Source organism: Bacillus sp. PS217 (genome assembly GCF_037963535.1).
Lineage (GTDB): Bacteria > Bacillota > Bacilli > Bacillales > Bacillaceae > Bacillus > Bacillus subtilis.
This window is the reverse complement of sequence record NZ_CP150157.1, coordinates 1,036,505-1,093,535: the sequence shown is the minus strand read 5'-3', so window position 1 is coordinate 1,093,535 and position 57,031 is coordinate 1,036,505. Positions and strand designations below refer to the sequence as shown.

62 protein-coding genes and 1 pseudogene (2 of these 63 cut by a window edge) are annotated in these 57,031 nt (G+C 44.5%); 31 read left to right on the top strand and 32 right to left on the bottom strand.

From position 1 onward, the window contains the following. The 4 genes from hemY to NSQ83_RS05710 all read right to left on the bottom strand — a co-directional run. Nucleotides 1–231 carry the 5' portion of a protoporphyrinogen oxidase gene (gene hemY, locus NSQ83_RS05725; RefSeq protein ID WP_110109613.1) on the bottom strand. The gene continues 1,182 nt to the left of window position 1, outside the view, so the window shows 231 of its 1,413 coding nt (coding positions 1–231); it begins with the start codon at nt 229–231; the stop codon falls past the left edge of the window. A 14-nt stretch (nt 232–245) separates the two neighbouring features. Beyond that, nucleotides 246–1,178, bottom strand: a complete 933-nt coding sequence (gene hemH / locus NSQ83_RS05720; protein WP_014479346.1) for a ferrochelatase — start codon at nt 1,176–1,178, stop codon at nt 246–248. Nucleotides 1,179–1,249: 71 nt separating this feature from the next. Next, the gene (gene hemE, locus NSQ83_RS05715) at nt 1,250–2,311 is read right to left on the bottom strand and encodes a uroporphyrinogen decarboxylase (RefSeq protein ID WP_110109612.1); all 1,062 of its coding nucleotides are present in this window, start codon (nt 2,309–2,311) and stop codon (nt 1,250–1,252) included. Nucleotides 2,312–2,432: 121 nt separating this feature from the next. Further along, entirely contained in the window at nt 2,433–4,577 is a 2,145-nt protein-coding gene (locus NSQ83_RS05710) for a transglycosylase domain-containing protein (protein WP_198878832.1), read from the bottom strand. A 121-nt stretch (nt 4,578–4,698) separates the two neighbouring features. Here NSQ83_RS05710 and hmoB point away from each other — a divergent pair, with 121 nt between their 5' ends. From hmoB to sndC, 4 genes and pseudogenes are all read left to right on the top strand, one after another. Then, entirely contained in the window at nt 4,699–5,199 is a 501-nt protein-coding gene (hmoB, locus tag NSQ83_RS05705) for a heme-degrading oxygenase HmoB (RefSeq protein ID WP_069322493.1), read from the top strand. Nucleotides 5,200–5,243: 44 nt separating this feature from the next. Further along, nucleotides 5,244–5,561: pseudogene (locus NSQ83_RS05700) on the top strand (hypothetical protein). Between the two features lie 65 nt (nt 5,562–5,626). Then, complete coding sequence (locus tag NSQ83_RS05695; protein ID WP_101172518.1) at nt 5,627–7,018, top strand: hypothetical protein; 1,392 nt, start codon at nt 5,627–5,629, stop codon at nt 7,016–7,018. Between the two features lie 71 nt (nt 7,019–7,089). Beyond that, nucleotides 7,090–8,280 carry an N-acetyl amino acid acetylase SndC gene (gene sndC / locus NSQ83_RS05690; protein ID WP_248719442.1) on the top strand — a complete coding sequence of 397 codons (1,191 nt, stop codon included), beginning with the start codon at nt 7,090–7,092 and terminating at the stop codon, nt 8,278–8,280. Between the two features lie 17 nt (nt 8,281–8,297). Here the strand turns inward: sndC and NSQ83_RS05685 are convergent, their stop codons facing one another. Genes NSQ83_RS05685 through ecsA form a run of 3 tightly spaced genes read right to left on the bottom strand, consistent with a single transcriptional unit; the run spans nt 8,298 to nt 10,990 of the window. Further along, nucleotides 8,298–9,008 carry an EcsC family protein gene (locus NSQ83_RS05685; RefSeq protein ID WP_038427569.1) on the bottom strand — a complete coding sequence of 237 codons (711 nt, stop codon included), beginning with the start codon at nt 9,006–9,008 and terminating at the stop codon, nt 8,298–8,300. Nucleotides 9,009–9,027: 19 nt separating this feature from the next. After that, a complete protein-coding gene (gene ecsB / locus NSQ83_RS05680; RefSeq protein ID WP_106073771.1) occupies nt 9,028–10,254 on the bottom strand; it encodes an ABC transporter permease EcsB in 1,227 nt (408 codons plus the stop codon). Beyond that, nucleotides 10,247–10,990, bottom strand: coding sequence for an ABC transporter ATP-binding protein EcsA (ecsA, locus tag NSQ83_RS05675; protein WP_024571662.1), 744 nt, complete (start codon nt 10,988–10,990; stop codon nt 10,247–10,249). Before ecsA ends, ecsB begins: the two co-directional genes overlap by 8 nt. A gap of 487 nt (nt 10,991–11,477) precedes the next feature. Here ecsA and NSQ83_RS05670 point away from each other — a divergent pair, with 487 nt between their 5' ends. The 3 genes from NSQ83_RS05670 (at nt 11,478) to trpP (ending at nt 13,783) form a co-directional block, all read left to right on the top strand. Then, nucleotides 11,478–11,915, top strand: coding sequence for an HIT family protein (locus NSQ83_RS05670; protein WP_080529127.1), 438 nt, complete (start codon nt 11,478–11,480; stop codon nt 11,913–11,915). A 146-nt stretch (nt 11,916–12,061) separates the two neighbouring features. Then, the gene (serC, locus tag NSQ83_RS05665; RefSeq protein ID WP_003233234.1) at nt 12,062–13,141 is read left to right on the top strand and encodes a 3-phosphoserine/phosphohydroxythreonine transaminase; all 1,080 of its coding nucleotides are present in this window, start codon (nt 12,062–12,064) and stop codon (nt 13,139–13,141) included. Between the two features lie 123 nt (nt 13,142–13,264). Next, nucleotides 13,265–13,783, top strand: a complete 519-nt coding sequence (trpP, locus tag NSQ83_RS05660; RefSeq protein ID WP_198878829.1) for a tryptophan transporter — start codon at nt 13,265–13,267, stop codon at nt 13,781–13,783. Between the two features lie 73 nt (nt 13,784–13,856). Here trpP and NSQ83_RS05655 read toward each other — a convergent pair whose 3' ends face one another. Beyond that, complete coding sequence (locus NSQ83_RS05655) at nt 13,857–14,048, bottom strand: hypothetical protein (RefSeq protein WP_014476318.1); 192 nt, start codon at nt 14,046–14,048, stop codon at nt 13,857–13,859. 129 nt (nt 14,049–14,177) lie between these two features. Here NSQ83_RS05655 and NSQ83_RS05650 point away from each other — a divergent pair, with 129 nt between their 5' ends. Both NSQ83_RS05650 and NSQ83_RS05645 read left to right on the top strand, forming a co-directional pair. After that, nucleotides 14,178–14,534 carry a YtxH domain-containing protein gene (locus NSQ83_RS05650; RefSeq protein WP_003245875.1) on the top strand — a complete coding sequence of 119 codons (357 nt, stop codon included), beginning with the start codon at nt 14,178–14,180 and terminating at the stop codon, nt 14,532–14,534. Nucleotides 14,535–14,711: 177 nt separating this feature from the next. After that, on the top strand, nt 14,712–15,323 hold the full coding sequence (locus tag NSQ83_RS05645) for an HTH-type transcriptional regulator Hpr (RefSeq protein WP_003239501.1): 612 nt from the start codon (nt 14,712–14,714) through the stop codon (nt 15,321–15,323). On the opposite strand, the gene NSQ83_RS05640 is transcribed toward NSQ83_RS05645, so the two are convergent. Then, nucleotides 15,320–15,661, bottom strand: a complete 342-nt coding sequence (locus NSQ83_RS05640) for a YhaI family protein (protein ID WP_009966921.1) — start codon at nt 15,659–15,661, stop codon at nt 15,320–15,322. The two genes, NSQ83_RS05645 and NSQ83_RS05640, sit on opposite strands and share 4 nt — an antisense overlap. A 207-nt stretch (nt 15,662–15,868) precedes the next feature. Here NSQ83_RS05640 and NSQ83_RS05635 point away from each other — a divergent pair, with 207 nt between their 5' ends. Continuing rightward, complete coding sequence (locus tag NSQ83_RS05635; RefSeq protein WP_198878828.1) at nt 15,869–16,387, top strand: DUF3267 domain-containing protein; 519 nt, start codon at nt 15,869–15,871, stop codon at nt 16,385–16,387. 107 nt (nt 16,388–16,494) lie between these two features. Next, the gene (locus NSQ83_RS05630; RefSeq protein ID WP_024571667.1) at nt 16,495–16,677 is read left to right on the top strand and encodes a hypothetical protein; all 183 of its coding nucleotides are present in this window, start codon (nt 16,495–16,497) and stop codon (nt 16,675–16,677) included. Between the two features lie 52 nt (nt 16,678–16,729). Here the strand turns inward: NSQ83_RS05630 and yhzE2 are convergent, their stop codons facing one another. Beyond that, a complete protein-coding gene (gene yhzE2 / locus NSQ83_RS05625) occupies nt 16,730–16,816 on the bottom strand; it encodes a sporulation protein YhzE2 (protein WP_003155248.1) in 87 nt (28 codons plus the stop codon). Between the two features lie 124 nt (nt 16,817–16,940). Further along, nucleotides 16,941–17,027: a sporulation protein YhzE1 gene (gene yhzE1, locus NSQ83_RS05620; protein ID WP_003327753.1), complete on the bottom strand. Its 87-nt coding sequence runs from the start codon at nt 17,025–17,027 to the stop codon at nt 16,941–16,943. A gap of 159 nt (nt 17,028–17,186) precedes the next feature. On the opposite strand from yhzE1, the gene NSQ83_RS05615 reads away from it, so the two are divergent. Further along, complete coding sequence (locus NSQ83_RS05615; RefSeq protein ID WP_032725314.1) at nt 17,187–18,062, top strand: peptidylprolyl isomerase; 876 nt, start codon at nt 17,187–17,189, stop codon at nt 18,060–18,062. Nucleotides 18,063–18,102: 40 nt separating this feature from the next. Here the strand turns inward: NSQ83_RS05615 and yhaL are convergent, their stop codons facing one another. The 6 genes from yhaL to NSQ83_RS05585 all read right to left on the bottom strand — a co-directional run bounded on the left by yhaL (nt 18,103) and on the right by NSQ83_RS05585 (nt 25,835). Further along, nucleotides 18,103–18,315 (bottom strand): sporulation protein YhaL, encoded by a 213-nt coding sequence (yhaL, locus tag NSQ83_RS05610; protein WP_003233252.1) that lies wholly within the window; start codon nt 18,313–18,315, stop codon nt 18,103–18,105. 124 nt (nt 18,316–18,439) lie between these two features. Further along, a complete protein-coding gene (gene yhaM / locus NSQ83_RS05605; protein ID WP_003245698.1) occupies nt 18,440–19,384 on the bottom strand; it encodes a 3'-5' exoribonuclease YhaM in 945 nt (314 codons plus the stop codon). Between the two features lie 73 nt (nt 19,385–19,457). After that, nucleotides 19,458–22,349, bottom strand: coding sequence for a DNA repair/recombination ATPase SbcE (sbcE, locus tag NSQ83_RS05600; protein WP_198878827.1), 2,892 nt, complete (start codon nt 22,347–22,349; stop codon nt 19,458–19,460). Nucleotides 22,350–22,353: 4 nt separating this feature from the next. Further along, complete coding sequence (locus NSQ83_RS05595) at nt 22,354–23,580, bottom strand: exonuclease SbcCD subunit D (protein ID WP_024571671.1); 1,227 nt, start codon at nt 23,578–23,580, stop codon at nt 22,354–22,356. 106 nt (nt 23,581–23,686) lie between these two features. Further along, nucleotides 23,687–24,946 (bottom strand): ABC transporter permease, encoded by a 1,260-nt coding sequence (locus NSQ83_RS05590; RefSeq protein WP_003244912.1) that lies wholly within the window; start codon nt 24,944–24,946, stop codon nt 23,687–23,689. Continuing rightward, nucleotides 24,939–25,835: an ABC transporter ATP-binding protein gene (locus tag NSQ83_RS05585; RefSeq protein ID WP_003233262.1), complete on the bottom strand. Its 897-nt coding sequence runs from the start codon at nt 25,833–25,835 to the stop codon at nt 24,939–24,941. The genes NSQ83_RS05590 and NSQ83_RS05585 overlap by 8 nt, the downstream gene beginning before the upstream one ends. A gap of 126 nt (nt 25,836–25,961) precedes the next feature. On the opposite strand from NSQ83_RS05585, the gene NSQ83_RS05580 reads away from it, so the two are divergent. Beyond that, nucleotides 25,962–26,147: a YhzD family protein gene (locus NSQ83_RS05580; protein WP_015715596.1), complete on the top strand. Its 186-nt coding sequence runs from the start codon at nt 25,962–25,964 to the stop codon at nt 26,145–26,147. Nucleotides 26,148–26,167: 20 nt separating this feature from the next. Here NSQ83_RS05580 and NSQ83_RS05575 read toward each other — a convergent pair whose 3' ends face one another. After that, nucleotides 26,168–26,935 (bottom strand): enoyl-CoA hydratase, encoded by a 768-nt coding sequence (locus NSQ83_RS05575; RefSeq protein ID WP_029726320.1) that lies wholly within the window; start codon nt 26,933–26,935, stop codon nt 26,168–26,170. 185 nt (nt 26,936–27,120) lie between these two features. On the opposite strand from NSQ83_RS05575, the gene khtS reads away from it, so the two are divergent. The 3 genes from khtS to khtU all read left to right on the top strand — a co-directional run bounded on the left by khtS (nt 27,121) and on the right by khtU (nt 29,223). Beyond that, nucleotides 27,121–27,438 carry a K(+)/H(+) antiporter modulator KhtS gene (khtS, locus tag NSQ83_RS05570; RefSeq protein WP_088467603.1) on the top strand — a complete coding sequence of 106 codons (318 nt, stop codon included), beginning with the start codon at nt 27,121–27,123 and terminating at the stop codon, nt 27,436–27,438. Nucleotides 27,439–27,501: 63 nt separating this feature from the next. Further along, a complete protein-coding gene (khtT, locus tag NSQ83_RS05565) occupies nt 27,502–27,999 on the top strand; it encodes a K(+)/H(+) antiporter subunit KhtT (RefSeq protein WP_003233269.1) in 498 nt (165 codons plus the stop codon). A gap of 6 nt (nt 28,000–28,005) precedes the next feature. Beyond that, the gene (gene khtU / locus NSQ83_RS05560) at nt 28,006–29,223 is read left to right on the top strand and encodes a K(+)/H(+) antiporter subunit KhtU (protein ID WP_003233272.1); all 1,218 of its coding nucleotides are present in this window, start codon (nt 28,006–28,008) and stop codon (nt 29,221–29,223) included. A 17-nt stretch (nt 29,224–29,240) separates the two neighbouring features. On the opposite strand, the gene NSQ83_RS05555 is transcribed toward khtU, so the two are convergent. Together NSQ83_RS05555 and NSQ83_RS05550 are read right to left on the bottom strand one after the other, a co-directional pair. Continuing rightward, the gene (locus NSQ83_RS05555; protein ID WP_088467602.1) at nt 29,241–30,746 is read right to left on the bottom strand and encodes a coproporphyrinogen III oxidase; all 1,506 of its coding nucleotides are present in this window, start codon (nt 30,744–30,746) and stop codon (nt 29,241–29,243) included. 111 nt (nt 30,747–30,857) lie between these two features. Continuing rightward, nucleotides 30,858–31,724: a Cof-type HAD-IIB family hydrolase gene (locus NSQ83_RS05550; protein WP_003233277.1), complete on the bottom strand. Its 867-nt coding sequence runs from the start codon at nt 31,722–31,724 to the stop codon at nt 30,858–30,860. Nucleotides 31,725–32,209: 485 nt separating this feature from the next. Between NSQ83_RS05550 and NSQ83_RS05545 the strand changes: the two genes are divergently transcribed. After that, nucleotides 32,210–33,283 (top strand): DNA alkylation repair protein, encoded by a 1,074-nt coding sequence (locus tag NSQ83_RS05545; protein ID WP_088467601.1) that lies wholly within the window; start codon nt 32,210–32,212, stop codon nt 33,281–33,283. A 43-nt stretch (nt 33,284–33,326) separates the two neighbouring features. On the opposite strand, the gene NSQ83_RS05540 is transcribed toward NSQ83_RS05545, so the two are convergent. Both NSQ83_RS05540 and NSQ83_RS05535 read right to left on the bottom strand, forming a co-directional pair. Further along, on the bottom strand, nt 33,327–33,680 hold the full coding sequence (locus NSQ83_RS05540; RefSeq protein WP_003224239.1) for a YlbF family regulator: 354 nt from the start codon (nt 33,678–33,680) through the stop codon (nt 33,327–33,329). Nucleotides 33,681–33,772: 92 nt separating this feature from the next. Beyond that, on the bottom strand, nt 33,773–34,906 hold the full coding sequence (locus tag NSQ83_RS05535; protein WP_088467600.1) for a DUF445 domain-containing protein: 1,134 nt from the start codon (nt 34,904–34,906) through the stop codon (nt 33,773–33,775). A 266-nt stretch (nt 34,907–35,172) separates the two neighbouring features. Here NSQ83_RS05535 and spaC point away from each other — a divergent pair, with 266 nt between their 5' ends. From spaC to NSQ83_RS05505, 6 genes are all read left to right on the top strand, one after another. Beyond that, nucleotides 35,173–36,264: a spore coat associated protein SpaC gene (gene spaC, locus NSQ83_RS05530; RefSeq protein WP_003245845.1), complete on the top strand. Its 1,092-nt coding sequence runs from the start codon at nt 35,173–35,175 to the stop codon at nt 36,262–36,264. Further along, nucleotides 36,254–37,615, top strand: a complete 1,362-nt coding sequence (gene yheD, locus NSQ83_RS05525) for a spore coat associated protein YheD (RefSeq protein ID WP_003245015.1) — start codon at nt 36,254–36,256, stop codon at nt 37,613–37,615. The genes spaC and yheD overlap by 11 nt, the downstream gene beginning before the upstream one ends. A 149-nt stretch (nt 37,616–37,764) precedes the next feature. Further along, entirely contained in the window at nt 37,765–37,983 is a 219-nt protein-coding gene (locus NSQ83_RS05520) for a YheE family protein (RefSeq protein ID WP_010886462.1), read from the top strand. Between the two features lie 212 nt (nt 37,984–38,195). Next, nucleotides 38,196–38,399, top strand: coding sequence for a beta type acid-soluble spore protein SspB (gene sspB, locus NSQ83_RS05515; RefSeq protein ID WP_003233287.1), 204 nt, complete (start codon nt 38,196–38,198; stop codon nt 38,397–38,399). Nucleotides 38,400–38,503: 104 nt separating this feature from the next. Continuing rightward, the gene (locus tag NSQ83_RS05510; protein ID WP_003245136.1) at nt 38,504–38,629 is read left to right on the top strand and encodes a hypothetical protein; all 126 of its coding nucleotides are present in this window, start codon (nt 38,504–38,506) and stop codon (nt 38,627–38,629) included. Nucleotides 38,630–38,667: 38 nt separating this feature from the next. Further along, nucleotides 38,668–39,288: an SDR family oxidoreductase gene (locus tag NSQ83_RS05505; RefSeq protein ID WP_088467599.1), complete on the top strand. Its 621-nt coding sequence runs from the start codon at nt 38,668–38,670 to the stop codon at nt 39,286–39,288. 49 nt (nt 39,289–39,337) lie between these two features. Here the strand turns inward: NSQ83_RS05505 and bmrD are convergent, their stop codons facing one another. From bmrD to NSQ83_RS05490, 3 genes are all read right to left on the bottom strand, one after another. Next, on the bottom strand, nt 39,338–41,359 hold the full coding sequence (gene bmrD, locus NSQ83_RS05500) for a multidrug resistance ABC transporter ATP-binding protein/permease BmrD (protein ID WP_088467598.1): 2,022 nt from the start codon (nt 41,357–41,359) through the stop codon (nt 39,338–39,340). After that, a complete protein-coding gene (gene bmrC, locus NSQ83_RS05495; RefSeq protein ID WP_088467597.1) occupies nt 41,356–43,113 on the bottom strand; it encodes a multidrug ABC transporter ATP-binding protein BmrC in 1,758 nt (585 codons plus the stop codon). The genes bmrD and bmrC overlap by 4 nt, the downstream gene beginning before the upstream one ends. Nucleotides 43,114–43,232: 119 nt before the next feature. Further along, nucleotides 43,233–43,394, bottom strand: coding sequence for a hypothetical protein (locus tag NSQ83_RS05490; RefSeq protein WP_010886461.1), 162 nt, complete (start codon nt 43,392–43,394; stop codon nt 43,233–43,235). 163 nt (nt 43,395–43,557) lie between these two features. Between NSQ83_RS05490 and NSQ83_RS05485 the strand changes: the two genes are divergently transcribed. Together NSQ83_RS05485 and nhaC are read left to right on the top strand one after the other, a co-directional pair. Continuing rightward, on the top strand, nt 43,558–44,058 hold the full coding sequence (locus NSQ83_RS05485; RefSeq protein WP_144482622.1) for a universal stress protein: 501 nt from the start codon (nt 43,558–43,560) through the stop codon (nt 44,056–44,058). Between the two features lie 126 nt (nt 44,059–44,184). Continuing rightward, nucleotides 44,185–45,546, top strand: a complete 1,362-nt coding sequence (gene nhaC / locus NSQ83_RS05480; protein ID WP_204551435.1) for a Na+/H+ antiporter NhaC — start codon at nt 44,185–44,187, stop codon at nt 45,544–45,546. Between the two features lie 42 nt (nt 45,547–45,588). Here the strand turns inward: nhaC and dat are convergent, their stop codons facing one another. Next, complete coding sequence (dat, locus tag NSQ83_RS05475; protein ID WP_204551434.1) at nt 45,589–46,437, bottom strand: D-amino-acid transaminase; 849 nt, start codon at nt 46,435–46,437, stop codon at nt 45,589–45,591. A 284-nt stretch (nt 46,438–46,721) separates the two neighbouring features. Between dat and NSQ83_RS05470 the strand changes: the two genes are divergently transcribed. Then, a complete protein-coding gene (locus NSQ83_RS05470; RefSeq protein ID WP_204551433.1) occupies nt 46,722–47,570 on the top strand; it encodes a polysaccharide deacetylase family protein in 849 nt (282 codons plus the stop codon). A 23-nt stretch (nt 47,571–47,593) separates the two neighbouring features. Here the strand turns inward: NSQ83_RS05470 and srtN are convergent, their stop codons facing one another. The 3 genes from srtN to NSQ83_RS05455 form a co-directional block, all read right to left on the bottom strand. Next, nucleotides 47,594–48,337: a sirtuin NAD-dependent deacetylase gene (srtN, locus tag NSQ83_RS05465; RefSeq protein WP_029726329.1), complete on the bottom strand. Its 744-nt coding sequence runs from the start codon at nt 48,335–48,337 to the stop codon at nt 47,594–47,596. 69 nt (nt 48,338–48,406) lie between these two features. Then, entirely contained in the window at nt 48,407–49,522 is a 1,116-nt protein-coding gene (gene mscY, locus NSQ83_RS05460; RefSeq protein WP_015252461.1) for a small-conductance mechanosensitive channel protein MscY, read from the bottom strand. 148 nt (nt 49,523–49,670) lie between these two features. Continuing rightward, a complete protein-coding gene (locus NSQ83_RS05455; RefSeq protein ID WP_009966908.1) occupies nt 49,671–49,778 on the bottom strand; it encodes a YhdX family protein in 108 nt (35 codons plus the stop codon). A gap of 233 nt (nt 49,779–50,011) precedes the next feature. On the opposite strand from NSQ83_RS05455, the gene NSQ83_RS05450 reads away from it, so the two are divergent. Genes NSQ83_RS05450 through crcB form a run of 3 tightly spaced genes read left to right on the top strand, consistent with a single transcriptional unit; the run spans nt 50,012 to nt 51,478 of the window. Further along, nucleotides 50,012–50,743 carry a glycerophosphodiester phosphodiesterase family protein gene (locus NSQ83_RS05450; protein ID WP_021479659.1) on the top strand — a complete coding sequence of 244 codons (732 nt, stop codon included), beginning with the start codon at nt 50,012–50,014 and terminating at the stop codon, nt 50,741–50,743. Next, entirely contained in the window at nt 50,730–51,125 is a 396-nt protein-coding gene (locus NSQ83_RS05445) for a CrcB family protein (protein WP_014479308.1), read from the top strand. The genes NSQ83_RS05450 and NSQ83_RS05445 overlap by 14 nt, the downstream gene beginning before the upstream one ends. Beyond that, a complete protein-coding gene (gene crcB / locus NSQ83_RS05440; RefSeq protein ID WP_131227265.1) occupies nt 51,122–51,478 on the top strand; it encodes a fluoride efflux transporter CrcB in 357 nt (118 codons plus the stop codon). The genes NSQ83_RS05445 and crcB overlap by 4 nt, the downstream gene beginning before the upstream one ends. A 13-nt stretch (nt 51,479–51,491) precedes the next feature. Here the strand turns inward: crcB and NSQ83_RS05435 are convergent, their stop codons facing one another. Together NSQ83_RS05435 and NSQ83_RS05430 are read right to left on the bottom strand one after the other, a co-directional pair. Next, a complete protein-coding gene (locus NSQ83_RS05435) occupies nt 51,492–52,877 on the bottom strand; it encodes a hemolysin family protein (RefSeq protein WP_204551432.1) in 1,386 nt (461 codons plus the stop codon). Between the two features lie 326 nt (nt 52,878–53,203). After that, nucleotides 53,204–54,385, bottom strand: coding sequence for a pyridoxal phosphate-dependent aminotransferase (locus tag NSQ83_RS05430; protein ID WP_204551431.1), 1,182 nt, complete (start codon nt 54,383–54,385; stop codon nt 53,204–53,206). Between the two features lie 155 nt (nt 54,386–54,540). Here NSQ83_RS05430 and cueR point away from each other — a divergent pair, with 155 nt between their 5' ends. Next, a complete protein-coding gene (gene cueR / locus NSQ83_RS05425; RefSeq protein WP_010886460.1) occupies nt 54,541–54,972 on the top strand; it encodes a Cu(I)-responsive transcriptional regulator in 432 nt (143 codons plus the stop codon). A gap of 60 nt (nt 54,973–55,032) precedes the next feature. Beyond that, nucleotides 55,033–56,367: a hemolysin family protein gene (locus NSQ83_RS05420; RefSeq protein WP_009966903.1), complete on the top strand. Its 1,335-nt coding sequence runs from the start codon at nt 55,033–55,035 to the stop codon at nt 56,365–56,367. Nucleotides 56,368–56,435: 68 nt separating this feature from the next. Here NSQ83_RS05420 and NSQ83_RS05415 read toward each other — a convergent pair whose 3' ends face one another. Then, nucleotides 56,436–57,031, bottom strand: the 3' portion of a protein-coding gene (locus NSQ83_RS05415; protein WP_003233335.1) for a 1-acylglycerol-3-phosphate O-acyltransferase. It continues 4 nt past the right edge of the window; the window shows 596 of its 600 coding nt (coding positions 5–600); its start codon lies off the right edge, out of view — the gene reads right to left on this strand; it ends in the stop codon at nt 56,436–56,438.

The window sequence follows — 57,031 nt, the reverse complement described above, 5'->3', positions numbered from 1 at the left end:
AAGCTGCGGGGCGCTTTTCTTTCGTTCCAGAAATGAGTCTGGCCCTCTTTCGATGATATAGCCGTCTTTCTTGACAGTCTGGATTTTCCCGCCGACTCTCGGACTTGCCTCAACAAGTGTCAGCTCAAGCGGCAGATTCTTTTCTTTGATTTCTTTTTCCATATAGAAGGCGGCGGCTAAACCGGTAATGCCGCCGCCGATGATGACTACATGTTTTTTGCCGTCACTCATGTTCATCGCCTTCTTTAACGTCCTAATTTTTTTAATACGACTGTTGCCAAAGCATCAATAAATTCAGGCTTGGCATTTGGCATTTCCGGCCGGTAATAGCTTGCGCCGATATCGTCAGTAACCACTTTGCATTCATAATCATTATCATAAAGCACTTCTAAGTGATCCGCGACAAATCCAACAGGAACATATACAAATGCTTGATAGCCTTTTTGTTCGAATAAATCACGTGTTAAATCCTGAACATCGGGTCCGAGCCAAGGATCAGGCGTGTTCCCTTCACTTTGCCAGCCGACAGCATATTCGGAAACGCCTGCGCCTTCAGCAATCAATTTCGCCGATTCATGCAGCTGGTCCGGGTACGGGTCTCCAAATTCTTTGATTTTTTCCGGCAGGCTATGTGCGGATACGATGAGCATTGCGTTTTCTCTTTCATCCTCAGGCATTGACGCATATGTTTCCTTTACTCGGTCAACCCAATATTTCACGAACTTAGGTTCATCGTACCAGCTTTCAACTGACGTAATCGTTAAGCCGCCGAGTTTTTCAGCCTCTTCTTTGGCGCGTTTGTTGTAGGACTGAACGCTGAACGTGGAGAAATGCGGCGCCAGCACGATGCTGACTGCTTCTGTAATGCCATCCTTATGCATCTCTGCTACGGCGTCTTCAATAAACGGCTCGATATGCTTCAGTCCGATATACGCTTTAAACGTAATCTCATCCTGAATTTCATTCAAGTGCTGTTCCAGATTATGCGCCTGCTCTTCTGTGATTTTGGCAAGCGGTGAAATGCCGCCAATCGCTTCGTATCTGTCTTTCAAATCTTGAAGCATTTCAGGTTCAGGCTTTCTGCCTCTTCTGATATGTGTATAATAACGTTCAATATCTTCTTCCTTATAAGGCGTGCCGTACGCCATCACGAGAAGCCCCATTTTCTTTCTACTCACTGTTTACACCCTCTTTAATGATCTGATACAAACATTTTGACAGGATATCATTAAGATACCAAAAGATATGCTTAGGAATATTGACCCATTTTTTTGTTTTGTGAATATTCATGGACAAATGCTGTCAGTTTTTTCAAAACCTCGGGACTGACATCAGGAAATACCCCATGGCCAAGATTGAAAATGAAGCCGTCTGATTTCATACCCTGATTAAGTATTTCCTTCGTTTTCTGCTCAATGACTTCCCATGGCGCAAGCAAAATGGACGGGTCCAGGTTGCCCTGCACTGTTTTAGTGATTCCTTTTGATCTGGCTTCAGCAATGCCGAGTCTCCAGTCAAGCCCGACAACATCGAGAGGAAGGTCATGCCAATCATCTGCGAGATGGCTTGCGCCGACGCCAAACATGATCAGCGGCACATTCTCCTTTGCGAGCTCTGAAAAAATCCGGTTCATTACGGGTTTGATGTATGTTCTGTAATCTGCCTGATTCAATGCGCCGACCCACGAATCAAAGATTTGAATCGCTTTTGCGCCTGCCTTAATCTGCGCTTTCACGTACACGATGATCATGTCGGCAAGCTTGGACATCAGCAGATTCCATGCATCCGGCATGCTGTACATGAAGGCTTTTGTTTTATTGTAGTTTTTCGATGGGCCGCCTTCGATCATATAGCTTGCAAGCGTAAAAGGCGCACCTGAGAAACCGATGAGCGGGACGTTCAGCTGCTCATTGACAAGCAGTTTAATCGTCTCAAGCACGTACGGCACGTCCTGTTCCGGATCAATCCGGCCGAGTTTTTCAATGTCCGCCAGAGACCGGATTGGCTGATCAATCACAGGACCGACCCCGTTTTTGATTTCAACATCCACACCGATTGACGGCAGCGGCGTCATGATATCTTTATAAAGGATTGCAGCATCGACTCCGTATTGCTCAACCGGCAGTCTTGTGACATACGCACAAAGTTCGGGCTGATGTGTGATCTCAAACAATCCGTACTTTTCCTTCAGCTTGCGGTATTCCGGCTGTGAGCGCCCTGCTTGCCTCATATACCACACAGGCGTGTGATCCGCTTTTTCTCCCCGCGCAGCTTTTAAAAACGTCTCGTTAAACGTTTCTCGTTTACTCATCTGATTTCCACCTTTCATACGGCAACCATACGTTCGTATTTCTTGACTTATTCCACTATACCTTGTTTTAGGCAAATGGTATAGAAATGTAGCTCAAAGTTCAAAAAATCGCCGAATTCCATTAAGAGGAAAACAATTTTGGCTGAACGTAATCGGTTCCTTCCCCTTCTCTTTTTGTCTGTGTATTATAAGGCACAATTTTATAAGACGCGCCCGAAAATAAGTTGGCATAAGGAATTTCATAGCTTCCCTTCCCTTCAACCGAATCAAGAAGCGTCTCCTCGCCGTCCTTGTTTACATAAATTCTGTATACGGCCCGATCATCCTCTTGAGCGTCCCACTTTAATTCAATAGTAAAGAGCCCCGCTGCTTTAAATGTGTAATCGGCTGTGAGTGTTTTGACCGGCTTCAGCTCAATCGGGCTTTCCAGGTCTTTAACGTTTTTAGGCTTTGTGAACACATGACCGGTTTCTCCTGCCTGTGTCAAAATATCCTTAAACAGCCGCGTCGGGTATGAGCTCCCGGCTTTCAAATAATGGTTTTGATCCGTTTTGTCATAGCCCATCCAGACTGCCCCGGTTATTTTCGGCGTATAGCCTGCAAACCAGGCGTCCTTTGTCGCGCCGGAGACGCCTGTATAAGATGTAGAACCTGTTTTTCCCGCCAGGTCGCCGTGATAGGTGCCGGACGTGGCCGTTCCCTTTTTGACTACCTGCTGCAGCATTCTCGTCATATTCCAAGACGTCTGCTTGTTGAAAACCCGCTTTCCTTCTTCTTTATAATCGGCTATTGTTTCTCCGTCTTCATCTATTATGCTCGAGATAAAGAAAGGTTCCGTATACGTTCCATTCGCGGCAAATGTATGAAACGCGCCGGCAAGCTGGAGCGGCGAAACGCCTTTTTCCAAGCCTCCTAGAGCGAGAGCAAGGCCTTCATCAGGGATATCAATGCCGTTTGCTTTCAAATAAGATTTTCCTGTTTCAACGCCGATCTCATTCAGCGTCCAGACAGCCGGCGCGTTTTTGCTGTACGTAATGGCGTCAGACATAGTGACTTCGCCCTCATACCGGCTGTCGTAGTTTTTCGGCGTATAATCTCCGTAGGACTGCAACTCATCCTTCAATAGAGAATATGGCTTAAATTTCTTTTCCTGCATCGCCGGTCCGTATACGGCAAGCGGCTTAAATGTGGAACCCGGCTGGCGGACAGCTGTGACACGGTTATATCCTTTGGATGTGTAATCCCTTCCGCCGATGGCCGCTTCTACACCGCCTGTCTTGTTATTAATAAAGACCGCGCTTCCCTCGGCATTCTGATCTGTTCCGGGATAATAGCTTCCCTCTTTCATCACCTGGTAAGCCGTCTTCTGCAGCTTCGAATCGAGCGGCACCTTGATCGTGTATCCGCCTTGAAGAAGCTGCTCTCCGGAAATGGAATACTTGTCTTCCGCCTCTTTGATCACAAGGTCAATGTAGCTGTCAAACCAAGGTGTTTCCGACTGTTTCTTCACGTGCAGTCCAAGCGTTCGGCCCTGTGCGGTGACAGCCTCTTTCGCACTGATATAGCCTTGGTCATTCATCATACCTAGAATTGTATCACGCCGCTCCTTATTTTTATCAGGGTGCAAAATCGGAGAGTACGTAGAAGGCGCCTTCGGAATAGCGGCCAAAACAGCGCCTTCAGATACAGTCAAATCTTTTACTTCTTTATTAAAATAATAGTGGGACGCCGCTTGTATGCCGTAGACGCCGTGTCCGAAGTAAAGCTGGTTTAAATACATTTCAAGCAGCTTGTCCTTGCTGTAATCCCGTTCAAGATTAATCGCAATGATCACTTCTTTTGTTTTTCTTAGAAACGTTTTGTCATGTGTCAGAAAAATATTTTTGGCAAGCTGCTGGGTGATCGTGCTTCCGCCTTCCACCTTTCCGCCTGCTAATATATCGCGATACACTGCCCTTCCGACAGATTTTGCATCAATGCCGTGATGCTCATAGAACCTTTTATCCTCAACAGCGATAAACGCTTCTCTGACCTGCTTTGGAATCTCATTGATCGAGACCGGTTCGCGATTTTCTGTATACAGGCTTGCAACCTCATCTCCGTTTTGATCAACAATTTTTGAAGAAGCATGAAGTATCAGCTTTTTTTCATCTATGACATAATGGCCGAGAAAAATAATTGAAATATATCCTATTAAAGCGAGAAAAGCAGTTAACACTAAAATAATGATAGGTATAAAAAGTTTCTTTTTCTTTATCTTAAACATGAACTCACCTCGCCTTTCTAAAGGTAGTATGGGAAAAATTGTTTGGAATTATGTTCGAAGCACTCGCCAATAGAAACTTATACCATTGTTTTGATATACTAGCAAGCAGGAGGTGGCTGATATGAAGGTTTATATTACATATGGGACAGCCGATTTTTTAAAAACGATCGTAGAAAAGCATCCCTCAGAAAATATCCTTTTGATGCAGGGGCAGGAAAACGCCATTTTGATTCATGAAACAAACGGAGATACCGTTTTCCAGGCACCACACGCTTATGAAGTCATTGACCAAGTCGGAGAGATCAAACATCCCGGTTTTGCAGTATTGAACAATATTGCCGTCACTCAGGAAGGACGTCCGCTGTTTGAAAACAGATTTAAAAACAGAGCGGGAAAAGTCGAAAACGAGCCTGGCTTTGAAGCAATTCGAGTGCTCCGTCCGATCGACAGTGACACCTATGTCATTCTGACCTTGTGGGAAACGGAAAGCGCCTTTCAAGACTGGCAGCAGTCCGGTTCTTACAAAGAAGCCCACAAAAAACGCGATACATCTGCCGGAATTGACACAACGTCGATCTTCTCCCGGCCTTCCTATGTCACCACATATTTCGCTGTCGAATAGCTGCCGGCATGTCCGGCAGCTTATTTTATTGGGAGGAAAGCAAAATGAAGCATACTTGCCCAGTCTGCGGGTTTAAGGGATTGGCTGAACCGCCATATGATCATGAAGGCAATCATTCTTATGAAATCTGCCCGTGCTGCGGTTTTCAGTTCGGATTTGATGATTACGAGATGCAGCACGAGGATGATTCATATTTAGAGCCATCGGAAAGCATCATCGCCTATAGAAAAAACTGGCTTGCTGAAGGGTGCGTCATTTTTTCTCCTGAATGCTTCCCAAAACATCTGCAAAAAGCGAATAGAGTATTAAGGCATCATCTGATTGAGCAGCTGAAACAGATCAATGTTCATCTTCCATCATAACCCTCCACTCTGTCCCGGCACCTTCCGCCCGCCTATGAATAATCTGTAAGCGGAAGGAGTGATCGATGATGGAAGTCGGGATTTTGTCTGTCCATGTTCTGTATGTGTTTTTTATCGGAGCAATTATCCTATTTATGCTGCTGAGAAAAGACACGACATTTATTTCTCTATTCGGCATTTTTATCATATCGCTATGGGCCAGCCATTCACTTTCAGCTTCTGTCAGCAGTTTATTCCACAGCTTTATCTATGCGGCCGGCGAACTGCTGCCCACGATTTTCATCATTTGCTTTATCGTTTCAATGAGTGATTTGTTAACAAAAACAGGGATAAATGAAGCGATGATTTCTCCCTTTGCAAGCCTTGTGAGAGGGCCTGTGACTGCCTATTGGCTGATTGGAGGCCTGATGTTCGCCATTTCTCTATTCTTCTGGCCTTCTCCGGGTGTCGCTTTGATCGGCGCCGTCCTGCTCCCCGCAGCCGCACGTGCCGGTTTGACGCCTCTTGCCGCGGCCATGGCCATGAACTTATTCGGACACGGTTTTGCCCTGTCAGGAGACTTTGTCATTCAGGCGGCGCCAAAGCTGACTGCGGATGCAGCAGGCATTCCAGTCGGTGATGTCGTCTCGGCCAGTATTCCGCTTGTGCTGATTATGGGTGTGACTACAACAACCGCTGCCTTTATCATGATTCAGCGCGAACGCAAAAAACAGGAGCATCCCGCTTCTTTTTCCCCCGTTCTTTCCGGCGAACAAGACAACTCGCTGTACTTGCCAAAACGCCTGCGGTCCATACTGGCTTTTTTGATTCCGCTTGCCTTTCTTGCAGATATCGCCTGCATGCTCTTGTTTAACCTACAAGGAAATGATGCAACCGCGTTAATTGGCGGGTCTGCAATTTGTATCCTCTTTACCGTTCATTTTTTCGTGTATAAGCATAAAGGGCTTGAAAAAATCACCGGCTATTTTATTGACGGATTTAAGTTCGGTTTTAAGGTTTTCGGCCCCGTCATCCCGATTGCCGCTTTCTTTTATCTTGGCGACTCAGGCTATGAAAGTATACTGGGCACTTCACTCCCTAAAGGTTCCCACGGCATTGTCAACGATCTTGGCATTGCTTTATCCCATATGATGCCTATGTCAAAGGAGCTTGCCGCCGCTGCATTAACTGCCGCTGGAGCCATAACAGGCCTTGACGGCTCAGGATTTTCTGGCATTTCTCTCGCCGGCTCCATCGCAAAGCTCTTTTCGTCCGCTCTCCATGCCGATCCCGCTATTCTGACCGCGCTCGGACAAATCTCTGCCATCTGGGTGGGCGGAGGCACACTGGTCCCATGGGCTTTGATTCCCGCCGCGGCCATTTGCAAAGTTGATCCTTTTGAGCTTGCCAGAAAAAACTTCATTCCCGTCGCGATTGGCCTTTTGGTGACAACCCTCGCAGCTGTGATGATGCTTTAAAACAGCACGAGTTGAAATATTCAGACTTTTTCTATACAATCATGGAAAACATAGAAAAGGGGGAAGCGGCTTTGTCCATATCCACACTGCAGAAAGAGATAAACAAACAGCTCGACGGCTGTTTTGAAGAAATGGTTGAGATCAGGCGCCATTTTCATATGTATCCTGAGCTCTCATTTCAAGAAGAAAAAACCGCCGCATTTATTGCTTCCTATTATGAATCGTTAGGAGTCCCAATCCGCACAAACGTTGGCGGCAGAGGGGTTTTAGCATATATAGAAGGAAGCGAACCCGGCCCTACAGTCGCTTTGAGGGCCGACTTTGACGCTCTCCCCATTCAAGATGAAAAAGATGTCCCTTACACCTCCAAAGTGCCTGGTGTCATGCATGCATGCGGCCACGACGGCCACACCGCAGCTCTTCTCGCAGTGGCCAAGGTCCTTCACCAAAACAGACATGAACTGAAGGGAACATTTGTGATGATCCACCAGCATGCAGAAGAATATTATCCGGGAGGCGCAAAGCCAATGATTGATGACGGCTGTCTCGAAAACGCGGATGTGATATTCGGCACTCATCTTTGGGCAACTGAGCCGCTCGGAACTATTCTTTGCCGCCCCGGCGCCGTCATGGCGGCGGCGGACCGATTTACGATTAAAGTCTTCGGAAAGGGCGGCCACGGCGCTCATCCGCATGATACAAAAGACGCCGTCCTGATCGGTTCGCAAATCGTTTCCTCTTTGCAGCACATTGTCAGCCGCAAAGTCAATCCGATTCAATCCGCCGTCATTTCGACAGGCTCCTTCATCGCCGACAATCCGTTTAATGTCATCGCAGACCAAGCAGTACTCATCGGCACAGCGCGTTCTTTTGATGAAAATGTCCGGGACATTCTGGAGAAAGAAATTGAAGCGGTTGTAAAAGGAATATGCAGCATGCACGGCGCGTCCTATGAGTACACCTATGAACAGGGTTATCCGGCGGTTGTGAACCATCCTGCAGAAACGAGCCACTTGGTGAGCACCGCAAAGAATACCGAGGGCGTTCAGCAGGTCATTGACGGTGAACCGCAAATGGGCGGCGAGGATTTTGCTTATTACCTACAAAACGTGAAAGGCACTTTTTTCTTTACAGGCGCCGCTCCCGAACAGCCAGAGCGAGTCTATTCCCACCACCATCCGAAATTTGATATCAACGAAAAAGCAATGCTGACAGCGGCCAAGGTCCTTGCCGGCGCTGCGATCACCTATCATCAGCTATAAAAAAACAGCCGGAGTGTTTATTCTCCGGCTGTTTCCTTTAATATCCTCAGATGAAAAACATGTCTTGCCGTCTCTCCAAGCTGAGCAAGCAGCTTATAATTGGCAATTCCGCCGACTGCCGCTCCTACGCCCGGCAAAAGCTGAAAAAGCTTCACGACGTCGATATAATCGCGATATTCCTGCTGGAACACTCTCCAGTCGATGCTCTTTTTCTCCGTCTCCCAATTTTCGATGACAGAAAAAAGCGATTTACGGCCATCATCACTCGAAAACGCAAGCTGAAACACGAGAAGCAAAAATATCCTTTCTTGTGCATCCTTGACATCAAAGCCGTAAATGGAAGACAAGGTAAATAAACACTTCATCTTAATTGAAAGCAGCAGCGGAAAATCAGCAATGCCTAAAAAAATGCCGCCCGCTCCGGTGCCGACTCCCTCAGCAGCTGCCACTTTCTGATAAGAAACAATCGTTTTTTTCGCCAATTCATTTTTTTCACTGAGCGACAGTGCACTTGTATCCTTTTTATAAGTGATGATATTGGAGCCGGCCATTGTCGCTTCTACCATTTTTCTCACACTCTCGGTGACGACCGTATGGATTTTCTCAGGAATCCGTTCATTCACCTTCGTCTGGACACGCTTCGAAAAGCGTTCAAACATGGAATCCTTTCGCAAAAAATGCATTTTCCATTCCAAAGCTTCCTGCATCAGCAGCTGATTATCTGTCATTTGATTACCTCTTTTCAGTTCACAGCTTTCCGTGCTTTTTCAGCCTGGTTGTCATATAAGCAGGCAAAACAACAAAAATCAGAACGGCAGAACCGATCAGCGCGTACAGAAAACCGGTCAAGCCGGCTGCATAGGCAGATGCAACAGACATCAGCAGCGCTTGAATACTAAGTGCAGTTTTTAATAGAGAGAAATAGCTTTTCAGCTTTGTTTCTTTTTTCACAGGGTACAGCTCTTGAAGCGCCAGATGGTCAAAGTGGCCGAAGAGCGGCAGAAGCTGAATGCCCGTAATGAAAATGGCAAACACAGTCAAAACCGCTGCAATAAGCGGGCTGGCTGAGACATACATAATGATCAGCGCGAAAACAATCGTTAATCTGACAAGAATGCCCAAATAATCGCTCGAACGCAAAAAGGCGCGGGTGAACATATAGGCAAATGTTTTGCGCTGTTCAAACGGCACAAGCCGCAGCAAAAAGTCGAGATAAGCTCTGCGTTTGGCTTGCTTTCGCAAATGCGGCACATCAGTAAACAGGTTGGCAATCCGATAGAAACGCTGCTTTCGTCTCAATTCGGACTCAATATGGCTCTCCCATTTAAATGTTTTTTGTTTTGCTGCGGAAGACATATACAGATAAAGAACAGCCATAATGACATAGACGAGAAGCGCATACATATAAACAGATTGGAAAACAAAATAAAGAACGAGTGTATTCGCCGCAAAGCGAATGATGACGTCCATCCGTTTCATGCTGCGGTCGTTTTGGAAAGTCATGCGCCATTCCATTACCTGATTCCACGCTTTCAGCAGCAACAGTTGGACAAAGACCGCGGCATACGATACGAGCGAAGCCCCCGGTGTGACTGCGAAATAAAGCGGCATCGCAACGATACTCAGCGCAATAAGCGGAAACAGCTGAGACACATAGCTGTAGACAAACGCCTGCTTCAAGTAAGGCTCCATTTTTGCTTCAAGAGGCAATAAGAAAACAAGGTCAGCCTCCTTCAAAAGCGTTCGCACATAAGAGCTTGTCAACACGAGCGAAAACAGCACGGCCATCACCCAAAAGGACGGAAAGTGAGCGGGAATGTCCCGTATCCATTTGCTGTACCAGCTTGCAGCGCCCGCTAGAAAAAAAATCAAAACAATGACGAGGTGATCGTTGAGCATATATTTCATGTATGTTCTTGTTTCTTTGATATGCTCCTGCAGCCGCGACTGCCAAATATCAAGCATATTATTCATGGCCAGCGTCTTCCTTTGTAAGCTCAAGATACAAATCGTCCAGCGCCGCGTCCTTCATTCCAAACTGCTCTCTGAGCTCTGACAGCGTGCCGCGCGCCCGCACCTCGCCGTTATGTAAAATAATAAACGAATCGCAATAGCGTTCTGCCGTTGCCAAAATGTGTGTTGACATCAGCACGCTCGCCCCGCCTTTTTTCGCTTCATTCATCCGTTCAAGCAGCGCGTTAATGGCAAGCGGATCAAGCCCTAGAAAAGGCTCATCAATAATGTAGAGCGCAGGCTCTGCCAAAAATGCGCACATAATCATAACCTTCTGCTTCATTCCTTTAGAAAAATGGGCCGGGAACCACTTCAGCCTCTTTTCCATTCGGAATTCCTTTAAAAGCGGAGGCAGCCTTTTCTCCATCGTTTCTTTTGACAGTCCATATGCCATGGCTGTTAGTTCAAGATGCTCCATCAGCGTCAATTCTTCGTATAAAACAGGTGTTTCAGGTATATAGGTAAATTGTGAACGGTAGCCTTCCGGATCCTCAGCAAACGTTTTACCGTTTAATGCGATTGAACCTTTATGCGGGTCCATCAGCCCGATGATGTGTCTGATTGTTGTACTTTTGCCAGCACCATTCAGCCCGATTAATCCGACAATTTGATTCGGTTCAAGGGTGAATGATACGCTTTTTAAAACCGGATTCCTTGTATATCCGCCGGTCAAGTCTTTTACCGATAGCAGAGACATAGTTTCTCCCCTTATAGTGTTTTTCTTCATAGTACCAAAAACAAGGCCTGATTTGAAACAATTCCCTTTTAACAAATGATGAATTTGCTGTCATAAAGAGACAGGGTTCTGGACATCATAATAGTTGTAGAGGAAAAGCATATCAACTGAAAAATGAGGTGTTTGTCAAAGACGTCTTAGAAACAGTTGGATAGAAAATAAACATGTCCAATGCTCAAACCATTTCTCTTCACTGAATTGATGAATTCTTCATGTATGAAGCAAATTGTCAAATGAGGTGTTTATCGCAGGAATCGTTAGGCATTAAACAAGTCTTCATTTTATTGACAAATGAGGTGCTTACCAAAGGCATAACACATTTTCTTCATATAAGCTCTTCCTCTGCATTCAGGGTGAACGCTCGCCGTTCATCCTGTTTTCTATTTTCTGCATTTCTGTGGTACGATGAGTGTATACATACTAAACAATTTCATAAGGAGGAACCCTCATGCATTGTGCAGAAAATTGTATCTTTTGTAAAATTATCGCCGGCGACATTCCATCCGCTAAGGTGTATGAAGATGAACATGTACTTGCCTTTCTTGATATCAGCCAAGTGACAAAAGGCCATACGCTTGTCATTCCGAAAACACATATTGAGAATGTATATGAATTTACAGATGAATTAGCAAAACAATATTTCCATGCTGTTCCGAAAATCGCCCGCGCTATCCGGGATGAATTTGAACCGATCGGCTTAAATACGCTGAACAATAACGGCGAAAAAGCTGGACAATCTGTGTTCCACTACCATATGCATATTATCCCTCGCTACGGAAAAGGAGATGGATTCGGAGCGGTTTGGAAAACGCATGCTGATGATTATAATCCGGAGGATCTGCAGAACATCTCTTCCTCTATCGCAAAACGCCTGGCCTCATCATAAGATGAGGTTATTTTATTTTGTGAACATTTCGCAAACATCCGTCAATTTCTTTTGATAATTCTAATTTTTTATCAAAAAACTGAATTTTTGTGATAGGATAATTGTATTATTTTATACATTAACGTGGAAAACAGGGAGAGATCATAATGGAACGTACAACGAATTTTAACGCAGGTCCTGCAGCGCTGCCACTGGAAGTTCTGCAAAAAGCACAGAAAGAATTTATTGATTTTAACGAATCCGGCATGTCTGTTATGGAGCTTTCCCACCGCAGCAAAGAGTATGAAGCGGTGCACCAAAAAGCGAAAAGCCTCTTAATCGAACTGATGGGCATTCCGGAAGATTACGATATCTTGTTTCTTCAAGGCGGGGCAAGCCTTCAATTCTCAATGCTTCCGATGAACTTTTTAACACCTGAAAAAACCGCACATTTTGTGATGACCGGCGCTTGGTCTGAAAAAGCACTGGCAGAAACGAAACTGTTCGGGAACACGTCTATCACCGCTACAAGTGAAACAGACAATTACAGTTATATTCCAGAGGTTGACCTTACGGATGTAAAAGACGGCGCATATTTACATATCACATCCAACAATACAATTTTCGGCACTCAGTGGCAGGAGTTTCCGAATTCTCCAATTCCGCTCGTAGCCGACATGTCCAGCGATATTTTAAGCAGAAAAATCGATGTGTCCAAATTTGATGTGATCTACGGAGGCGCCCAAAAGAACCTCGGCCCTTCCGGCGTGACTGTAGTCATCATGAAAAAAAGCTGGCTGCAAAATGAAAATGCGAACGTCCCAAAAATCTTGAAATATTCCACGCATGTCAAAGCGGATTCACTCTACAACACTCCGCCGACATTTGCGATTTATATGCTGAGCCTCGTTCTGGAATGGCTCAAGGAAAACGGCGGTGTGGAAGCTGTTGAACAGCGCAATGAACAAAAAGCGCAGGTTCTCTACAGCTGTATTGATGAAAGCAACGGCTTCTATAAAGGACATGCCAGAAAAGACAGCCGCTCACGCATGAATGTCACCTTCACGCTTCGGGATGACGAATTAACGAAAACATTCGTCCAGAAAGCAAAAGATGCGAAGATGATCGGCCTTGGCGGACACCGTTCGGTGGGAGGCTGCCGCGCTTCTATTTATAACGCGGTCTCTCTCGAAGACTGTGAAAAATTAGCTGCGTTCATGAAGAAATTCCAGCAGGAAAATGAGTAAAAAGTCTGGCTATGCAAACCGTTCGTTTGGTATACTGTTTGCATAACACATTCTGTAAAGCCTTCGCAATAAATGATGAGCATATTATTGGAGGGCAAAAGCTTAGCAGAGGAGAGCATAGTTATGAAAACAAAAGAGTTAGTCATTATGGCTCTGTTTGCCGCAATCGGCGCAGCGCTTCATTCCATTATTCCGCCCTTTTTAGGCGGCATGAAACCAGATATGATGCTGATCATGATGTTCATGGGCATTCTGCTGTTCCCGCGGGTGCAAAATGTACTCGTCATCGGGATCGTGACAGGAATCATTTCCGCGCTTACAACCGCGTTTCCAGCCGGACAGATCCCTAACATCATTGATAAACCCGTATCAGCGTTTCTGTTCTTCTCCCTGTTTCTCTTGTTCAGAAAGAGCCGGAAAACAGGTGCAGCCGCTGTGCTGACAGTGATCGGGACCATGTTATCGGGAATTGTGTTTCTATCGTCAGCTTTATTGATCGTCGGTTTACCGGGCGGTTTCGCCGCATTGTTCGCGGCTGTTGTTCTGCCGGCCGCTGTGCTGAATACAATCTCAATGATCATTATTTATCCGATTGTGCAAACCATTTTAAGGCGTTCAAGCTTTATGGAAGCTGCTAAATAATTGTCACACAAAACCTCTTCCGCTTCCGGGAGAGGTTTTTTTGAACAGAGCGCCCGCAGCATGTCAGCATGTTTTAAGCGAGGAGTTTTGTGAAAAAGATAAGACATAGTGTAAAGGCGGTTCCGGTTGAACAAACAAGCGCTTTCTGCCGGATGACTTTCTTGGGCGGATAAGAAGCAGCCTGGCTGAGAAGTCTGATATAGTAAACAGCGCCTGAAGCGAAGGCAAGGGTGATGCAAGATAACACAATCAAAAAGACAGACAACCTTCTCCCTCCTTTTCACTTAAAAAATATGCTAAAATAAAGCAAGCTATGTATAGAAGTTCAGGCTTTCAACAAAAATGAAAAATGCTGAATGAATCCTATTTTGAAGAAAAAGACGGGGTGATTGTAATGGCGAGCGGACGTTCTCTATTAACAGGACTATTCGTAGGCGGCATCATCGGAGGAGCAGCGGTTCTTCTTACTGCACCTTCCTCAGGAAAGCAGCTGCGTGAAAAAATGAAAACCAATTATGATTCTTTTGAAGAAACAATCAAACGCTTAAAGTCAGACGGGCTTGCATTAAAAGACCAGCTGATCAAAGCGGCAAAAGAAAGCACGGATGTTATTAAAGACGTGGGCGGCGAGCTCCAAACGTCAATTAAAAAATGGCAGGAAGAGATCAAGCCTCACCAGCAGGATCTGCAAAAAGAAATTGCCGATATCGAAGAGAAAATCAGACAGCTGGAGAAAACCTTACAAAACTAATATCCTATTCAAAAGAAAAAAATGCGGGCCAAAATTGGACCCGTATTTTTTTTGGCCGAAAAACCCTTTCGTCGCAATGGTTTGTGAATTTATTAAAAAATTCTTACATTTTCATCTTTATTAATCTTTATTTTATTGGCATAATAGAGAAAAAGAAAAAGAGAAGCAGGTGACGTAATGAATCGAGTGGAACCGCCCTATGATGTGAAAGAAGCTCTAGTCTTCACCCAGAAAATGGCTCAGCTTAGCAAGGCTCTTTGGAAATCAATCGAGAAGGATTGGCAGCAATGGCTCAAACCGTATGACCTGAATATTAATGAGCATCATATTTTATGGATTGCGTATCAATTGAATGGAGCTTCCATTTCTGAAATCGCGAAGTTCGGGGTCATGCACGTATCAACCGCATTCAACTTTTCAAAAAAGCTGGAAGAACGGGGATATTTAAGGTTCTCCAAACGGCTGAATGATAAAAGGAACACATATGTCCAATTGACTGAGGAAGGTACCGAGGTATTCTGGAGCTTGCTTGAGGAATTTGATCCGACACGCAACGCTGTTTTTAAAGGGTCACAGCCTTTGTATCATTTATTCGGAAAATTTCCTGAAGTGGCAGAAATGATGTGTATGATACGCCATATCTACGGCGATGATTTTATGGAAATTTTCGAAACGTCACTCACCAATATTGACAATGACTTTGAAAGCGTAAACGGAAAACTGAAGAAAAAAGCAAAGGACAGTGCGGCGGATGAACCGGCTGAAGAGCTCGAACCTGTAAACAGTTAATCAAAATGCTTCATGATGTCGATAAAGACTTCCATCAGCTCTTGATAAAGCCCCTGCTCATACAGGGCAAAAATCGTTTCATGAACATCTAATTTTTCATTCAGCTGTCCGGCAAAAAGCGCAAGGAGCTTATCAAAGGTTACAAATCCTTGCGCTTTTTGTGTTGCCAGCTCTTCCGACAATTCGTCGCATATCCTCATAACCGCTTCCCCTTCTTCCTTGCTCAGCCCTTTATCAATGAGAAGCGCATAGAAGGGGTACCTGTCCATATCTACTGTTTTCACTAATAATTGTATGTAATATTCTAATCGCTCAATGCGATGATCCATCGAATCCATCCACACCACTTCTTTCTATCTTTAATCTTATTTTAGCTGATAATTCACTGAGAAGAAAGTTCTAACCCCATATTTCGCAGTTTGTTTGCTTGTTTCAAAAAAATACCTGCCGGATGATATTTTTTCTTAAAAAAGCATTGATTTTTTCTCTTGGGAGGAGTAAATTATTTTGAGATTCTATTCAAGATGTATGGAAGGATGACTTTGATGAATTGCTGGAAGACCATAAATCTCATGAAGGATTATGGCGCCATTCGCATAATATTAACTGCTGTATGTTTTATGATTTTGGTTTTTATATCTACCTTTTTAGCTTTTGAGCTGCTGCGGCCTGGCACAAGCTTAAGCGATGAATATGTATCTTTATTCGGCGGTTTGCTCGTCGTTATTTTATTTGTACATAAAGTCATCCATGTCCTGCCAATCATCTGCAAAAAAAGAAAAATAGAAAAAAAGTTTTACATATTGCGCATGCGCACATGGAAACGTATACCAAAAACAACAATGCTGATTTCACTCGTCAGCCCGTTCTTGCTGATTACACCGGTATTGTTTTACGCAGCACTGGCATTTCCGAATCATGCTCATTATTTCTGCATGATCTCGGGCATTCACGCCGGCTACTGTCTGCCTGATTTCCTGCTGGCTCTCAAGCTGATAAAAGCACCGAAAACCGCTTTTATTGATCAGGAAGCTGACGGCTTGGATATTCTTGTTGAAAAGTAGTCAAACCCTGGTGCTGGTGGCGATTTTTCAATTTGCATTCTATCTTTTTTAATAAATATTTGGTAATGTAATATGGGACAGTTCAGAGAGAGGGGGAATCTCCCATCATTTTATTCTATTTTATCGTGGCTGCCGTGTTTATTTTATATTTCATAAACAGGCTCACCAATACATTATGCCTTGTCAGAGAGATTCCTGAAGAGCGGCAAGATAAGGTATTCCGATTTATTAATGTATCTATATTAATTTTACTGATCTCTTCGTTTGTGGAGATCTCCTTTACAGTGTAAATACGAAAGAAAGCATAGCTGCTGATTAAGCAGCTATGCTTTTTTATGTTGATTAGTACAGCCAAGAAGCGCCGATGATAATCAATAAAATAAATAACACAACCAATAAAGCGAATCCGCCTGCAAATACTTCACCCATCTTAAAAAGCACCTCCTGTAATAAGCTTTATTTACCAATTACATGTTATGCAATTCATGTTTGAAACGATTAGGCGCTAGTGAAAATAAAGGATCGCTTATGTTGCAAGCGATCCTCGGGCTGCTTAGTAGATGTAAGCTGCACCTACGATGATAAGCAAAATGAACAGTACTACGAGCAACGCGAATCCGTTAGAGTATCCTCCGCTCATGTTACATACCTCCTTTTCTTGATCAATATATAAGTATGTCATCAGCAAAAGTTTGACTAGACGAATGCCCTTTATTTAAAATCTTTTTACAGAAAGCCACAATATGTTATGATACGCATAGGTAATTTAATTTGGAATGATTAGGAGTGTTTGAAAACAATGAAGAAAATCGCAATAGCAGCTATCACTGCTACAAGCATCCTCGCTCTCAGTGCTTGCAGCAGCGGCGACAAAGAAGTTATCGCAAAAACAGACGCAGGCGATGTAACAAAAGGCGAGCTTTACACTTATATGAAAAAAACAGCTGGAGCAAGTGCTCTCACGCAGTTGGCACAGGAAAAGGTGTTGGACAAAAAGTATAAGGTAACTGATAAAGAAGTGGAAAATAAACTAAAGGAATACAAAACACAGCTCGGTGACCAATATTCAACCATAAAAAAACAATATGGTGAAGATTTCCTGAAGGAAACAGTAAAAATGGAATTACTTACAGAAAAAGCGGCTAAAGATAACATCAAAGTAACAGACGCCGATATCAAAGAGTACTGGGAAGGCTTAAAAGGCAAAATCCGTGCAAGCCACATCCTTGTTGCTGATAAAAAGACAGCTGAAGAAGTAGAGAAAAAGCTGAAAAAAGGCGAGAAGTTTGAAGACCTTGCGAAAGAATACTCAACAGACAGCTCTGCTTCAAAAGGCGGGGATCTTGGTTGGTTCGCAAAAGACGGTATGATAGCTGATTTCAGCAAAGTTGCATTCAAATTAAAAACAGGTGAAGTCAGTGATCCTGTCAAAACGCAATACGGCTACCACATCATTAAAAAGACAGAAGAACGCGGCAAATACGATGATATGAAAAAAGAACTGAAATCTGAAGTACTTGAACAAAAACTAAATGACAGCAATGCCGTTCAGGAAGCTGTTCAAAAAGTCATGAAGAAAGCTGACATCGAAGTAAAAGATAAAGATCTGAAAGACACATTTAATACATCTTCAACAAGCAACAGCACTTCTTCGTCTTCAAGCAGTTCTAAATAATAAAAAAGCTGTGCAGGCTCATTGAGCCGCACAGCTTTTTTTATGCGATGGAATGGTTTTGATTTTCTTCTTCATGCTGCTGAGAACTGCGGCGTTCTCGCTCCTTTTCCATCCTCTCCATATAAATCTGCCCTTCTTTTTCAATAAAAGCCTGGTCTACTTTTTCTTCCTCTTTGGCTGCCGCCACAAGTTTATATGCGCTGAAAATAATGCCTACAATACAAAGATACACCCACCACGGAAAAAATAACACGGGCTCCTCCCCCTTTGCATAGATTCTTTATTCTTAACCATATGCGGGAATGAGACGAGTTATGTGCGGGAAAGACGCATCAAAAAGGACTGAGCTGAATATGTCAGCATCAGTCCTTTTTAAGTTATTTATGAAATGTCGGTTTATAAAAGGAACGGTTTTCCAGTGCAAATACACGTTCAGTATACTCGCCAGGCTTCACGCGCTCAAGCGCTCTGTCCATCATATTCATTTTTGCATCCAGATTGTCTATATAGTGAAGAATTTCCGCTTCTTTCACCATCGGCGGTTTCGGGCTGCCCCATTCTGCTTTGCCATGGTGACTCAAAATCAAATGCTGAAGAATTAACACCTCTTCAGAATCGATTTGAAGCTCCTCAGCCGCTTTTGAAAGCTCTGTCACCATGATTGAAATATGACCGAGCAAATTACCTTCAACCGTGTACGAAGTGGAAACAGGGCCGGACAGCTCCTTCACTTTTCCAAGATCATGCAGGATGACACCGGCATAAAGCAGATCACGATCAAGAGACGGATATAAATCTGCTATTGCTTTCGCCAGGTTCAGCATAGAGACAACATGATACGCCAAACCTGAGACAAACTCATGGTGGTTTTTCGTAGCCGCCGGATAATCCATAAACTCAGCTTCGTGTTTTTTAACCAAAAACCTTGTGATTCGCTGGATATTCGGATTTTTCATTTCAAATATATATTGAGTGATTGTGTCCATCATTTCATTTTTCGGAATCGGCGCGGTTTCTAAAAAATCATCAATATTGACGTTTTCTTGCTCGCTTACCGGTCTGATATTTCTCAGCTTCAGCTGGGTGCGTCCGCGATAATGGTGAACATCGCCGACGACCTTGACAATCGTCTGCGGCGCATAGGTCACTTCATCACTTTGCTTGGCATCCCACAGCTTCGCTTCAATATCGCCTGACTGGTCTTGCAGCATCAGCGTCAAAAACGGTTTTCCATTGCTTGCAATCCCTTTCGTCGAGGATTTAATCAATAGATACTGGTCCACCTGTTCGCCAACCTCATGTAGCATAATCCCTTTAGCCATTCTATTAAAGCTCCCTCCGTATCTTACATAATACCAGTATATCACATACCGATTTTCAGCTATAGAACCTCTTTTATGACACCAAATGGATGATTTGGCTGCTATGAAATGCATCTTTTACGTGCTCATGGCATGTAAAATACAAAATCTGCCTACCGCCTTCAGATAAATCATACAGAACATGTAATACACGTTTCAGCCTTTCCTGATCAAAATGAACAAAACTGTCGTCAAGCTGGAACGGAAGCTTTGACCCATCCTGGCGTGTAACGGCCAAAGCAAATCGGATCGCTGTATACAGCTGTTCACAGGTCCCTTGTGACAGCTCTTCCGCATGATAGACAGTTCCATCGCGATGCATAACCATGATCGAATCATCCGTTTCGGAAAAATAAATGGTTTGGTAGTTTCCGTCAGTCAGAGGGCGGAAAAATTCTCCTGCCGTCTCCAGAAGGCGCGGAAGCTCGATTTTTTTATGCCGCTCCAATTTGTTTCTGATCACCTGTTTGACCATTTGTATGGAGGCCCATTTTTTAGCCGTTTCTTTCACACGTTCTTTTTGCATTTCGGTTTGAAGCTTGAGGTCTGAGACCATTCCCGAAGCCTCTAATTGTTCCTGTTTGACTGAGAGCAGTGCGATTTGGCTGCGGAGCTGCTCGATCTCCTCAGTCAGCCGCTCTTTTCTTTCATTCTCAACAAATTGCTTATCTTTCAATTCAGAAAGCGTATTGGAATCCGCCAGTTCAAGTTCCTCCGGGTACCCGCCTTGAAGCTGTGCGTTTACGTGATGAAGCTTGTTCTCCGTATCCTTCAATTGCCTGCTGATGTCGGCTATGGCAAAAAACGCATCTCTGTCTTTTGCAGCAGCCGCGGCAAATAATTGTTCAATCTGTGCGAGGAAATACTGTATTTCTTGCTCAAGTTCAATCATCTGTTCCGTTGTATAATGAATATCTGTTTCAATTTCCTTTTTTTGCTTCTCAATTTCTTTTTCACGTTCAATGTTTTTCCGCAATGTGTGAAGGGCGTCCGAAATGGAGATATCCTGACTCTGATTCATGGGACGAAGCATACTGACGCGTTCTTCGAATGTTCTCCGGTGCTTTTTCAGCCTGCCTGCTTCAATGGTCAGCTCATGCTTTTTCTTCACTTCTTTTTTAACATCCTTCATTAAGCTATATGCATCAAGCAAAAATGATGGATCTTCCTTAAATCCGAGCTCATTCATAAAACGCTCAACCTGTGTAAAGGACGGCGCCATTTCGGCTTCCCACTGTTCAAACTGCTGGATGACCCTTTCATACGCCGCCTCCTTTTGCTGGAGCGCTGCACGCTGTGTGAGAAGGTGCTGCTTATTGCGGTCATCCTCCCATAACGCTTCTCTAAGCATTTCAGCTTCTGCTGGTGAAATATCCGTCATGGGCTGTCTTGTCCCTCGGCTGTTTCGAGAAGACGATTTTCCTGATACAAGCCAATACACAATAAGTGCAGCGCCGAAACTTATGGCGGGAATCCATTGCTGCAGCAGAGAAAAGAGAACGATGAACAACATACCAGCTGCAATGACAGTCTTTTTCTGTTTAGCCTGCTGTCTTTCAAAAAACGTTAGCTGTTCTCTGAGCTTCGCTTGCTCTTGGTGCTGCCCCTGTGTTTCATCATATGCTCTAAGAGCTGCTTCTTTATCTTTTCTTTGGCTGTTTTCAAGAATCGCGGACGAAGCGGCACGAACGGCCTTTTCCGCGTCTTCCAGCTCTTGCCGGGCAAGTTCAAACGTCTCGTCAAGCTGCCGTTTTCTGTCTCTTGCCTGTACATATTGCTGCACCGCTTGCTGAAGCTGCCATTCATAATCATATGAGGTGTTCATATTCAGGAGCTCATTTTCATCCGTTTTATTGAGCTGTTCCAGCCCTGCCGCTGTCTGTGCAGACGTCTGGCGCAGCTGTGCCTGAATGGCTGCCAGCTTTTCTCCCCAGGATTGGTACATATGAAACGCTGCCGAAAGTTCTTGTATCAGCGTTTCTTTCGCCAATAGTTCTTTATCGGGGATAAGCTTTTGCCTCTGTTTGTCCAACTCCGCCATCTTCACCCGAAGCGCCTCAAGCTGTGCTGATTTCGGGTGAAGATGGGATTCATATTTTTCCAGCTGATGCAGTCCGTCAACAGGAAATTGTCCTGCGTGTTCCGGAAATTCTGCAATCACCTGTTCGAGTGTCGCTTTTTCATTTAGCAGCGGCTTTCGCTCAATCGCTCCCTCAATCATTCGGATATGTCCCGCCGTCTCTTTCAATTCGATTTCCGCGGCTGCAAGGCGGGCTTCAAGCGTTCGTTTTTCCTCGAGAAGCTGATGATAGCCCGCTTCCTCTGCTTCAGCCTGTTTTAGCTTAACTGCCAGCCGCTTAAGCGTTTCCAGCTCCTGATTCAATTGAGGGTTTCGCCCATTTGGTTTATAGAGCCTTTCGCTTTCCTTCGTCAGCCTTGAATCAAGCTTTGATACGGCTTCAGCACCAAACAAGCTGGAAAAGAGCAAAAATTCCCCTATCTTATCCCGATTAAAGGCGTGAATTTCCTGCAGCCCGAATACGTCAAACGAATATATGGCTTTGTACAACGACCTGTCTGTGCCCTGGAACAGCTGCTTTAAAACATCTCCCTGCTTTACTTCGCCCTTTTCTGTGTACACGCTTAGTTTTTCGGCAGTCCCTTTCGTCCGTTCGATCTTCAGCACCCCATATTCAGGATGTTCAGCTTCAAGAACACCGCCGTAGACACCGCCTGTTTTCGGTTCATATTTTTTTGTTTTTGGAAAACCGAACAGCATACTTTCAATAAATGACATCATCGTCGTTTTTCCTGCCTCATTTAATCCGTAAATTACTTGGACAGGAGAGGCGGAAAAGTGAAAGGTCCGATTGGAAAATTTTCCATATTGGTAGATATGTAAAGATATAATTCGCAAAGCTGTCACCGCCTCATGTATCAAGCACCTTAAGCTGTTTTTTCAATAATATCTGTGCCTGCTCTTTTATTTCCTTTACTTCCTCTTGGCTAAACCGGTCCGCGTGCCTTCTATACACTGGATGCCGCTCAAGCCCTTCCAGCACGTCTGACAGATCGCTGCGATCAATGTCTTCAAATAAACCGCCAAAAAAAGGATCAAGGTTTGTTAGGTTTGCTTCGTTTTCTGTCTCATCGTCCAATCTAAGAGGCCAAACGAAAAGTTCCTCCTCCGCTTCTTGTTCCTGAAGAGCTTCAAGAAACTCATCCAAGGTGCCTTTTGGCGCCTCCAGCAGCCATTCCGGCGCCGTCCCTTGTAAAACAAGCCTTACACAAACAGGGCTCCCCTTTTTCCGCAGCTTCGAAAACGTGTTCTCCACCATTTGGAAGAGGGCGGTCATATTCTTTGCCTCCGTTACATCAACCGCCGCTTTTTCCCACAGGACATCATGCGCTCTCTGAAATTCATAAGATATATCTCCGTTTGTCACATGAACGAGATAATAGCCTTTATCTCCCGTCTCCTTCATATGGCGTGCTTGCGTGTTTCCCGGGTAAATGACTGCCGGATGCTCGGCAGATAGAACCTGGCGTTTATGTATATGGCCAAGCGCCCAATAATCCATCCCGCTTTTCACGAGGTCGTCATGTGTAAACGGGCAATACGGATCGTGTCCTTCAGATCCTGACAGCGTGCCGTGGAGCATGCCGATATGAAACGGTGCGTCAGTTGATCTCCGATAGCGGGCGGCTTGGTTTTCCGTCACTGCTCTGGCTTGATAGCTGAAGCCGTAAATGCTTGCTATGCGCCTGCCTTCTTTAAAAAACGATTTTTCTTCTGGAACAGCGGACGAAAAAATATGGACATTCTCAGGCCATTCAATCGGCGTCCACTCCCCGCCAAGATGATCGTGATTCCCAAAGATGACGTATACCGAAATTCCGCACTCTCTGAGTCTTTCAAACTGTTTTTTCAAAAAGAGCTGAGCCTTTAAGCTTCGATTGGCTTCATCAAACAGATCTCCCGCAAGTAAAATGAAATCAACGTGCTCTCTCACTGCGGCGTCTATCATATGTCTCACGCTTGCAAACGTGCTTTCTTTAATCCGGGCAAAAATCGGCTCCGGCAGATGCGATATCCCGTAAAACGGGCTGTCAAGATGAAGATCTGCCGCATGAATAAAGGTTAGATCAGTCAACATTCTGCTCCTTTCCAGGATGAAGTACCCTTATTTTAGCACCGAATTCTTACGAATGCACGTTCTGTCAATAAAGAAACAGCCTGAGAATCCCCAGGCTGTTTTCCAATCAGTTTTTCGCTAAACGAAGCGCTTGTTTGATCGCTTTGAACGCGCTTGAATTGCCGTAAATTAATACACCGCCTTTATAAATTCTGGCGCCGATAACGGCCAGTATGACAATGGTGAGCAGTGTGATTCCGATTCCGACAGCCGCCTGCCAGAACGGAATATCAAGCATGCCGACGCGCAGGAACATAATCATTGGCGTAAAGAACGGAATAAACGAAGTTACCGTAATAAATCCTGCGTCAGGCGCATTCAAACCGAACATCGCGATCATAAAACCGGCGACAACCAAAAGCGTCATCGGCGTGATCGTTTGCTGCACGTCCTCTATTCTGCTGACGACACTGCCGAGAAACGCGGCAAGTGTCGCGTACAAAAAGTATCCGAGCAAAAAGAAAATGACAGCATAGATGACAGTAGTTGCAGATACGTCGGTCAAATTAAGGAACCCGCCGACAGATGAAGCCGTTTCGCTCTTTTGGTTCAGCTTAAGCGACAGAGAGCCTGCTCCTATAATAATAGCAAGCTGTGTGATCCCGACAAGCCCGATACCAAGCAGCTTTGCAAACATTTGCTGGATCGGCGGCATACTTGAGATCAGGATTTCCATAACTCGCGAAGATTTTTCGGTTGCGACCTCCATCGCTATCATGCTGGCATACATAATCACCGAGAAATAAATGACGAACAGCATAATGTAAACAAGCCCTACCGTCTGGCCAAGCTCTTCCTCAGACTTTGCCCCTTCTTTCAGCGCCTTCTGCCCCACAGTAACAGGCGCATAAAGGCTGCTAATCGTTTCCTGCGACACGCCGAGCTCCGCTGTTCCGACAGCTGTTTTGGTTTGCGTCAGCGCCTGCTGCAGCGTTTGATACGTGCTTTCATCAGAAATCGTTAACGCTTTATATGTTCCTGAAATGGTCCCTTTTTCATCTCGTTTGATGATGAGCATGCCATCGAGTGATTCATCTTTGACTTGCTTTGTGACCTCATCCTCCGATTGCTTCGACAGCTTCACATCAAGATCGCCGTCTGTATCCACCGCTTTCAGCTGCTTAGAAAAAACCGGATATAATTCGTTTGTTTCATCAACAACGGCGATTTTTTCTTTCGCATCGTCACCTTGAAACAAAGAAATGATCGACTCCAGATTTGTTACAACTAAAACAAGCAGCACCGTGATGACAGTCGAAATAATAAAGGATTTTGCCATAATCTTATTTTTGTATGTATGAGAAAGCATGATCCAAAATTTATTCATAGACGGCCCCCACCTTTTCTATAAAAATATCATGCAGTGACGGCTCTTCAAGCTCAAACTTTCTGATAAACCCTTTTCCTTGGAGCATAGCAAAAATCTCTTGAGAAATGTCTTCATTGGCAATCTGCAGCTTGACACCGTCTGCCGTTTCCTTCCATTGAAGAATGCCTTCATGGGACTGCAAAAAGCGCAGATCGTCATCGGAGTGAATGGTAACATTCTTTTTACCGAAAGAACGCTTGATCTCCTTCAGCTTGCCTTGTACAACCGGTTTTCCTTTCTGCAATATGCAAAGGTTCTCACAAAGCTCCTCCACATGTTCCATCCGATGGCTTGAAAATAAAATAGAAACACCGCTGTTTTTCAGCGAGATCACAGCCTCTTTTAACAGCTCAACATTGACAGGGTCCAAGCCGCTGAATGGTTCATCAAGAATCAGGAGCTCCGGCTTATGCAAAACTGCCGAAATGAATTGGATTTTCTGCTGATTCCCCTTCGAAAGCTCTTCCACCTTCTTATTCTCGTAATCTGTAATATTGAAGCGTTCAAGCCATGTCCCGAGCTCTTTTACAGCCTCTCGCTTCTCCATCCCTTTTAATCTGGCAAGATAGACGAGCTGATCCCTTACCTTCATTTTCGGATAAAGGCCCCGCTCTTCCGGCAGATAACCGATTTTGTTGCTGATATGATAATTCACAGGACGGCCCTTCCAGCTGATTGAGCCCTCCGTAATGCTTAATAATCCTAGGATCATGCGAAACGTCGTTGTTTTTCCCGCTCCGTTTGCGCCTAATAAACCGAACATTTGCTGTTCCGGAATATCTAAGTCCAATCCGTCAACGGCTTTATAATCTCCAAATGTCTTCGTTACGTGATCAATTGTAAGCACTGAATCTCCTCCTTCCCTGACCCATTATATACTAATTTTGGATAAAGCATAATAAAGGATTTTGATTTCCTTTTTAGAATATAAATGAAGAAAGACTGATAAACCTTAAAATGGAGGAGAAACCTGATGGCTGATTATTTCCTTACCGTATTTGATCCTTCGGGGAACACGCTGGTAAACGAGCGATTCGAGGCAGAACATGAAGAAGCGGCAAAAACGCATGGTGAAGCCCTCTTAAAAGAAAAAGAGCTTCATAGTCATACTCATCGTTTAGTCAATGCAGCCGGAAAGCTGATTTTGTTTCACAGATGATCAGCTTTCCGGCTGATCTGTTACGCTTGAAACTTCGGCTCCCGTTTTTCTAAAAAGGCACGGATTCCTTCTTGGTGATCCTTGGTCCTTCTCATTCTCTCTTGGGCGCTGCGCTCAAGGGATAGCACTTTTTTCAGTTCTTCAATTTGGAGGCTTTGAAAAATAGCTTTCGTTTCGATCATCGCCAAAAGAGGGGAGGCCAACAGGGTTTCGATAATGGGTCTTGCGCCTTCGGCAGGGTCTCCGGCAAATGTCCCATCAAGAAGCCCCATATCGGCAGCTTCTGAGGCAGATAGTTTTTTTCCGCTCCAAATCAGTTTTTTCGCTTTTGCTTCACCGATTCTTTTCTTCAGCAAATAATGTCCTCCGCCGTCCGGAACAAGCCCAATGCCGATAAAATTCATCGCGAGGACGGCGTTTTTTTCAGCGAGCACAATGTCCGCACAAAGCGCCAAACTCAGGCCCAGTCCCGCAGCAGCGCCATGAATGGCTGCAATTGTCACTTTCTTCATCTGATATAAATTCAGGGTGACAGCCTCAATCGTATCCATCAGCCGTTTAAATTGGTCAGGGTCATGCTCTGACGTCATCATCCTGATATCACCGCCGGCCGAAAAGCCTTTCCCGCTTCCTCTCAGGAGAACGATGAGCGCCTCGCTTGCAGCCGCCATTTCGACTGCCTCCTTCAATTCAGACAGCATCTGTTCATTCAGGGCGTGATGGGCATCAGGCCGATTCAGGATAATCTCTGCAACGGCCCCATTACATGCATATTGAACAAACTCCATATGAAGCACCTCCATGTATGCGCTTGCTTTTTTCTTTCTCCTATACATTCCCCGCCATCCTCAAATAAACCTTTTTATTTTTCAAGGTCAATAGATACTGAAAAATGCATATTGTTTGAATGGAAACATAAAGTTTTATATAGTGAAAAAGAAGGGATATCTTGACGAGAAGGGAGGAAAGGAACATGGATAAATTGCTGATCAGTTTTCTGTTAAGTTTATTTATGGTGTACTTTCCCCCTTCGGACGTGGTTCTGCCTTCCCAGTTTGAAGCAAGCACTGACAGCTATGCGCCTATGTCCTCATATCCGCAGGAAACACAATCGGCAAAAACGCCGTCGCCGGGCAGCATGCACCCGGCTGAGCTGATCAAAGAGTACAGCCCGCTGGCGCAGTCTGTCAGGCAGCTCTCTGTCAAACCACTTGACGAACCGCTGATAAACAGGCTGGAAAAGGCTTGGGCCGTCCCTGTCAAATACCAGTCTAATTACCTCCGAATATAATTTGCTCAAGTTTTATTAGTAACTCACCCCATACTGCCAACACTACATTCGGAGGGATTTTCATTGAATATTAAAGAAAACGATCTGCCGGGCATCGGCAAAAAGTTTGAAATCGAAACAAGAAGCCACGAAAAAATGACGATTATCATTCATGATGACGGAAGAAGGGAAATTTACCGGTTTAATGACCGGGACCCGGATGAGCTTCTTTCAAATATTTCATTGGATGATTCTGAAGCAAGGCAAATTGCAGCTATTCTCGGGGGCATGGTCTATAAACCGCAAGCTCTGGAGTCCATTGAAATGGCCTTCAGCGATCTTATTATTGAATGGTTTAAGGTCGAAAAAGGCGCCAAATCGATCGGGCGCACACTCGGAGAGCTTGATGTCCGCCAGAATTACGATGTCACTGTTATTGCGATTATCAAACACAACCAGGAAAAGCTCCTAAATCCCGGAGCCGATTCGATTATTGAAGAAAATGACACCCTTGTCCTCTCAGGTGAGAGAAAGCATCTGAAGAAACTGATTCACGATTTTCTTTCTGGAGAGGGCGTGTGAGCCCCGATGGACCATCTTGTATTTGAAGTCGGAACTGCACTTGTGCTTGTGGCAATCGCCAGTGTGATCGCCAATAAAATTAAATTTTCGATTATTCCGTTTCTGATTGTGCTGGGAATGCTTGTTGGACCGCACGCGCCGAAAATGGGGATTATTGATCTAACATTTATTCAAAGCAGTGAAATCATCGAGTTTTTCGGGCGAATGGGCGTACTGTTCCTCCTCTTCTATCTCGGACTCGAATTCTCTGTCGGGAAGTTAATCAAATCAGGAAAATCAATCGCGGTCGGCGGGACGATTTATATTTTGATTAACTTCAGCCTCGGACTGCTTTACGGGTTTATCACCGGATTTTCCTTTCTGGAAGTCCTCATCCTCGCAGGCGTCATCACAATCTCGTCAAGTGCGATTGTCGCAAAAGTGCTCGTTGATTTAAAAAGAACTGCCAATCCGGAAACCGAATTGATTCTCGGCATCATCATGTTTGAAGATATTTTCCTTGCCGTATATCTGTCCGTTGTTTCCGGCCTTATACTAGGTGATGCGACATCCGTAGGGAGTGCACTCTTGTCCATTTTGATCGCCTTCGGTTATATGCTGCTGTTTTTTATCGCAGCAAGAAAACTCCCGCCGCTGTTGAACAAACTGTTGGACATTCGCTCAAACGAAGTGTTTATTATCGTCATTTTCGCAGCACTCTTTTTTATCGCCGGGTTTTCAGAGACGATTCATGTAGCAGAAGCAATCGGCGCGCTGCTGCTCGGTTTGGTCTTTTCAGAAACAGAGCATTCCGATAGGATTGAACACCTCGTTGTTCCGTTTCGCGACTTCTTCGGTGCGATGTTCTTTTTCAGCTTCGGCCTCAGCATCGATCCGTTTTCGCTTGGTGAAGCGGTTTGGCTTGCGTTGGGTGCAGTGATTTTGACCATTCTGGGAAATTTTATCGCCGGAATGGTGGCAGGACGACGCGCAGGGCTTTCTCATAAGGCTTCATCGAATATCGGGCTGACGATCGTATCGCGGGGAGAATTTTCGATTATCGTTGCGAATCTCGGAATAGCCGGCGGACTGTCAGCCACATTAAAGCCGTTTGCCGCATTATATGTCCTCATTCTGGCGATTTTGGGACCGCTTGTCACAAAGGAATCAAAACGAATTTACCGCTTGCTGAACAAGGTATTTAAATGGAAGCCTGAGGTTCAGCCCGCAAAAAAACAGGGATAAAAAAAGCAGCACTGTAATCAGTGCTGCTTTGTCGTTTTTTCAAAAATCTGCTCTAAATATTTGATTTTTTCGTCCGTGTAGTGCTCGAAGCGCTCATTGTACGATTTCGGATCTTTCGGATTCGCAAAATGCGTGATTTTCCCTGTATCCCGATCAATAAATTTACTAGCAGCGCCGCAGCCGATTCCGATAATCGTCTGGACCTCTTCCATAATCATAATGTTGTAGATGCTTTCTTGTCCCGGCAAAGAGTATCCGACGTTTTCAAGATTTCCAAGAATGTTTTTCTGGCGGTATAAATAGTAAGGCACGTACCCATGCTCTTTCGTCCAGGCTACCGCGTCTTCCATCATTTGAGAAACCTCTTCCCTGCCGGCAACTTTGTACTTATGCTTGTTTCTCGTCATTTCTGACGCCCGTTTAAATGAAAGAGTATGAACGGTAAGGGATTCCGGCATCAGTTTTTCTGTTTCTGAAAGACTGTGCCTGAACTCCTTCACGCCTTCCCCAGGCAAACCAATAATCAAGTCCATGTTGATATTATTCATGCCGTGCTGGCGTGACAGATGATATTTCTCAATGGTCTCTTCAACCGTATGGTGCCGCCCGATCGCCTTTAGCGTTTCGTTTTCGTAGGATTGCGGATTGATGCTGATCCGATCAATGTCATATTTGTTTAAAACGGCGAGTTTTTCTTCTGTAATCGTGTCAGGACGACCGGCCTCCACCGTAATCTCACGAATGTTTTTCACATCCGGGAAGGAGCGGACCATTTCTTCATACAGCAGATCCATCTCTTCCGCTGTAATGCTTGTCGGCGTCCCGCCGCCAAAGTAAATGGTTGTAACCTTAACATCATGCTCCTTCAGCCATTCACCGATTTTCTGCATTTCGTAATGCAGTCCCCATAGGAATGAGCCGACTCTGCCTGCCTGTCCCTGGATGGCATACGCAGGGAATGTGCAATACGCGCATTTTGTCGGGCAGAACGGAATGCCGATATAAATGCTGACTTCATCCTTTACTCGGTACAAATCCGGAACTGCCGCCAGCTGACGGTCAACAATTTCCTGCATTAGCATGATTTTTTCATCATGAATTAAATAGTCTTTTTTCAACTCAGCATGTGCTTGCTCCTTGGACATTCCGCTTTGCAGTTTTTTATGAAGCAGCTTTGTGGGCCGGATTCCTGTGAGGATTCCCCACTTCTGCGTAATGCCCGTATGCGCCTGAAGAAGATTGAGATACACATAAGAAATTGTGTTTTTCACTTGCTTAAAAGCTTCTTTTTCAGTCATGCCGGGAGAAAAGAATTTTGTATGCTGTTCCTTTATGCCAGTTCCCTTCACTTCTCCCGAAACCGTCACATGCTCATCCGTTTGTGACAACGCTAAAGAAATGACAAAATCTGCGGGATCCTCTCCGCCATACGCAAGCTCGCACTCTTCATAAAACAAATTTGCAATATTTTGAAGAGGCCGATGCAGGCGGTCATCATGTATGCCTTCTATTTTAATTTGCAACTTCATCACCTAATTTATCAGATTCAAAACTTTCTTTAGTGTACAGAAATAAACTGCTAAAATCAATCCGGCAAAAAAGCCGCCGCACCTGTCAGGGTGCGAGCGGCTTTTTTACACACGTTTCATGTGGAACTTATCAAGAAATCCTTTTCGCTGCTGCATTCGGAAATATTCCTTCATCATATAAGCGACACCTTGCTCGTCATTGGACCTTGTAACCCAATCTGCCTTTCTCTTAATTTCCGGAACGGCATTCCCCATCGCTACCCCAAGACCGGCAAGTTCGATCATCGGCAGATCGTCATACTGATGCCCAATGGCCACGACATCATCCATACTCAGGCCCAGCTCTGAAGCTACGAGGGCCAAACCCGCTTCCTTCGAGACACCTTTCGGGACGATATTCAGCTTCTCATCATTTACGCGAATCACGTCCACCGCAGGGAAGGCTTTTGTAATCGTTTCTGTAATGTCATGTTGAATGTCGTGCTCCGTGTACACCTCGATGACGGGTGCACTCACTGGCTCATCCATGAGGAGATCGCTTAATGATTCAACGAACTGGACTGGATAAAAGATCGGGTCAGACGGATGAATGAGTGCTTTCCCCAATAAATTCGAATTCACCTTTTTCTTGTTTCCGATGGAATACTTTTCGTGAAGAAGCCGAATATTACATTGATAGCTCTCCAGCACTTGAACAATGTTAAAGGTATGATCATCAGAAATTCTTTTTTCAAAAAACGGGGCGTCAATTTTCTCAGCAATATATGCCCCGCTATGGGTGATCAGCTTGGCATCAAGCTTTAGCGATTTCGCTATTTTCTGTGCTGAGCGAAAATGACGATTGGTCACGAGTGTGACGTAAATCCCTTTTTTCTTTACATATTCAATCGCGTCTTTCGTTGCCTGATGAATCTTCCCGTTCGACCGAAGCAGCGCTCCATCTATATTTAAGGCAAGCAATTGTTTTGACACAGAGATGTCCCCCTCCTTGATGACTGTACTTGTGTATAGGATATGACCCTGTCTCTGTGTTTAGAACAACCTTTTCTTAAAGCAAAAAAAGCCTGGCTCAGCAGACTTTATGTATGGCTTGTTGATAGGATACGATCGAAGCAGCCATTCTCCCTAATATCGTTATTTCGATTTACGAAAAATCATGTATCAGGAACCCCTTGTTTGACCAATGATGCGCTCCGAACACTTACTCTCTGTTGCTTATCCCCTCTATATAACGGCATGATATGCGACCGTATCCATTTGAAATAGGTAAGTGTAGGCGCTTTCAATGTTATTATCTCAGTTTTCTTTTCCGATGACAAGGGTTTTTTTAACTAAAAAAAGTAACCAACTTTTGTATATCCGTGGTAGGATCAGTTGTTAATTTTTAGGACTATACACTTGATCCAGAACGTACATTCCCATACAATATAAATAATAAACGAAAAAGCGGTGTTTATATGGCTGATTTAAAAGAAATATATAATGAAGAACTGATATCTCAGTTGATCCATCATGTAAGGTCATCCTATCCTGATTTTAACAAAGACAGATTCGAGGATACATTACGGCTGGAGGACTGGCCTGAACTCACTTTAAAAGAGCGGATGCGCCGCGTGACAGTTTCTTTATACGAAACTTTGCCAAAACAATACGTTGAAGCGCTCACAATTTTACGGGATACAGCCCCTCATTTTAAAGGACTCAGCGGAATTTTATTTCCAGATTATGTGGAACAGTACGGGTTAGCGCATTGGGAAGAATCAATAAAGGCATTGGAATACTTTACGCAATATTCGACCTCAGAATTTGCTGTAAGGCCTTTTTTGCTGTTAGATCAAGAAAAGATGATTGCACAATTGCTTGCATGGTCTGAGCATAAAAATGAACACGTGAGAAGACTTGCGAGCGAAGGCAGCAGGCCCCGCCTGCCATGGGGAAAATCGATACCGGCTTTGAAATCGGACCCTTCCCCCGTATTGCCGATCCTTGAGAAGCTGATGCAGGACGAGTCCTTATATGTAAGGAAAAGCGTGGCCAACAATCTTAATGATATATCAAAAACACATCCTCATTTGCTGCAAAAAGTCGCGGATCAATGGTATGGAACACATCCCCATACAGATTGGATTATCAAACACGCCTATCGGACCTTATTAAAAAAGGGTGATAAACAGGCCTTAACGCTTTTTGGTTATGAAAATGCTGATTCGATACAACTACATGATTTAACATGCCAGCCCAAACGTATAGTTATTGGCGAAAGCCTTGAATTTTCTTTCTATATTCATTCAGACAGGGATCAAAAAGTGAGAATTGAGTACGCAATTGATTTTGTAAAAGCAAGAGGCCAGCGTCATCAGAAAGTATTTAAAATAACAGAAACAAATATACGAAAAAACGAAACGAAGTCATACACAAGAATCCAATCCTTTAAGGATTTAACCACTAGAAAGCATTACAAAGGAATTCATACATTATCAGTCATCATCAATGGAGAGGTAAAAGATTCATTGGATTTCAAAGTTTGCTGAATGAATAAAAAATCCCTTCTTATCCAAGAAGGGATTTTGCTTATTAGCCTTCAACACTGCCGTAAAGCTCTTCTAAAGGCTTCATAATGATTTTGTTCAATTCACCAATCAGCATGCTCATGCGCTGCTCCGCTTCCATCAGCTGAGAAATTTTTTCGTGCTGCTGTACAAGCGCAACTGTTTTTTGAGCCTGCGTCACTTCTTCTTGTGTAATCTCTTCTCCTGCCATTTGTTTTTGCTGGAGTCTAAGCTGTACATCACGGAAGTTTTCGAACATGCGCTTCGCTGATTCATCTGCGTTAACTTCGTCGTAAAGGTTTTTTAAACGGGTGAACTCTTCGCTCCCTCGTAATGCATTTTCCAGATCATACGCTACATCATAAAAATTAACAGCCATTGTAAATAGCTCCTTTCATCATTGCCGTTTGACATACCACTCCACTATAACAGACTATGGAGATCCTTTCATTAATCAAAACCCATTTCTTCTTAAAAAAGGATGACAAACAGTGCTTGAATCGCGCCTATAATTCCGCCGAGAAGGCCCCCCAAATAGGTAATCATTTTAAATTCTTTTTTTGAAATGGACAGCACCATTTCTTCAAGACGCTCCACCGGGAACTGATCCACCTGCTCCTTGACGATTTCCTCAAGACGCAACCGTTTTAAGACACTTTCAAGGTTGGACGAAATCCCTTCAAGCAATTTGTCTAACAGTGCCGGCAGCATTTGCTGAGTCAGCTCAGATTCATAGCGGACGGTAAGCGTGCCAATCGTATTGTCGAAGAAAGGGGCAGTCGAAAATGCTTGCAGCACTCTTCGTTTCAAACTGAAAATGAGCGCCTTTGCATTCCATTTTTCATCTGCTTCATTAAACGTATACTCCCTCAGCTTGCCCCATTCGTTTTTTAAGAGATCAGAAAGCAATTTATTTGTTTCCTCATTGCGCAAGAATTTCAGCAGCTCCGGCAGCACGCGATCCGCAAGGCTTGAATTGCCAAGAAACAATTGCACCATGCTTCCAAGCATGCCGCGCTCTTTTAAAAAGTCATCAATCATATTGCCAAGACGGATTTTTCCTTCATCACTTTCAAAATAACTGACACTCCGTGACAATATATATCCTGAAATCATCGGAATTTTTTCCTCAAGCTTTTCCTGCACCTCTATAGGCACCAGCTCTTTTAACGATTGGTCCCCGTATTGGCGGAAAAGCTCATTCAACTTATCATCGGTCCAGCTGCTGATACATGCATCAGCAGCTTTTTCGGGGCGCTTCATCCCGGCTTTTTCAAGCGCTTCTTTTACTGTCACTTCAGAAAATGACAGCTTTTGAATCAGTTGTTCCCCCACTCGAAGAGCCTGCGTTTTGGCTGCATCAGAGACGAGCCGCTTTTTAATGCCTTCAGGGGTTAAGAGATGATTGACTACCATCAGTCCCATTTGTTTTGCAAGTTCATCTCGCCGTCTTGGAATCAGCCCGGGCGTAAAAGGAACTCGTTTCCCAAACAAATAGTACGCTTTATACGGCCTAAACAGCATTTGAATTGCTAAATGATTGGTCACCGCTCCAATGGCAGCGCCGATCACGATCATAAAAATAAAGGTTCCTGCAATACCCATTCCTATTCATCTTCCTCCATCTGTGCTTCAGCTTTTTTCATATAGATTATGTACCTATACGTATTATAGAGGCTCATGCAATCACTTAGCAAACGAGGAGACAAATTCCTGTTCTTAGAAAATCAGCTTGTTCTTTTGGAATAGGGCAAGGTGGAGAATCGTATTCTGTAAAGTAGAATACCGTCAGCTGCGTTCGTCTTACATGTATTTAGTGTAAAGCTGCGGACACCCGCCGGCAGCTTTTGAATAAAAGGGGGAGTCTCACCATGATAACACTCGGTTTTATGTCCTTATCCCGCCAGCATGAAGCGGATTATTCCGCAGAACTGGCCAAAAGAGCACCCGAATTCGGCATACGTTTCATCCGGTTTACACCATTTGATATTTCACCTGACACTTTGCGTGTCAAAGCATCGGTCTATCATTCGGCCAGCAGCACATGGAACGAAACTGAAATGGCGATTCCAGATTATATTTATGATCGCTGTTTTTACGGCAAGGATTCACATTCCCAAAAAGCAAAACCAATCGTTGAGTGGCTCAAAAAATATCCGAAAACGGAATTTATCGGGCGGGGTCTTCCCGATAAGTGGACCGTCCTTCACGATTTACAGCAGCACTCTGTAATCAATCCCTATATTCCCGAAACGATAAAGGTGAGCCGCTACGAACAAATTCACTCCTTTTTATCCAAAGAAAAAGCCTGCATCCTTAAACCGGCATTCGGCGCGGGAGGCAGAGGCGTGATTCTTTTGAAGCTGGGCAAGAAAAACATCACTGCTACTTATCACATCGGAAAGGATAAGCAGACAAAAACGTTTTCCAACCAGACTTCTTTTAAGACATGGTGCAAAAAAGTGCTTCAGCATCAATATTTGCTTCAGCCTTACTTAAACATTCAAGATAAGGAACAATACCCTTGTGATATTCGCCTGTTTATGGAAAAAAACGAAGCAGGTGAATGGAATACAGTCGGAAAGGCAGTAAGACGCGGATACAAACACGGGCTGCTCGCCAATTTGTCAGGCGGATCTGATGCGCTGACATTTGACTCCTGGTTTGAAGATATACCGAAAAAACAGCAAGTGGTCTTACTAGATGATGTGTTTTCGATTACCCAATCGGTTCCGTATTATCTTGACGAGCGCTATGGGCCGTTGTTTGAACTCGGTCTTGATATATGTCTTGCTAAGGACGGGAGAATTTGGATTTTAGATATCAATTCCAAACCAGGCAGAAAGTCAATCCTGCGTGTCTCTCCCGAGCAAAAAGAACAGCTGTACACTTGTCCCCTAAAGCGCTGCCAATATCTGTTTTCTGAGCAAAGCCAGAAAGGAGTTCTTCCGCGTGAATCCTAAACGGTTTTTGATCGGCATAGACAAAACCAGTGAAAACACCCTGTTTCTGCCCTCTTCGCTGAAGCAAGACGGACTTTTGCATGCTGCATTCGGAACGAAGGTTGTCAGATGCCACGTTGCTTACAGACGGCATCTGGAACAAACCGTGCTTCTCTCTGAAAATCTGTTTCATGAGCTTTTGCTTCCCCACCGAAGCAGGGCAGATATACTGATTCATGATCATACAGTGCATATCGGGCCGTTAGTCGGCATCTTTACGGCAGGGTTTACTGTATCTCTTGAACGCCCATTTAAGGATCGTTCCCTCTTTTTTTCTAAGCTTGTCACGTTACACGAGCAAGCCGGGGGCTACTGCTTCGTTTTTGGCGCGCACCAAATCAATTGGGAGGAAGGCACGATTGAAGGCCTCCTTTACAGGGAAAACGGCTGGGAGAAAAAAATCGTTCCATTGCCGAACGTCGTTTATGACCGTTTGCCGAACCGAAAAATTGAAGATTCACTTCTCTTGCAACATACAAAAAAGAGGCTGATCGATGAATATCAGATCCCATGGTTTAATAAAACGTTTTTCAATAAATGGAACGTTCATCAATTGCTCGAAAAAGATCCAAGAACGGCACCCTTTTTGCCTAGATCCGAGCTGACACCGTCTGTGGAGCTGATAGATGAGCTCTGTGGCGCATACAAAAAAGTCTATATCAAACCGGCAAATGGAGCACTCGGCACCGGCATTTATCAGCTGACAAGAACAGATGGCGGCCTGACGGTAAAGCATACGAATGACGCCAAAACTTTTACATCAATTGATTATTCCGATGCCGCCTCATTCCTTGCAGAATTTCAAAAACATCACAACCCGTCCGACTTTCTCATTCAGCAAGGTGTTGATCTCATCGAATTTCAAGGCAAACCAGCGGATTTCCGTGTCCATACCAATAAAAACAGAAAAGGAAAATGGACAGTGACAGCAATCGCCGTAAAAATTTCCGGAAAGAACAGCATTACAACACATCTTTCTAACGGCGGCACTGTAAAGACACTTGCGGAAGTATACGATGATCCCGCTGAAAGAGTTGAGGTCATTAAAAAGCTTTCTGCAGCGGCACTGACTGCAAGCCATGTCCTTCATGATCATATCGAGGGATTTATCGGGGAGATTGGTTTCGATTTTGGCATTGATCAGAACGGTAAAGTATGGATGTTTGAAGCGAATTCGCGCCCGGGCCGAAGCATTTTTTCTCATCCAAATTTGCATCATGTTGATTCTCTTACAAAACGAAGAAGTTTTGAATACGCGTCATATTTATCTGAGAAGGCAATCACATCTCCGGAAGCATTGTGGCCTTCGTAACCTGTCCGCTTTTTTAATAAAGCGGGCTTATCTTTATCCAAAGCTGGGACAAACTGCATATTTAGGCCTCTTCAATGATGTTCTGAAACAATGATACAATGAACATAAGCCGTTTTTATTTAGGTCAATTGATACCAAATGTAAGGAGCGTGGCCGTAATGATTTCTCATTTCAGCTGGAAACCTTTGTTCCCAAAAGAAAAGCTGCCCGGATGGAAAATTTCATTTTATTATAAAGGGACCCATTATGAAGGCATCTATCATAAGAGCGGTGAGATTGAATGGGGAGACTTGTTTCCCGCCCGCGCTGACGAGCCTGCTCTTACAAACGAGATACATGAACTGATGCTTTTTCATATTTATGACTAGCTTAGCCGCCTAAACGGCTAAGCTTTTTTTCTTTCTCAAGATTTACCACACAATTCTCCGCATGAGTTTCCGGACATTTTAACATAATACGTAGTAACAAGCCGGCAAAGCATTGGGTTACGCCGAGGCGGCAGTGACACCCGAGAAGGGTTCACAGATTGGTGCAACTCCAGTTAACCCAACCATACTAAACAAAAAAGGAGATTTTACACATGGCTAACCAAAACTCTTCAAATGACTTACTAGTTCCTGGCGCAGCTCAGGCTATCGATCAAATGAAACTTGAAATCGCTTCTGAATTCGGCGTTAACCTTGGAGCGGACACAACTTCTCGCGCTAACGGTTCTGTCGGAGGAGAAATTACAAAACGTTTAGTATCTTTCGCTCAGCAGCAAATGGGCGGCAGAGTTCAATAACAATTCAATATATGGCTATAGAGGGCGCGGTTTCCGCGCTCTCTTTATTTTGTCACCCTTTTTTCCTGCTCCACATATCCTAGAAAAAAAGGGAGGGAATCGGGGTGTCATTCATCACCATTGTGAATTGGGAGCTGGTTCAGTTCGTAAGTGTATCCATGATTCATGAATATGTTTCCCATCGTTCTGTTTATTTGTACAGGTATTCTTTCCCGCGCTGTTCAAACTGAGAACATCCTTTTATAATGAAAGGCGAGGAGGTTTTTTGATGAAAATCGCTTTATTAGGAGCCAGCGGCCGCGTCGGACAAGCCTTTTTAACACAAGCTGCAGCAGATGAAAGATTTGATATTTTCGCTCTGACCAGATCTCAACATGCTGATCTTCCCCTTTCAAAAGACAGAACCGTCATGGGGAACGCCCGCCGCTTAGAAGATGTGAAAAAAATAATGGAGAATGCTGAAATCGTGATCAGCTGTCTAGGCACAGATGGTGATGATACCTTGTCAACTGCTATGGCACACATTATCTCCGCTATGGAGGAACAGCATATCAAACGGCTTATTACGATCGGCACCGCAGGGATCCTAGATTCCCGATATGAACCGGGAAAATACCGGTTTGAAACAAATGAATCGAAACGAAAGCAGACCCGCGCAGCCAAGGAGCATGCAAAAGTATACGAAATGCTTAAAGAATCATCATTAGACTGGACAATCATCTGCCCCACTTACCTCCCGGACGGAACAGCAACCGGCGTTTATCGTACGGAGCGTAACGTTTTGCCTGAGGGCGGCACAAGCATTTCGGTCGGCGATACTGCGGACTTTTTATATCGTGAGCTCGTTACAGGTGAGTATGTCGGATACCGTGTCGGACTGGCTTATTGACTACATAAACCAAAAACCCAAAACACAATTGTTTTGGGTTTTTTGAGCATTATGCAATGGAATGTTTCTGTCCCTTTTGCAGTTCATACATTTGATAATATTGGCCTTCTAATGCCATCAATTCCTCGTGGTTCCCTTTCTCAACAATTTCTCCTTTATCAAGAACCAAAATCTGATCAGCATTTCTGATTGTTGAAAGCCGGTGAGCGATGACGAAGGTGGTGCGTCCTTGTTTGACGACATCAAGCGCTTTCTGGATTACGGCCTCTGTCTCTGTATCAATATGCGCCGTTGCCTCATCTAAAATCAAGATCGCGGGATCAAACGCCAAAGCTCTAGCGAAAGAAATTAACTGTCGCTCTCCAGAGGATAGCGTGCTGCCTTTTTCAATCACGGGCTCATTAATGCCCTTCGGAAGCTTCTTAAGAAGCGGCTCAGCACCGACTTGCCGCAGTGCATTTTTTATTTCTTCTTCAGTCATTCTTTCGTCATCCAGACTTACATTAGATCCGATTGTACCCGAGAATAAGTACGGGTCCTGAAGCACAATGCCCATATGGGATCTGAGTTCCTGTCTTGACATGTTGTAAATGCTTCTCCCATCAATCAGAATATCCCCTTTTTGCGCATCATAAAAACGAAACAGAAGATTCAAAATCGAGCTTTTTCCTGATCCGGTATGGCCGACGAGCGCTACGGTTTCGCCTTTTTGCGCAGTAAAGGAAATATGCTTTAATACCTCTTCACCTTCTTGATACGCAAATGACACATCACGAAATTCAACCCGCCCCAGCGCGCGCTCCTTCGCCGGTTGACCCGCTTCTTCCGTATTCTTTTCTTCAAGCAGTTCAAAAACACGCCCGGCGGAGACCCTTGCAAGCTCCAGCTTTGAAAACTGATTGACGATGCCTGTGATCGGCTGAAATAACCGGTTCAAATAATCGACAAACGCGTACAGCACACCGATAGAAACAATCCCCGCCGCATTCAGGCTCGCACCGCCAAAATGCCAGATCAGACAGACGAACGCAAGATTGCGGATGACATTGACCAGATTATGGGACATTAAGGAGTTTAAATTCAGCATCCTGTTTTGGAAATAAAAATGTGATTCATTTAATTCCTCAAATTCTCTCATTGTTTCCTTTTGATGGCGGAAAGCCTGAATAATGGTCATGCCTTGAATTGACTCATTCATTTTTGCGTTAATGTCACTGTTGATCGAGCGGATTTTTTGGTTGTAATATGACGCATATCTCCGGTATATGACCGACCACAGCCAGATAATCGGCACAATTGCCAGACATACAAACGCAAGCTTCACATCAAGCAGAAACAAAGCCGTGAATATCCCGAACATATAGATTCCGCTTGTCACAAATGTTGAAAGCACTGTGACATATAAATCCCTAATAGCCTCCGTATCATTGGTAATCCGCGCAACGACTTTTCCGGCCGGAAGGTTGTCAAAATAGCGAATCGGCATTTTCTGTATGTGCGAAAACACGTCCTGCCTCATCTTTTGAATAATCCGATTGGCGCTCATCTGCAGCAGATAATGCTGTCCGTATTGAAAGAATACCGAAAACACAAGCAAGCCCCCATACAGGCAGATCAGTAACACCATTCCCTTTATTTCCGGCTGATAGAACTGGAAAAGTTCCTGCTTAGTCAGCTTTTCGGCAGCATATGTCCGGCTCTTGTCTCCGTTTGTGATCGTCAGCTTCCCGTCAGAAACCGTTCTATTCCCGTCGAAGCTGACAGCCTGATCAACAAAATAGAACGCCATTCCCACTTGATAAATATGTGCTTCTTTTGCTTTTGAAACAGGCTCCTGCAATCGGTCCTCTCTGACATATGAGACGCCGTGAAACTGAACGGCATTTTTATCTTTTTCCGCAGCTTCATACCATGTTTTCTCAATGCCGAGGATATGGTCGTCTATCATTTTTTTGCCAATAAAGGGCCCAGTCAGTTCTGCACCGACGGCGACAGCTAGCAATAGGACGGCCGTGATCAGCAATTTTCGATAAAGGAGTGCGTATCTCCATAACGTTTTTCCTATTTTCATGCCCCTGCTCCCCCTTCTTCGGCCGTGAACAGCTGCTGTCTTTCATATTGTTCCCGATACCACCCATTATTGGCCAGCAGTTCTTGATGCGTGCCTCTCTCAGCAATGACGCCGCCGTCCATCACAAGGATCAGGTCAGCGTGCTCTACCGCGGATAATCGGTGCGTCAAAATAAATGTCGTTTTTCCTTTGCGGTTTTCTCTGATGTTCTTGATAATTGCAGCCTCTGTTTTGGCATCTACAGCGGAAAGTGAATCATCCAGAATCAAGATTTCCGGATTCGCCATGAGTGCTCTCGCAATCGAAATTCTTTGTTTCTGCCCGCCTGACAGTGCCACGCCTTTTTCACCGACCATTGTCTCCAGACCGGACGGAAGCATGTGCAAATCTTTTTCAAAATGTGCTTCGGCAATGGCTTGCTGAACCTCTTTATCAGTTGCATCCTGTTTTCCGTATAAAATATTTTCTTTTACAGTCCGTGAAAACAGTAAATGATCCTGAGGCACATATCCGATCCATCCGCGGAGCTGGTCAAGAGGGATTTGCTGAATCGGTACGCCTGAAAATGTAATGCTCCCTTCACCTGGAGGATACTGGCGCAAAAGCTGCTTAATAATTGTCGTTTTTCCGCTCCCGGTTTTACCTGCAATCCCGACAGTCTGCCCTTTTCGCACCGTAAATGAAATATCCTGAAGATTGTCACTTGTTGAGCTTGGATATGTAAAGCTGACATGACTGAAAACGATATCTCCAGGCTCTTTAAGATCAGCGGGCTGTTTTGGATCTGTCACATCCGATTCATAAGAAAGAGTTTCATTTACCCGGTCTAATGACGCATTGCCGCGCTGCATCACGTTAATGAGTTCACCGATTGCAAACATCGGCCAAATCATCATGCCGAGATAAACGTTAAAGGACACTAACTCTCCAAGCGTCAGCTCGTTCCGGAATACAAGAAACGCTCCGTAGCCGAGCCCAATCAGATAGCTTGCGCCGACAAGCAGTTTCACCGTCGGCTCAAACAGTGAATCAATAAAAGCCACTTTCATATTTTTCTGATAAACATCAGAGGTCATTTCATTAAACCGGCGAACATCGTTTGTTTCCTGAACATACGCGCGAATCACCCGTACGCCTGAAACAGATTCCAGCACTCTGTCATTCAGCGCCCCGAACGCGTTTTGGGCCTCAGTAAACCGCTCATGAATTTTACTTCCATATAGACTGATTGCAATCGCCATGACTGGAAGCGGGATAATGGCGGCAAAGGTCAGCTTCCAGCTGATCAAAAACCCCATTGTCAAAAAGATCGTCATCATAAACATCGTAGAATCGACTAACGTCAAGATGCCAAATCCTGTCGTTAAACTGACGGCCTGAAGATCATTTGTCCCTCGTGCCATTAAATCGCCTGTTCGGTTTTTTTCATAAAACGGCGGCGACATAGTCAGCAAATGCCCCATCAGCTTCGTACGAAGAATTTTCTCCATCAGATTCGCTCCGCCAAACAGCTGATGCATCCAAAAATAAGACATGATATACACGGCCGCCGTCAGCACAAAAAAGATACCGATATAAAACAGCAGCCCTTCCGCAGTAAATGCCCCTGTTTTCATATCATCTATGGCGTTCCCCAAGAGCTTAGGCGGAAACATTTCAATGACATTGACTGCTAATAAAAGGACAATCGCAATCGTATAGCGCAGCCAGTACGCCTTAAAAAACCAGCCAAGCTTTTTCAAAACTGAAAACATCTATCCCCATCTCCTTATCAGCCGCCTTCTATTTTTTCCTTGCAGCTTTTTTCATCCAGTTTGGCACGAACAGCCCTCGCCTCTGTATTGGTCTTCACATCCCATACACCTGTCTTTCCTTAGATTTTGTATATAAAAAAGGCATGAAGCGTCAGCTCCATGCCTTTTTTAACCGATATGTTACGCACAGCGCTTTTCAGCGCGCGGTCCGACCTAAAAAACCGTTCACGAAAACAGAACAAAAGGTTTGCCGCGCCAATATGAAACTGTTTGATAAACACGCAAATTCCTTGGCATAGCAAACCCTCCTTCCATTCTGATTTCATCTTTTTATCATCATATAAACAAAACCTTTTATTGTCAATCATTACTTGAATAGGAAAAGGTTAATTGTGCTCAAATCCGGGTAGTAGTGTTGTAAGACGCTTTGAAAGGGTGAGAAGGATGTTCCATGCTGACCGTATCATCGTTGCGTTTGACGGAAGTGAAAATAGTAAGAAAGCGCTTCAGACAGCCATTGATCTTGCTAAAACCGTAAATGCCGCTATTACCGTCGCCCATTCACATGATATGAAAGACAATCAGACCATCATCGACCCGCCCAGACCCGCAGCTGAGGCAAGCTATATCAGCGGAGGCATGACAAGTGTTCCTGATCCGCTGATATCAGATGTAACATCACCTGAGCCAATGATCTATGAAGACCGTACAGAAGAAGTCATCGCCGAAGCCAGAATGATGCTGAATGAACAGCAGGCAGATGGAGATATCGATATATTAGAAGGCGATCCGGCTGAATCAATTATCGAGCATGCAAACCGCATTTCTGCCGATCTGATCGTAACCGGAAGCAGAGACCAAAACAGGCTGAAAAAGCTAATATTCGGAAGTGTAAGTGAAAAGCTTTCAGCGAAATCGGATATACCCGTCCTGATTGTAAAGTGAGCACGCCCTGTGCTCACTTCTTTTATATTCATAATTGTGAAAAAACATAGATTTTCGTTTTTTTCTGTTATAATGCTTTCGTGCCTAAAAGCACAAAAGCATTAAAGATAAATATGGGGTGTTATTTTGGATTCTCAAAAAAAGCTGACGTTTCCGTTAGCCGTCGGTTTATTTATATTCATGTTATGCATTATTATTTCTTGCTTATTCTTGCTTCATGTAGAACCTCATATCCCGCTGTTTTTAAGTGTTGTCATGCTTTCAGCAGCAGCTTTATGTTATGGATTTTCCTGGAAGAGCATTGAAAAAGGGATTGTAGACGGGATCAAAAACGGCGTACAGCCGATTATTGTTCTAGCGCTGATCGGCATCTTAATCGGCGCCTGGATGTACAGCGGCGCAATACCGACTGTGACAGTTTATGCCCTATCCTTTATTGAACCAAGCCATCTTCTGTTGACTGCTTTGTTTTCATGTATGATCATCAGCACACTTGTTGGCTCAAGCCTGACAACTGTTAGCACAATCGGGGTAGCGCTGATCGGCGTGGCGAGCGCGGCCGGCGTTCCGCTTGAATGGACAGCAGGCGCAGTCATATGCGGCGCTTGTTTTGGGGATAAAATGTCGCCGATGTCGGACACAACCAACTTTGCAGCCGGAATAGGCGAAATACCGATCTTTGAACACATTCGCCATATGATGGGCACAACCATTCCAGCTTTGCTCATCACTGTCGTTCTGTTTTACTTTCTCGGTTCATCAGTGTCAGCGGACGCTGCTTCAACCGATAATATTCAGCAGGTCATAACCGGAATAAAAGATGCCGCAAACGTGACACCGTGGGCCCTTCTTTCTCCGCTCTTAGTCGTTTTGCTGGCAATGAAACGGGTATCAGTAATCCCCGTTCTGACTGCCGGAATTATTTCCTCGGGAATTTTGACTGCTATTTTTGTACCCGACAGCAGCCTGCAGGCGTTTATGACAGCTTTGCAAAATGGCACAACTTTCGAAACTGACAATGAGGCAGCCGCTAAAATTATTAACAGAGGCGGACTGCAATCCATGATGGGCTCTGTCTCTCTCATTATGATTGCTTTTGCACTCGGCGGATTGATGGAGAAAATCGGATTGATTTCTGCACTATTGGAAGGCGTCATGAAAGGCATCCGCTCAAAAGGCCGTCTAGTTGCAGCAACTGTCTGCTCAAGCATCGGCGTCAACTTGGCAACCGGCGAACAGTATTTATCGATATTAATACCAGGACAATCATTTAAATCCTTATATGACAAACAAAACATCCAGCGAAAATTTCTGACAAGGTCATTAGAGGACGGCGGAACATTAATTAACCCATTGATTCCTTGGGGCGTCAGCGGCGCATTTATGGCGAGCGCACTTGGTGTTCCAGTCATAGACTACATCCCGTTTACGTTCTTCCTCTATATATCGCCGATGATCTCCATTTTGATTGGATTTGTTAAAAAATAAAAAGAGCTCCGCTGTATAAAGCGGGCTCTTTTCTTCGTTCATTTATGAAATGCTAGCAGCCTGTTGAATGCTTTCTTGAAAAGCAGCCTGAAGCTGTTTGGTCACCGGTCCCGGTTTCCCGCTTCCGACCGATTGTCCATCGAGCGTCACAACCGGAATAATTTCTGCCGTCGTTGACGAAATAAAGATCTCTTCCGCCTGTTTCAACTCTTCTTTACTGACAGGAGTCTCATCCAGTTTGATCCCATTCTTTTCAATCAGTCCTAAAATATTCATCCGTGTAATTCCATTGAGAATGAGCCGGTTAGCCGGATGTGTTCGCACCGTGCCGTTGATAACGGCATAAACGTTAGAGGATGTACCCTCCGTAACAACGCCGTCCCTAAGTAAAATGGCTTCAAATGCTCCCGCTTCATAGGCCTTTTGCTTCGTCATGACATTATACAGTAAATTCAGACTTTTGATATCACATCTTAACCAGCGAAGATCCTCATCTGTAATGGCCGCCACTCCGTATGCCTGCTCTTGCTCCGGTTTTTTCACCGTAAACGTATAAGCAGTAGTCTGCGGCTCGAGGCCGGCTTCATACTGGTGTTTTCGCGGGGCCACACCTCTTGTTGTCTGAATGTATACCGCACCCTCACTGACCGCATTTTCCTGTACAAGCTTTTGCAGGTCCCACTCGAGATCTTCTATACTGAATGGCAGTGAAATTCCGATTTCAGCAGCACTTCTGAAAAAACGCTCTGCATGCTCACGTAAGCCGAACAATACTCCTTTGTACACCCTGATCACTTCATAGATGCCGTCACCAAACTGATAACCGCGATCTTCCAAATCGATTGATGCTTCACTGCGCCCAATCAGCTGGCCATTGACTAATACCTTCATAAAAGCCCTCCCTTTTCGAGATGTCCTTGATGTCATTCAAGCTGTCATTGTCACTAATTCTATCATATTGGACATGCTGAAAAACAGAAAGATCAAGAGATCTATAGCGGAAAGGAGTTTATTTTTTCCTTAAAATCTGACATTTCGACAACTTTTCTATGTGCTTTCCAGTTTTATTCCTGTATACTTGACTGGTAATACATAGGTTGTAAACATAAGGCACCTTCATAAGCTGCCTGCTGTACAGCATTATGTAGAGATTTTATGCCAATGGAGAGATTGTTATGCGACAAACGAGAGGAGAGGCTTCTCCTTCTGCAGTTTCGCTTGCTTTTAAATTTGCAAGTTTAGCAGTTTTATGTGTGCTGCTTTTGCTTATGGTGATTTTGGGTTATTCCAACAGTTCAACGAAAGCAAAGGAAGTCACTGTCACAACAAACGGCCAGCTTCGAGATGAGAAAGAAAGCCTTAAGCTGAAAAACGACTCCCCCGATCTGCTGATAAAACATCTGCAGACAAAGCAGAACATGGGAGATAAAACAGTTTACTTAACCTTCGACGACGGCCCTTCAGCCGTTACAACCCGCTTGCTCGATGTACTGAAAAGCGCTGATGTAAAAGCGACGTTTTTTATGCTGTCACCGCGGATGAACGAATTCAAGCAGGCTGTGAAAAGAGCAGAAAAGGAAGGCCACGCACTCGGTTTACATGGCGTTACCCACAATAACAGATTGTTCTATCAAACACCGACATCTCCGCTAAAAGAAATGCAGGAGGCGCGTGACACGCTGCAGGACATTACAGGATATAAAACCGATCTTGTCAGAACGCCATACGGAAGCAAGCCGTCACTAACCCCCTCACAAATCCGCAATCTTGAGAAAGACGGTTTTGTATACTGGGATTGGACGATTGACAGCATGGACTGGAAATACCGAAATTCAAAGTATGTGACGGCCGTGTTAGAGCAGCTTGAAAATATGGAACACAGCTCTTCAGGCCGCCCGAATGTGATTCTCATGCATGATCTTCCCGCTACCGTAAACGCGCTGCCGGTACTAATCAATAAATTAAAAGAAAAAGGCTATTCCTTCGGAGTGTTAGAGGACACAATGGTTCCTGTTCATGAATAAAAAAGTGAGGCGCATAAGGCGGCTCACTTTTTTATGCCCAAACTTCGGGCAAACTCACCGATTTTTTGATGGATGACCATGTCAAACAAGCTGTCGCAATACGTTGGTTCAAGGTTTATGATGACTTTCTTCATGCCGGGAATCAGACTTGCATCCTCAGGCACAAATCTAGCCGGAGCCACTTCGAGAGACGTGCCGATAACCAATAAAAGATCTGCTTGATCCAGCTTTTCATAAAGGGTGTCAAAGTGCATGACGGCGTCGCCAAAGAGAACAACATCGGTTTTTAATACCGTTCCGCAAATGTCCCCATTGTTTCCGGCCGCCGTGCACTCCGGCACCTCCCGCTCCAGCAAATGGGGAAGATCATATCGGGCGCCGCATGCCGGACAAGCTGCTGTCTGGATAGAACCATGCAGTTCGTATACATGCCTGCTCCCCGCTTTTTTATGAAGACCGTCAATGTTTTGCGTGAAAATATCGACCTGCTTCCCTTGCTTCTCCAGCTCAGCTAAAAGCAAGTGTCCTTCATTCGGTTCAAAGCTGCCGCTCATTTTCATCTGGAACAATTCTTTGAATTTGGGCCAAAACAGACGCGGATAACTTAAAAAATAATCAAGGCTCATCGCTTCCATTCTTGAGGCATCCTCCGTCCAAATGCCCCCTGCTGAACGAAAGTCGGGGATCCCTGATTCTGTGCTCATTCCCGCTCCGGTCAGCACAACAATTCTCTGTGCTTCATGTAGAATACTTTTGAATGTTTCCAACTCAACACCGCCTTTTTCTCTTATTTTACCATGAAAAAGACTCCGCCTCTGTCAGACGAAGTCTCTCTTTTAAGCCCGTTCCTTTTCCTCTTTATTTAGATTCACCTGGAATGGGTCGCTTTCGTGCTTTTGCTTGACAACAACCATTTGGCCGGGATATGCAAACTGAACGCCTTCTGCACCTAAAATCTCAATAATTTTATAGTTGATATCCTCTCTAATATTAAGGTTTTCAGCCCAAACCGTCGTTTTTGTATAGAAGTTAAAAAATAAATTGTAGTAGCTGTCGGCAAACGTATCAAAGTTGACCATGATTGTTTCATTATCAACGCCCTCATGCTCTAAGAGCATTGTTCTGAGAGAATGAATGGAGCGTTCAAGGTTCTCAATCGGCGTAGCGTAGGACACATGGATGGAAAACGTAATCTGGCGTTTGGTCATTCTTGTCCAGTTCGTGATCGCTTCCATCGACAGCGTAGAGTTCGGCACCGTTACAAGCGCCCCCTGTGCTGTTCTGAATCTCGTGCTCCTAAAGGTAATATCCTCGACTGATCCTGTTACTGTCGACGTCTCCACCCAGTCACCAATTGTAAACGGCTTTTCAGTAATAATAATAATACCGCCGAAGAAGTTGCTGATGGTATCCTTCGCGGCAAGCGCAAAAGCCAGTCCGCCAAGACCAAGGCCCGCTACAAATCCGTTGACATCATAATTGAATTCCTGAGCGATCACACTGACACTGAGCGCAATGATCACAAAACGGAGCAATTTGGATAAAAACGGGGCCAGAATGTCATCCATGTCAAGCTCGAAGCGCTGATTCACCTTATGGAAGATAAACGACGATGTTGCGGTCAAATTACAAAGACCCCAGCACAAAAGCGCCACAATCAGTGAGCGGTATATTTTGCTGATGACCGGCATTTGCTCATCTAAAAACGGTGAATACCGGATCGCTAAAAACAGCCCAAGGGCAACAAAAAACCATCTGGCCGGCTTATCAAACGCCAGAACCACCTGTTTAAAAATTTCTGTTTTCGGCCGGTTTGTCAAATTAAAAAGCAGGTTAAAGAAATATCTTGTGAATAATTTTCTAAGTATAAGAAACACCAGCAAAATCGCCAAGCTGATGCCGATTTGTATGATGTTATCAAGCGTAAAATACTGCTGCAGATAATCCGGCATGACTGTCTCCCCTCTATCCCAATCAATTGTTTATTATACTAAAATATTCGTAAGGATGTTCATTTAAATGTCTTTTGCAGCACAAAACCCCGGCGAAACGCCGGGGTCATTTCTCAATTCATCTATCAGCCAGATTCAATAGGGACAGTCACTTACCTTTTTTCGTTTGTGTCTGATCAAGGAGAGTTGCTTTTTGCATTTCAGCATCCGTTTCGGCTTTAATTCTTTCCTCCACTCTGATTCTCCCTTTTCCCATGATCTCGCCTCCTTTTTTGCTATTATAAAGGATCATATTTTGTTGTGAACATGTCGAAAGACCTAATTTTCTGACGAAATGTGTTCTGATACGCTGAGTGTCTTTTTTTAGTTATACGCATTCCTCAGCCCGGACCATTCCGATATGGCAGAAAAAATTCACCAGTTTGTATCGCGGTGCATATATGGTTTTGATACAATAACAGAAATGTCCATACGAGGAGCTGACTTAGCTTGTACATCATTGCCCATCGCGGAGCATCCGGCTACGCTCCGGAAAATACGATTGCCGCATTTGACCTTGCGGTGAAAATGAACGCAGATATGATCGAACTGGATGTCCAGCTTACAAAAGACAGGCAGATTGTTGTGATACACGATGACAGGGTTGACCGAACAACAAACGGATCGGGCTTTGTTAAGGATTTTACCTTGGAGGAATTGCAAAAACTCGATGCAGGAAGCTGGTACGGCCCCGCTTTTCAAGGAGAGCGTATTCCGACCCTGGAAGCGGTGCTCAAGCGCTACCACAAAAAAATCGGCCTTTTAATTGAACTAAAAGGCCATCCGTCTCAAGTCGGAATTGAAAAAGAGGTGGGACAGCTATTAGGGCAATTTTCTTTTTCTATCAATAATATTGTTCAATCCTTTCAGTTCCGCTCCGTCCAAAGGTTCCGCGAGCTTTATCCTTCGATTCCGACAGCGGTCATTACAAGGCCCAACTTTGGCATGCTGTCCAGAAATCAGATGAAGGCCTTCCGCTCTTTTGCAAACTATGTCAATATAAAATACACACGGCTCAACCGTCTGATGATCGGCTCCGTCCATAAAAATGGATTAAACATATTTGCATGGACTGTCAACAATCAAAAGACAGCGGCAAAATTACAAGCCATGGGCGTGGACGGCATCGTTACAGATTACCCGGATTTCATCATAAAGGATGGCAAACATGAAAATATATAGCGCGGTTTTTATCGGAGGCGCGCTTGGCGCCTGCCTCCGATACGGATTAAACTTATGGATACACACCGGTCAGTTCCCGGCGGCAACCTGGCTGGAAAATGCGGCAGGCAGCCTTCTATTAGGCATTTTGACCGGATTTTTTATGATCGGGGCAAAACGGCCTCTGCTGTCGGCTTTTTTAGGCACCGGCTTTTGCGGAGGCTTCACAACAATGTCCACGTTTTCTAAGGAAACAGTGATGCTTTTGCAAGGACAACCCTCATTGGCTCTTTTATATGTGGCAGCCTCATTGATATCAGGGATCATATTTGCACTGATTGGTGTTTTTGCGGGACGGCGCATAGCAGGCATTCAGCAAAGAAAGGGGCTGCAGGAAAGATGACACTAGCGGGTATTTTCATAGGGGGCGGACTTGGCGCAATGCTTCGCTTCTGGCTTGGCAATGTCATAACCGCCAAAACCAAAGGTCTCAGCCTGCCCATTGGCATACTGACAGTCAATATTCTCGGAGCTCTCGGGCTCGGAATATTTACAGGACTTCACGTTGCAAATGCTTCGGTCTCGCTTATCATCGGCACGGGGTTTTTTGGCGCCTTTACGACCTTTTCCACTTTCAGCGTTGAAAGTATTCAACTCCTTATGGCCAAACGTGTAATAGAAAGCATCTTGTACATCGCCCTGACACTTTCCGGGTCGCTTTTGGCATTTTGGTGCGGCTGGACAATCACAATGTAAAAAAACCTTGAGCTTATTTCTCGCTCAAGGTTGCACTGTTCAGCATCACAGGCTCAGGCAGCGGCAGCTTGTGGTGCGCCGTAATTCCGGTTGTGTTGCCGGCTTCTTCTTTTATATCGATTTGCTTGATTAATCGGCCGTCCATCTTCAGCACCTTTATCGTATATGAACCGATGCGAATGGATTCACCAGCCTCAATATCGATGTTTTCTTTTAATATCAGCCCGCCGATCGTATCGACGTCTTCTTGAATCGATGCGCCAAGAAGGCTGTTCACCTGATCGATCCGAACCTTTCCATCCATCACATAATGGCCGTCGCCAAGCTTTTGGATCAGCGGCTGTTCATCTTCATCAAATTCATCTCGGATCTCTCCGACAATTTCCTCAAGAATATCCTCTGTCGTCACAAGTCCCGAGGTTCCTCCGTATTCATCCGACAATATAGCCATATGAATGCGCTCGCGCTGCATTTTAATCAGCAAGTCATGAACCGGGATCGTTTCAATCACTTCGATGACCGGCCTCACATACGGATGGATCGTCATCTTCATTCGTTCTTCTTCTGTCATAAACAGCAAATCAGAAAACAAATGCTTCGTATTGACCAAACCGAGCACACTGTCTTTGTCTCCATCTGTGACTGGCCAGCGCGTGTATTTTTCCTTCAGCATGACTTCAAGCATCTCGGCCATCGTCATCTCAGTTGACACAGCAGCCATTTCCTTCCGCGGTATCATAATTTCTTTGGCGATCCGATTATCAAATTCAAAAATCTTATTCACATATTTATATTCAGACGGATTAATCTCTCCGTTTTTTAAACTCTCAGATAACAGCATCCTGAGTTCTTCCTCAGAATGGGAACCATCATGTTCTGACGCAGGCTTCAAACCGAACATCCCGCATAAAAGCCGCGCCGATCCATTGAGGATCCAAATAAACGGAAACAGGAGCAAATAGAATAAACGCAAAGGGCCCGCTATCAGTAAAGTCAGCTGTTCTGCCTTTTGAATCGCGACCGTTTTCGGGGCCAGTTCACCTACAACAACGTGCAGGAACGTGATCAAGCCGTACGCGACTGCAAAAGAGGCTGCATGTGAAACCGAGTCCGGCAAGCCGAGCGGTTCAAACAGTGGATGCAGCAGCCGTTCAAAGGCCGGCTCACCCAGTACGCCAAGCCCAATTGATGTCAATGTAATGCCTAGCTGGGATGCGGATAAATATTCATCCAAATCTGTAATGACACGCCTTGCGAGTATCGCCCGTTTGTTTCCTTCTGTGATAAGCTGATCTATTCTGGATCTCCTTACTCTAACAATCGCAAACTCGCTTGCAACGAAAAACGCGGTTAAAGCAATGAGCACGCCAATTAAAATCAGACTGTCAATATCGTCCATTTAACCCTATCCTCTCAACAAAGGATAAGGAGTCACCTCCTGATATAATCATTTTTCCTTAACATTGAGGTACGCGGTGTATTGTTGCCTAAGCAGAGGGCCCCATCATACCACCTCCAAAAGTCAAAGTTTGATTATAAATTGTATATTTTATTGTAACACAACTCATTCCAAAAATGATTTTTAATTTTTAGACTTTTATCATGAAGAAAGCCTTAACTGCATGCCTGCTTGTCAATTCTGCGCCTGTCTGGATTGGAAGAGGAAGGATTTTGTGGATATAAAAAGAAAACAGCCTTGAAAACTGTTTTCTTTTCTTTGCCTACTTAAGCAAAATCTTTATATAAAGAAATGAAAATGTCCCGTGAGTTTTTAATCTGCTCGATCGGCACACTGAAGGATAATCGGAAATGCCCGCTCATTCCAAAACCGCTGCTCGGCACAATTAATAATTTGTATTTTTGGGCGGCATGCACGCAAAATGCAACTTCATCTTCAATCGGCGATTTTGGAAAAACAAAGAAACCTCCCTTTGGCATTTCAAATTCAAAACCGGCTTCTTTTAAAATGTCTACCATTAAATCCCGGCGCTCTTTATAAGCGCTCGCGTCTACTCTTAAATCATCCATTCGTGCCACAGCCCGCTGCATCATGACAGGGGCATTCACAAATCCAAGCGTTCGATTACAATACACAAAAGCGTTGATCAAAAGGTCCGCATCCGGCATTCGGCTGTCCAATCCGATATACCCGAGCCGCTCCCCGGCTATGCCGAGATCTTTACTGAATGAGCTGGCCAATATCACACGATGGTACGATTGAAACGGATTTGCCAGCTCTTCATCATAGATTAATTGACTGTACGGTTCATCAAACAGCACATAAATCGTCTGGCCGCTCTTCTCTTCTATTTCTTTTAATAAAGCGCCTAAATCGTCTATATTTTTCTGGCTGAGAACCGTGCCTGTGGGGTTATGCGGTGTATTGAGGATCAGCCCTTTCGTCTGTGGAGTGATCGATTGCCTTACCGCTTCAATGTCGATCTCAAACCGGCTTGTCAACGGGCAGCTGACGGCTTTTCCCCCGTAGTTCTCAATATACAACTTATATTCGGCAAAATAAGGTGCAAGAATAATGACCTCTTCCCCAGGGTTTACGATGCTTTTTAACGCAACATTCAAAGCGCCTCCCGCGCCCACCGTCATGACGATACGCTCCGCTGAGAAATCAGCTTCAAAACGCGACCCCAAAAATTGCGCGACTTTTTCTCTCGCTGCAGGAAGCCCTTGGTTTTGTATGTATCCGTGGCTGCCTTTTTCAGCTTCCTCTATTAACGCTCTCTTAAAAGCTTCAGGCGGTTCAACAATCGGGTTGCCGAGTGAAAAATCAAATACCTGGTCTTCCCCGAACTCCTTCTTCAGCCTTGTACCTTCATCAAACAGCTTGCGAATCCATGATCCTTTATTTAAGTTTTCTTCAACTTCCCGGGATAACCCAGCCAATTTCATCTGTCCCTTCCGTATATAAAAGTTTGAAAATTCTATCTTCCTATGTTACTTCAATCAGATGATGAATTCCACAACTTCCAATTCCGGTCTAAAAAAACAATAAACTTGTGCAAGACACCGTTCATATATTAAACTATTCTCATAACTATAACGTGATGGTTGGGAGGGATATAGATGGGGCTGAGACTTATCGCATCAGTGAACTAGCGGCACTCGCCGGAGTAACGAAACGGACAGTTGATTATTATACGAATCTCGGTCTGCTTACGCCGGCCAGATCCTGTTCAAATTACCGTTACTACGATGAAAATGCACTCAAACGACTTATATTTATTGTAGATTGCAAGAAGCAGCGATTGGCCCTGTCCGATATTAAAGATCGACTGGAGAACCAGTTTCCCTCTTCAGCTAAACTTGATGATGAAATTGGAAATCTGGCATTAGAAATTGATCATATGAATCAAAACATCTCCGGAATCTTGCATCGGTTTGAACGGCTGAAGCCCGAGGATCGTGACAAGCTGAAAAGCAAACTCCCGCCTGAAAAGCTCGCCGTGTTCCAATCATTTATGCTGCTGTTAAGTTAAAACCATTTTATCTAACAGGAGGTGTTACCTTCATTCTCATTGCTAGAGTGAAGGTTCTAATTGGACATAGTGAATTTGATTTTAGTTGCTGTTTTAATCGCCCTGACGGCATTTTTCGTGGCATCTGAGTTTGCCATTATCAGAATCAGAGGCTCACGGATCGATCAGCTGATCGCGGAAGGAAATAAAGCAGCAATAGCCGTAAAAAAAGTGACTACGCATCTTGATGAATATTTATCTGCGTGTCAGCTCGGAATTACATTGACTTCCATCGGATTAGGGGTTTTAGGTGAATCAACGATCGAAAGGCTGCTTCATCCGCTTTTCGTCCAAATGAATGTTCCAGGTTCCCTTTCACATGTCATATCGTTTATTTTTGCGTATGCCATTATCACGTTCTTACACGTTGTTGTCGGAGAACTTGCACCTAAGACAGTCGCTATCCAAAAGGCGGAAGCAGTGTCTATGCTGTTTGCGAAACCGCTGATTTGGTTTTACCGCATCGCGTTCCCATTCATTTGGCTTTTGAACAATTCCGCACGGTTATTGACCAAAGCATTTGGCCTGGAGACCGTTTCAGAAAACGAACTGGCACACTCAGAAGAAGAGCTGCGAATCATTTTGTCTGAAAGCTATAAAAGCGGTGAAATCAACCAATCAGAGTTTAAATATGTGAATAAAATCTTTGAATTTGACGACAGGCTCGCGAAAGAAATTATGATTCCGCGGACCGAAATTGTCAGCCTTCCGCATGATATCAAGATTTCTGAAATGATGGACATCATTCAGATTGAAAAATATACCCGCTACCCTGTGGAAGAGGGCGATAAAGATAACATTATCGGGGTTATTAACATTAAAGAAGTGCTGACCGCCTGCATCAGCGGTGAGGTATCTGTTGATTCCACCATTTCTCAATTCGTCAACCCGATCATTCATGTCATTGAATCTGCGCCGATCCAAGACCTGCTTGTCAAAATGCAAAAAGAGAGGGTCCACATGGCCATTTTGTCTGATGAATACGGCGGTACTGCCGGGCTTGTGACGGTTGAGGACATCATTGAGGAAATTGTCGGTGAAATCCGCGACGAATTTGATATTGATGAAATTAGCGAAATCCGCAAAATCGGCGAAGGCCATTATATTCTTGACGGAAAAGTGTTAATTGACCAAGTAAACGACCTGCTGGGCATCCATTTAGAGAACGAAGAAGTCGATACAATCGGCGGCTGGTTCCTTACTCAAAAATACGATGTTGAAAAAGATGATTCCATCATCGAAGAGGGCTGCGAATTCATCATTAATGAAATTGACGGCCACCACGTCGCATATATTGAAGTGAAAAAGCTTCAAGAAGAAGAACTTCTGGAGACAGCTAACCAGCAGGAGGCATAATAAAAAAAGCACCTTGTATAAGGTGCTTTTCTTATTTTCACAGTTTCAGGGCAATCTCTCAGAACGCCTTATAGCTGATCAAGTTTATTCTCTAGTTCTTTAATCCGCTGATTCAAAGCCTCTGTCATTGCTGCAAGTCTTTCCTTTGAAGGCAGGTGGGCAAAATCAGCCTGGTGAAGAGGCTCACCGATAATCAGCTTCATTTTTCCTTTTTTGAATAACTCTTTTCCGCTTGAAGGGCCCTGATATGCAGCGGGGACAAGCGGCGCTTTCCCCATTTGCGCAATCGTCACCGCACCTCTTTTCAAAGGCACATCCTCAGAGGTTCTTGTTCCGCTTGGGAAGATACCGACGATCTCTCCTTCTTTCAGCAGCTTAATCGGCGTTTTAATACTGCTTGGCCCGGGATTTTCCCGATCTACCGGAAAGGCATGAATTTTCTTCAGAAACGAACCGATCCATTTATTTTGAAAAAGCTCTTTTTTCGCCATGTAGTGTATTTGATAAGGAAGAATCCCGACTCCGAGTGTAATCACATCAACCCAGCCGGAATGTGTACACGCGATGACAAAACCTGAATCGGCCGGAAGGTTTTCTTTGTTATACACCTTCACTCCTCCGCGAAGAGAAAGAATAACTTTTAAAGCATTTGCACAAAACTTAT

Coding starts and splice junctions, on each gene's coding strand:
- yhzE2 (WP_003155248.1), bottom strand. CDS start 16,816: ATGGGTGAAGTATTTGCAGGCGGATTCGCTTTATTGGTTGTGTTATTT.
- NSQ83_RS05540 (WP_003224239.1), bottom strand. CDS start 33,680: ATGGCTGTTAATTTTTATGATGTAGCGTATGATCTGGAAAATGCATTA.
- NSQ83_RS05685 (WP_038427569.1), bottom strand. CDS start 9,008: ATGACAGATAATCAGCTGCTGATGCAGGAAGCTTTGGAATGGAAAATG.
- khtU (WP_003233272.1), top strand. CDS start 28,006: ATGGACCATCTTGTATTTGAAGTCGGAACTGCACTTGTGCTTGTGGCA.
- NSQ83_RS05710 (WP_198878832.1), bottom strand. CDS start 4,577: ATGTTTAAGATAAAGAAAAAGAAACTTTTTATACCTATCATTATTTTA.
- mscY (WP_015252461.1), bottom strand. CDS start 49,522: ATGCCGGATTATCTGCAGCAGTATTTTACGCTTGATAACATCATACAA.
- NSQ83_RS05505 (WP_088467599.1), top strand. CDS start 38,668: ATGAAAATCGCTTTATTAGGAGCCAGCGGCCGCGTCGGACAAGCCTTT.
- bmrC (WP_088467597.1), bottom strand. CDS start 43,113: ATGTTTTCAGTTTTGAAAAAGCTTGGCTGGTTTTTTAAGGCGTACTGG.
- NSQ83_RS05595 (WP_024571671.1), bottom strand. CDS start 23,580: ATGTTGACTGATCTAACCTTTATTCATGCGGCAGATCTTCATCTTGAC.
- NSQ83_RS05645 (WP_003239501.1), top strand. CDS start 14,712: ATGAATCGAGTGGAACCGCCCTATGATGTGAAAGAAGCTCTAGTCTTC.
- NSQ83_RS05535 (WP_088467600.1), bottom strand. CDS start 34,906: ATGGGTATTGCAGGAACCTTTATTTTTATGATCGTGATCGGCGCTGCC.
- NSQ83_RS05470 (WP_204551433.1), top strand. CDS start 46,722: ATGCGACAAACGAGAGGAGAGGCTTCTCCTTCTGCAGTTTCGCTTGCT.
- sspB (WP_003233287.1), top strand. CDS start 38,196: ATGGCTAACCAAAACTCTTCAAATGACTTACTAGTTCCTGGCGCAGCT.
- dat (WP_204551434.1), bottom strand. CDS start 46,437: ATGAAGGTATTAGTCAATGGCCAGCTGATTGGGCGCAGTGAAGCATCA.
- trpP (WP_198878829.1), top strand. CDS start 13,265: ATGAAAACAAAAGAGTTAGTCATTATGGCTCTGTTTGCCGCAATCGGC.
- cueR (WP_010886460.1), top strand. CDS start 54,541: ATGGTTGGGAGGGATATAGATGGGGCTGAGACTTATCGCATCAGTGAA.
- NSQ83_RS05615 (WP_032725314.1), top strand. CDS start 17,187: ATGAAGAAAATCGCAATAGCAGCTATCACTGCTACAAGCATCCTCGCT.
- NSQ83_RS05435 (WP_204551432.1), bottom strand. CDS start 52,877: ATGGACGATATTGACAGTCTGATTTTAATTGGCGTGCTCATTGCTTTA.
- NSQ83_RS05590 (WP_003244912.1), bottom strand. CDS start 24,946: ATGAATAAATTTTGGATCATGCTTTCTCATACATACAAAAATAAGATT.
- NSQ83_RS05650 (WP_003245875.1), top strand. CDS start 14,178: ATGGCGAGCGGACGTTCTCTATTAACAGGACTATTCGTAGGCGGCATC.
- NSQ83_RS05545 (WP_088467601.1), top strand. CDS start 32,210: ATGGCTGATTTAAAAGAAATATATAATGAAGAACTGATATCTCAGTTG.
- NSQ83_RS05575 (WP_029726320.1), bottom strand. CDS start 26,935: ATGGAGTTTGTTCAATATGCATGTAATGGGGCCGTTGCAGAGATTATC.
- khtS (WP_088467603.1), top strand. CDS start 27,121: ATGGATAAATTGCTGATCAGTTTTCTGTTAAGTTTATTTATGGTGTAC.
- yhaM (WP_003245698.1), bottom strand. CDS start 19,384: ATGGCTAAAGGGATTATGCTACATGAGGTTGGCGAACAGGTGGACCAG.
- hmoB (WP_069322493.1), top strand. CDS start 4,699: ATGAAGGTTTATATTACATATGGGACAGCCGATTTTTTAAAAACGATC.
- NSQ83_RS05670 (WP_080529127.1), top strand. CDS start 11,478: ATGCATTGTGCAGAAAATTGTATCTTTTGTAAAATTATCGCCGGCGAC.
- hemE (WP_110109612.1), bottom strand. CDS start 2,311: ATGAGTAAACGAGAAACGTTTAACGAGACGTTTTTAAAAGCTGCGCGG.
- ecsB (WP_106073771.1), bottom strand. CDS start 10,254: ATGAATAATATGCTTGATATTTGGCAGTCGCGGCTGCAGGAGCATATC.
- NSQ83_RS05580 (WP_015715596.1), top strand. CDS start 25,962: ATGGCTGATTATTTCCTTACCGTATTTGATCCTTCGGGGAACACGCTG.
- NSQ83_RS05695 (WP_101172518.1), top strand. CDS start 5,627: ATGATGGAAGTCGGGATTTTGTCTGTCCATGTTCTGTATGTGTTTTTT.
- ecsA (WP_024571662.1), bottom strand. CDS start 10,990: ATGTCTCTGCTATCGGTAAAAGACTTGACCGGCGGATATACAAGGAAT.
- bmrD (WP_088467598.1), bottom strand. CDS start 41,359: ATGAAAATAGGAAAAACGTTATGGAGATACGCACTCCTTTATCGAAAA.
- NSQ83_RS05485 (WP_144482622.1), top strand. CDS start 43,558: ATGTTCCATGCTGACCGTATCATCGTTGCGTTTGACGGAAGTGAAAAT.
- NSQ83_RS05445 (WP_014479308.1), top strand. CDS start 50,730: ATGAAAATATATAGCGCGGTTTTTATCGGAGGCGCGCTTGGCGCCTGC.
- spaC (WP_003245845.1), top strand. CDS start 35,173: ATGATAACACTCGGTTTTATGTCCTTATCCCGCCAGCATGAAGCGGAT.
- yhzE1 (WP_003327753.1), bottom strand. CDS start 17,027: ATGAGCGGAGGATACTCTAACGGATTCGCGTTGCTCGTAGTACTGTTC.
- serC (WP_003233234.1), top strand. CDS start 12,062: ATGGAACGTACAACGAATTTTAACGCAGGTCCTGCAGCGCTGCCACTG.
- NSQ83_RS05635 (WP_198878828.1), top strand. CDS start 15,869: ATGAATTGCTGGAAGACCATAAATCTCATGAAGGATTATGGCGCCATT.
- NSQ83_RS05640 (WP_009966921.1), bottom strand. CDS start 15,661: ATGGATTCGATGGATCATCGCATTGAGCGATTAGAATATTACATACAA.
- NSQ83_RS05430 (WP_204551431.1), bottom strand. CDS start 54,385: ATGAAATTGGCTGGGTTATCCCGGGAAGTTGAAGAAAACTTAAATAAA.
- NSQ83_RS05455 (WP_009966908.1), bottom strand. CDS start 49,778: ATGGGAAAAGGGAGAATCAGAGTGGAGGAAAGAATTAAAGCCGAAACG.
- crcB (WP_131227265.1), top strand. CDS start 51,122: ATGACACTAGCGGGTATTTTCATAGGGGGCGGACTTGGCGCAATGCTT.